The sequence below is a fragment of the Streptomyces diastatochromogenes genome (assembly GCF_002242805.1).
Lineage (GTDB): Bacteria > Actinomycetota > Actinomycetes > Streptomycetales > Streptomycetaceae > Streptomyces > Streptomyces diastatochromogenes.
In genome coordinates, this window is sequence record NZ_MCGQ01000041.1 from 115,080 (window position 1) to 172,750 (window position 57,671).

Genomic DNA, 57,671 nt, shown 5'->3' on the forward strand with positions numbered 1-57,671 from the left:
GATGCCCGAGGTGCCGACTCCCGCGAACGCCTGCGCCGACGTGGACACCAGCCCGTACGTGATCAGGAGCAGCACGACGGACATGACCGCGGCGCGCCCGGGGATGCGCGTGCTGTCGACGGTCTCCTCGTTGACCGAGAAGGCGGTGTCCCATCCCCAGTAGATGAAGACGCCCGCGAGGACGCCCGAGGTCAGGGCCTTCGCCGAGGACACCTCGAAGGGGTTGAACCAGGAGGCGGACACGTGGATCGCCGTCGCGGGAGGGCTGGTGTAGACCCTGACCAGCGCGGCCACGGCGAACACGATCAGCATCAGCACTTCCAGGCACAGCAGCCAGCGCTGGACGGCCGCCGAGACCTCGATGCCGACGTAGCAGACCGTGGTCAGCACGGCGAGCCAGACGATGCCGGCCACGGTGGTCCACAGCCGGTTCTCTCCCAGTTCGTCCAGGCCCACCAGGCGGAAGCTGTAGACACCGGCGATCTCGGCGAGGTTCACCATGGCGACGATGTTCGCGACGATGAGACCCCACCCGCCCATCCAGCCGGTGCGCGGTCCGAAAGCGCGGGTGGCCCAGGTGAAGGTGGTCCCGCAGTCGGCGTTGCTCGCGTTCAGCTCCCGGAAGGCGTACGCGACCAGCAGCATCGGGATGAAGGCCAGCATGGTGACGATCGGGGCCTGCAGTCCGATCCCGGCCACGATGATGCCCAGTGTGGCGGCGAGGCTGTAGGCCGGGCCGGTGGAGGCCAGGCCCATGGCCACCGAGGAGAACAAGCCCAGGGCGTTCTTCTTGAGCCCCTTCCGGCCGACCCCCGTCCCGGGAGCGGGGCCGGCGGACTCGGCGCCGCCAAAGTGCCTCACACTTGATTGCAACGCGGGGCCGCGCCCCTCCGCAACAGCGGGCCGCGTGCTTGTCCGGTGGTCTGCGCACGGGCGGACCGAACTCGTGGTGGAAGTAGTCGACCAGATCGGTGCCGTAGTAATGGGGTGACAGGCGACCGATGAGTTCCGGAGGTCGGTGGGGTCTGCCTCTGCGGAAGCGAAAGCCGCGCACCAGCTCTGTGAGGGGACCATGACCAGCCACGCACTACCGCCCGTCGTCGACGCCGCAACCTGGGAGCGCCGGCTCGACACACTGCGCGCCCGGGAAAAGGCCGCGACGCGGGAGCTTGACGCCATCGCCGCCGAGCGTCGTCGCCTGCCGATGGTCGAGATGCCCGACTACGTCCTCGAGGGCGAGGACGGCCCCGTTCGGCTGGCGGACATCTTCGAAGGCAGGAGGCAACTCATCGTCTACCACCACATGTGGTTCGCCGGCCAGGAATGGCAGTGCCCGGGCTGCACGGGGTTCACCTCGCAGTACACCCGCCTGGAGTTCCTGGACAACTACGACGCGCGATTCGTCATCGTCACCCAGGGCCCGATCGAAGAGGCGCTCGCCTACAAGCAGCGGGTCGGCAACCGGATGGCGTGGTACTCGACGGCCGACAGCTCGTTCGGGGCCGACGTCGGCGCACCGCCCGGCGGAGGATTCGCGGTCAACGTGTTCCTGCGCGACGGCGGCACCGTCTACCGCACCTGGCACACGGACGGCCGGGGTACCGAGCAGCTCAGTCACTCCTTCGCGCTGATCGATGTCCTCCCGTACGGGCGGCAGGAGGAATGGCAGGACTCGCCCGAGGGCTGGCCTCAGTCGCCCACCTACAGCCGGTGGGCGAGGTCCGAGGACATCGCCGCGCTCTACGGCCCGGGCGCCGGCGGCTGAACCGATCACGGCCGGCACGGTCAGGAACTCACCACGCCGATGCCGTCCCCCAGCAGCTTCAGCCCGAACACGAAGAACAGAACCGCCATGACGGCGATGTTGTGCCGTGCCGCCCATTCCTTCCAGTTGCCCAGCATGTTCTTCGCCCGCTCGCCCATGACCAGGAAGACCCCGAGCGGAGTCAGCAGCCCGACGGAAGCGACGACGACGAAGACGGCCAGCGCGGCGATCTGCTCCCCCACGGGCAGTCCCGACGAGCTGATGGACGCTGCCGCCGCAATGGTCAGCGGGGCGTTCTTCAGGTTCCCGGCCGACAGCAGGAGGGCAAGAAGGAAGATCTTCACCGGCGTGAAGCGGTCGAGCGCAGCCATCCATTGCGGCAACTTCGCCTGCGTGGCGTCGGCAGGGCGATGACGCCACAGCCGCACAGCGAGAAGAACCAGTGCCACCCCCAACACGATCTTGAGAGCCCCCACCCAGTCGGCCGGCTGCCCGTGGGAGTCGGCACTCCCCTGGCCGCCGATGACGAGCATCACCGCGCCCAACGCCGACAGACCCACCATCCAGCCGGTGGCGAACACCAATCCGTTCACACGCCCCCGAGGCGTTGCCAGCACGATGATGATGGCGATGATCGGAAGAGGACTGACGGCGACACCGGCCGCCAAGCCCAGCACATCACCCAGCACTTCGCCCATGCGTGCCTCCGGCATATCGAAAGAACTCCAGCCACGTCCAAAAAGAATCATCGACAGCACACGGCCCTTGCCGCATGGGCACGCGGCGCGCGAGTGAATGGTGCTCAGGGGTGCCTTGGTGTCTCGGGTGCGGGTGATGTGCGTGCGGTATAGGCTTTTTGGCGACAAGGTCAGGTTCTCTTGGCGGTTTTACAGGCGCCGATCGCCTTATCCGCGATGTTCATTTCTTTCTGTCGAGACCCGACGAGCACGGTGCAGCCCCTCGCGTTTTCCGAGGGTGGGCAACGGCCGAATCCCTTCTCTCGAAGCCTGTTGGGTCCGCAGCTCGCAGTCCCTGTGGAGGCCGGGATGAGAATTGTCGTGGACCTTTCCCGATGCGAGGGGTACGCGCAGTGCGCGTTCCTGGCTCCGGACGCATTCCGGATGCACGGCGAGGAAGCACTGATGTACGACCCGAACCCCGACGACGCTCGGCGCGACCAGGTGCTGCGCGCCGCGGCGGCCTGCCCGGTCCAAGCGATTCTGGTCGACCAGCTGGAGGGACGGGACGTACCGGTGGAGGCGTCGAAGTCATGACCAGCGCCGACAACCTGCGTGCGTTCAAGCGCGATGGCCGCATCGTGATCGTCGGGGCGTCACTGGCGGGACTGCGGGCCGCGGAGGCGCTGCGCGACGAGGGTTTCACCGGATCGTTGACCATGATCGGTGACGAGTTGGGCGAGCCCTACGACCGGCCTCCCCTGTCCAAGCAGGTACTGACCGGGTGGGTGCCGGCCGACGGCACCAAGCTGCCGCGGCGTCGTGACATCAATGCGGAGTGGTTGCTGGGCGTGCCCGCCAGCGGGCTCGACCTGGCGACCGACCACGTGCGGCTCGCCGACGGACGCGAGATTCCCTTCGACCGGGTGCTGATCGCCACCGGGGTGCGGGCCCGGCCCTGGTTCGTCGAGAGCGAGGCGGCCCTGGACGGGGTGTTCGTCGTCCGTACGCGCGAGCACGCCGAGGGCCTGCAGCGAGCCCTTGCCGCCGGGCCCTCCCGCGTCCTGGTCATCGGAGCGGGATTCACCGGCTCCGAGATCGCCTCCATCTGCCGGGAGCGGGACATCCCCGTGACCGTCGCCGAACTCGCCCCGGCTCCGCTGGTCGGAGCGCTCGGTGCCATGATCGGTGAGATCGCGTCGGACATGCAGCGCGCTCACGGCGTCGACCTGCGCTGCGGTGTCAAGGTCACCCGGCTGGAAGGCGACGCGCAGGGGCACTTCCGCCGTGCTCACTTCGACGACGGCACCACGATCGACGCCGACGTGGCGGTGGTGGCACTCGGAGGCATCCGCAACACCGAGTGGCTGCGGGACTCGGGCCTGGCGGCGGGTGTCTGGGGAATCGCCTGCGACACGGGCTGCCGCGCCCTCACCCTCGACGGCCTGATCACCGACGACGTCTTCGTCGCCGGAGACGTGGCACGCTGCCCGAACCCGATCTACGAGTACCGGCTCATCTCGCTGGAGCACTGGGCCAACGCCGTGGAGCAGGCCGAGGTCGCGGCGCACAACATGGTCAGTGGACAGGCGGACCGCTGGCCCCACCTGTCCATCCCGGTGTTCTGGTCGATCCAGTTCGGCGTCAACATCAAGTCCGTCGGCGTGCCGACCTTCGCCGACGAGGTGATCGTCAGCCAGGGGTCGGTGTCCGACCGCCGCTTCGTCGCCGCGTACGGCTATCGGGGCCGCGTCACCGCGGCGGTGAGCTTCAACAACGCGAAGTGGCTGGACCACTACCGGACGTTGATCGAGACGGCCGCACCCTTCCCGCCGCCCTGTCCCACGCCCGACCAGCCTGTCGACGTGAAGCCGGTGCCCGTCGACTTCCCCGGCCCCACCCTGCTCGCCCAGGGCGCCACCGTGGTCGTCACTGGACATGACCCGGGTGAACGGCGGGTCACGGCCGCTCACCAGCACCACCGGTAGGAGGGAGCGCGAGATGACCACGACCCAGAAGCCCGACACGCTGCTCCGGATCCTCGACTACTCCTCCCGGGCCGACCCGTACCCGCTGTACGCCGAGCTGCGCGAGACGCCGGTGGCTCTGCAGGAGGACGGCAGCTACGTCATCAGCACCTACCGCGAGCTCGCGGACATCCTGCACAACCCGCACCTGAGTTCCGACGTCCGCAATCTGTCGCATCCCATGGAGGCGTTCGAGAGATCCGGCACGCCGGCGTTCATCAACCTCGACCCGCCCGAGCACGACCGCCTGCGGCGCATGGCGATGCGTCACTTCGGCCCCCCGCACACCCCGGGGCTGGTGGCCGGCCTGGAACCCGACCTGACCGCCACCGTCGGCAGCCTCATCGACGACTTCGCGGGCAAGGAGCGGGTCGACATCGTCGACGACTTCGCCTACCCGTTCCCCGTCACCGTGATCTGCCACCTGCTCGGCGTGCCACGCGAGGACGAACCGAGGTTCCACCTGTGGGTGAACGACATCATCGAGTCGATCGACTACAACCCCAAGACCGACCCGAAGGAGAAACTGACGAACGGCCAGCAGGCCTCCCAGGACTTGCGCGAGTACCTCGGCGGGCTGGTGGAGCAACGCCACGGCCGGCCGGGTGACGACCTGCTGTCACGGCTGGCCAACGATGACGGGCCGGACGGGCGGATGACCGACGACGAGATCGTCGCCACCGCCAACCTGCTGCTGATCGCCGGCCACGAGACCACGGTCAACCTCATCACCAACGGCATGCTGACCCTGCTGCGCCACCCGCAGGTGCTGCGGCGACTGCGCGACGAACCGGGCCTGGTCGTCCCGCTGGTCGAGGAACTGCTGCGCTACGAGCCTCCCGTGCACATCATTCCGTGGCGGGCGGCGTACAGCGACATCACCGTCGCGGACACGGTCATCCCCAAGGGCGCGCGGATCCTGCTCATGCTGGCCTCGGGCAGCCGCGATCCGAACCGCTTCCCCGAGCCCGACCGCTTCGACCCCGATCGGCGTGACAACCAGCACCTCGGCTTCGGCAGCGGCATCCACCTGTGCTTCGGCGGCCCCATGGCCCGGCGGGAGACCCAGATCGCGCTGAACGAGCTGGTACGCCGCCTCGACCGACCCCGGCTGGTCGCCGACCCGCCGCCGTACCGGCGCAGCCCCGTTCTCCGCGGTCCGATCCATCTGCACATCGAGCAGGGAGCTTGATCATCCCCTGGAGCGGGCGCTCCCCGGGCAAGGAGTCCTGAAACGCGGAAGGTGGGTGGCGAACCGGGCCATGGGCACGGAGAGCATGGGCCGATCGGAGGATTTCGGCGAGCGGCTGCTCGGCCTGCTGCTGGACAGAGCGCGGCTGCTGCCGCCCCAGATGATCGCCCCGCTGGTCGCGGACGGGGTGGCCAGGATCGGCGGTCGTGACGTCTCCGTCCTGCTCCAGGACTACGCGCAGGAGCTGCTGGTGCCGCTGCCGGGCAGGAAACTGCACGTGGCCCAGCCAGAGCCGGTAGCCGACTCCCCCGCCGGGCGGGCCTTCCTGCGCGGGGACATCGTCGAGGTACCGCAGGCCCGCGGCGGCGTCCGGATATACCTGCCGCTGCTGGACGGCAGCGATCAGGTGGGCGTGATGGCCCTCACCCTGGACGCGCTCGGCGACGACGACCGGCGCCTGCTGCGCAGGCTCGCCAGCCTGGTCGCCGACATGCTGATCACCAAGAACGCCTATACCGACCAGTTCTTCCAGGCCCGGCGCCGGGAGCCGATGAGCGTGGCCGCGGAGATCCAGTGGAGCCTGCTGCCGCCGCTGACGATGTCCGTGCCTCAGGTCGAGGTGGCCGGCGCCCTGGAGCCCGTCTACCGCGTCGCCGGCGACAGCTTCGATTACGCCCTCAACGGCAACATCCTGCACATGGCCGTCATCGACGCCATGGGCCACGGCTTGGACGCCGCCACGATGGCGACCGTGGCCATCGGCGCCTACCGGCATGCCCGGCGCGTCTTCATCAGCCTGGACGAGAAGTACGCGTTCATGGACGATGCCATTTCCCGGCAGTTCGGGCCCGACCACTTCGTCACGGCGCAGCTGATGCACCTGAACATCGCCACCGGTGAGATGGAGCTGGTCAACGCGGGCCACCCCGCGCCGCTGCTGATCCGCGACGGCCGAGTCGTGCAGCAGCTGGAGAGCGCGACGACGCTGCCCATCGGCTTCGGCGGTGAACTGCCCCGAGTCAGGGAGCACGTGCTCCAGCGAGGCGACCGGGTGCTCTGCTACACCGATGGCATCATCGAGGAGCATGTCGCCGGCGGGGAGACGTTCGGCGAGGAACGCCTCATCCGGTGCGTCAACCGCCTGGGGGAAGAGCCGGCCGGCGGTGTGCGGGCGGATCTGCGCCGACTCTCCCACACGCTGAAGAGCGAACGGGGCGGGCGCACCACCGACGACGCCACCCTTTTCATGATCGAGTGGCACGGGGGCACCGCCGACCACCTCGCGACCCTCGACTGAGCGTCTCAAACTGAGGCAATGGGGAGGGGCTGTTCGGTCCAGATGGACTTGCCGGTGCGGGTGTGGCGGGTGCCCCAGCGCTGGCAGAGTGCGGAGATGAGCTGCAGGCCGCGGCCGCCCTCGTCGGTGGCGGAGGTGTGGCGGATGTGCGGCGTGGTCAGGCTGGCGTCGGAGACCTCGCAGATCAGTGCGCGGCTGCGGAGCATGCGCAGCCGGATGGGGCCGCAGGCGTGCCGGATGACGTTTCCGACCAGCTCGCTGACCAGGAGTTCGGTGGTCATGATCAGGTCCTCGTCGGCCAGGTGCCAGTCGGTGAGCTGGGTACGGACCAACTCACGGGCCCGGCCCGCCGCCACCGGGTCCTCAGGCAACGGCCACTCGGCGACGTTCTCCGCGTCCAGCGGGTGGGTGCGGGCCAGCAGCAGGGCGGCGTCGTCCACCAGCGCGCCGTGGGCGGGGAGGAGAGCGGAGGTGAGGATGGCGCAGAGGGCGTCCAGGTCGGACGCGTCCGCCGGTGAGGTCGGCATGGCGTTCACGGACTGGAAGAGGAGTTCGGCCAGGTGGTTCATGCCGGTGGTGATATCCCTGTCCTTGCTCTCCACCAGGCCGTCGCTGTAGAGGGCGAGCAGGCTGCCGGCGGGCAGGGGGATCTCGAGAGTTTCGAAGGGCGGAGCGGCCACTCCCAGTGGCGGGTCCGGGGTCATGGGCAGGAAGGTGACGGTGCCGTCGGGGTGGGCCACCGCCGGGGGTGGCTGACCGGCGCTGGCGTACGACAGACACCGGCTCACCGGGTCGTAGATGCCGTAGAGGCAGGTTGCGAAGGCGTCGTTGCCCAGCTCGCCGACGATGTCGTTGAGGTGGCCGAGGATTTCGTCGGGCGGCAGCTCCAGCTCCGAGAGGGTGCGGACGGCCGTGCGGAGCCTGCCCATGGTGGCGGCCTCGGCCATGCCGTGGCCCATGACGTCGCCGATCACGAGCGCCACCCGGGCCGCGGAGAGGGGGATCACGTCGTACCAGTCGCCGCCGACGTCGGCTCCCTGTTTGGCCGCCTGGTAGCGCGCCGCTGTCGTCACCTCGGGCAGCTTGGGCAGTGCCTGGGGCAGCAGGCTGCGCTGGAGGGTGCGGGCGCGGGTCGTCGCCTCGTCGTAGAGCCCGGCTCGCTCCAGGGCCTGCGCGATCAGTCCGCTGAGCGCGGTCAGCAGCGTTCGTTCGTCGTCGTCCAGTACCCGCGGTCGTCCGAAGGAGATCACCGCCGCGCCGATCTCGCGCCCCGACACCGCCAGCGGCAGAAAGGCCCACGCCTGCTTGTCGCTCTCCCGGACCAGGGTCTCGGTCCCCGGGTAGCCCTTCAGGAATTCCTCCGGGGAGGAGATACAGAGGGGGGTGCGGGTGTGCAGGGCGTCTCCCACCGGGTTCGTGGTGTCCCGCACCGACCAGTGCCCGTCCAGCAGTCGGGTGAAGCGCTCCGCATATCCCCGGGAGCCGACCACGGTCAGCCGGTCGCCGACGACGCCGAGCATGATGAGTCCGGTGGCTCCGAGGGGTGTCATCACGCCGTCGGCCACCGCCGCCATCACATCCTGGGCCGTGACAGCCTCGGCCAGCTCCCGCGTGATCCGCTGCACCAGGGCCGCCCGCTCCGCGGACGCCCGCTCCGCGGCGGCCCGCTCGGCCTCCCGCAGATGCCGCTCGGTGGTGTCGGTGATGTAGAGCGTGAGGCCTTCCGGCACCGGCACCAGCCGCAGGTGGTACCAGGACGTCCCGTCCGGCCCCGGTACGTCGAATCCGGCCGGCCGGCCCTCGGCCGCCGTCGCCCGGCACCGTTCCTCCAGCCCCGGCACGGCACGTACCGCGGGGATGTTCCAGAGCAGGGCTCCGGCCACATCTCCCGCGGCGCCGAGAAGCCGCTCGGCGGCCTGATTGAGGAATTCGATGCGCCAGTCCGTGTCCAGGGACACGAAGCCGTCGCTCATGTGGCGCAGCGCCCGCCCCACCGACTCGGCGGCGGCGTGCGTTTCGCTGCTGTCCCGGAGGGTACCGATCACCTCCACCGGCGCCCCGTCTTCGTCCGTGATCGTCCGGGCACGGGCCTCGATCCAGAGGTATGTGCCGTCCTGGCGCCGGACCCGGTACTCGTTCTGGAAGCCGCCGCGGAGCTGGATGCCCGTGTCGAAGCCGGCTACCGCCCCCGGCAGGTCGTCCGGGTGGATCAGCGCCGCCCACGCCTCGATGCCACCGCTCATCACCTCCGGATCGATGCCGGCCAGCACCTCCTCGACGGGCCGGTCGGAGGTCAGCTCGCCGGTGCGCAGGTCCCAGGTGTAGCTGACGGAGGGCACCCCTTCCACGTCCCACGGAGGGGCGGCCTCCCGCGGTCCTGTCCCGTTCTCCAGGGCGCGCAGCAGGGTGGGGGACGGATTGAGGATCCCGGACGGCCCGAGCCTTCCGGACATCCAGGCCGCCACCTCGTTCAGAAAGGCGCACTCCGCCGCACCGGGCTCGTCGCCCGGGGCGAAGAGGACGGAGAGCGCGCCGCGTCGCCGGCCACCGCCCGGAACGGGGACGGCCAGGTGACCGATGCCGGCGGGGAGTCGGGAAGGCCACAGGGCGGCGGGGTCCCGGCCGGGCACCGGGTCGGGCGGGGCCAGGTCGGGCCGCCAGGTGATGGTGTCGTTGCGGACGGCCCTGCTCGGCGGCGCCGTGCCCCGTGCCGGGATGATCAGCCAGGGCCGGGTCATCGACTCCGGCAGGCCACTGTCGGCGACCAGGTAGAGGATGCCGCTCATGCCACCGCCCGGGAGATGCACCATGCCGCCCAGGCCGTGCACCTCGGCCACCGCCTGCTGGAGCGCGGTCAGCAGCACCTCGACATCGCGCCGGTCCTCGTCCACGGCGTCGAGCAGCCGCATCCGTATGCAGTGTGTTTCCGAGGGCCGTGCGGTCCGTATGGTCCGCAAGCCCTGCGGTTGGTGCGGCGAATGGGGGGCACGGGGCACGGACGGGTCGGTGTTGTGCGCATCGGCGCCTCTGGTGTTCACCACTGTCGACTGTCGCCTCCGCTCACCCGCTGGGCTGCAAGTGATCGGATGTGGACCTGCGAGCGATCCACATCCGTCGAAACCATCTTAATCGGAATAACTTAGGCGATTTCATCTGCCCTGGGGAGCCCTTCTCATCGATCAACCGTATGTGGCGTCAGCTCACCCTCCGTCACCGCGAGCGGGCCCATCATCGGCATCGTTGAACCAGTGCGGACCACCCCCGGCATTAGCCCACCTGGACGGGTGGACTGTGCCGATCAGCCGTCCACGCGGTCTCTCATGCTTGCATCCTGCGTGGAGGCCGATGACATGACTGACGAGAGACAGCAAGACACCCGCTCCCGACTCACCTCGTCCCGGCGTCGTCTGCTGGCGGCGGCCACCCTGGCGCCCATAGCTGCCGGTGTGCCGGCCCGGGCCCACGCCCTGTCCGCCGGACCGACGAACCACGCCCTGGTCGCACCGGTGATGACCAAGCTGACGGACTGGGCGGACGTGGGCAGGTCTCTCGGCCGACCCGGTGACATGAAGCGGTTCATGTATCACACGGGCTTGCCACGCCGGGACCTCAAGGTCTACTCGCGCGGCATTCTGATCGACCCCGCGCTCGCCCTCGGTACGCACGTGTCCTTCGTCCGATACGCGGACCACAGCACGCTCCTGATGGGCGACGCCGTGGTCACCGAACGCGAACTGCAGCACTTCTGCGACGTCCTGCAGCAGCACGGGATCATGCAGACCGCCATCCACAAGCACCTGCTCGCCCACGAACCGGATGTCTGGTGGGTCCATCTGCACGCCCACGGCCACGATCCGGTCGCCGTCGCCCGCGGTCTGCGCGCCGCGTTCGACTGCACGGGTACCCCACCCGCCCAACCCGCCACCCCTGCGCGGCCGGTCGACCTGGACACCGCCGCCATCGACGCCGCCATGGGCGTCAAGGGAAGCGCTGACGGCAAGATCTACAAGTCCGTCTATGTCCGCCGCGAGACCGTCGCCGACGGCCACATGGCCCTGCCTCCGGGACTGGGCGCCACCACCTCCGTCAACTTCCAGCCGCTCGGCGGCGGACGGGCCGCCCTCAGCGGCGACCTGGTCATGATCGCCGGCGAGGTCCAGCCCGCCCTCACGGCCCTGCGACGCGGTGGGGTCGAACTCGTCGAGGTGCACCACCACAACCTCACCGACGAACCGCGCCTGTTCTTCGTCCACTACTGGGCTGTCGGCAATGCCGTCAGGCTCGCCAAGGCCGTTCGCCGGGCCGTGAACGTCACCAACGTCGTACCCATGCCTGGAGGATCCGGCTGATGACCGCGGACCACGAGACAGTCACCTGCCCGTTCGACTTCAGCGAAGCACTCGACTTCGACCCCGCGCTCGCGGACCTGATGCAGCGTCGTTCCCCCGCGCGCATCCGGCTTGCCTACGGCGATGCGGACGCCTGGCTGATCACCGGCTTCGACTCCGTCAAGCAGGTGACCACCGACCCACGGTTCAGCAGGGCGGGCATCATCGGTCACGACTACCCCCGGATGACGCCGGAGCCCATCGTCTCGCCGGAATCGATCAACGTGATGGACCCACCGCAGAGCAGCCGCGTCCGCCACCTGGCCTCGCAGGCCTTCACGCAGCAGCGGGTCGAGGGCATGCGGCAGCGGATCATCTGGCTCACGGACCGTCTGCTCGACGACATGGAGAACGCGGGACCGCCGGCGGATCTGGTCCAGCACCTCTCCAACAAGCTCCCCCAGCACACCCTCCTGGACCTCCTCGGTATCGAACGGGAGGAATGGCCCCGGGTCGAGGAGTCCCTGCAGCAACTGCTCGTCGTCGGCGCGGGCAACAAGGAGGCCGCCGCGACAGCCAAGGCCGATCTGACGGCCTACTTCGCCAAGCTCGTCGGACAGCGCCGGAACTCACCCGGCCCCGACCTCATCAGCGCGATGGCCGCGGCGCGGGAGGGCGAGGAACAGCTCGACGACAGGGAACTGGCGGTCATGGCACTGACGCTGGCGCTCAGCGGCCAGGACACGGCGACCTGCCAGATCAGCGACATCACCTACCTGCTCCTGACACGTCCCGAGCTGATGCAGCACCTCAGGCGCCGGCCCGAGACCGTGACCGACGTCGTGCACGAGATGCTCCGCTGCATCCCGTTCCGCAAAGGGGTCGGGATCCCCCGCGTGGCTCTCGAGGACGTGGAACTGGACGGTGCGCGGATCAAGGCGGGCGACTTCGTGCACGTGTCGTACCTGACGGCCAACCGTGACCCGGAGCGCTACCCGTCCCCGCACGACATCGACCTCGACCGCCCTGTCGCTCCGCACATGACCTTCGGCTGGGGCGGACACCGGTGCATCGCCATGCCGTTGGCCATGGCGGAGCTCGAAGTGGCCATCGGTCGCCTGGTGGAGAGGTTCCCCGGCCTGCGCCTCGCAGTGCCGCCGGAGGAACTGCGGTGGGACACGGAAACGATCAGGCGGTTCCCGCTGGAGCTGCCGGTGGCTTGGTAGGAAGGCCACTCAGAGGCCGAAGAGCCCCCTCCCCATCCGGGAGGGGGCTCAAGGCCACGCCGTCACCAGGGCTCAGTAGCGGCGTCCGGGAGGAGGCGTGAATCTCAGCGCTCACGTTCTTCTTCCACGGCCGCCTCATAGGCGCGCAGGGTGTCGACGAAAAGGCGCCGCTCCGCCGGGTCCAGCGGGGTGAGTACGCGGCGCCAGGCCTTGGCGCCCGGGGCGAGCCATGCGGCGATCGCGTCGTGCTGGTCGGGGGCGATGGCCACGATCCGGCGCCGCCGGTCCGACGGGTCCTCGCGCCGGTCCAGAATGCCCTTCCCGCTCAGGTCCCCGACCATCAGACTGACCGTGGTGGGCGCCACCTCCAGACGCGCGGCCAGTTCGTTGACCGTCATGGGGCCGTCGAACAACAGGCAGGACAGCAAGGAGAGGTGACGGGGCGCCAGCGACTGCGACTGGAGCACCGAAGGCACGGGAATGCGCTTCACCCGGCCGGCCATCCGCGGCATGAGCAACAGCAGCTCACGTACGGCGGCGTCCACGTCACCCGCCCCGGCCTCGCGCCGCATGGATCCGGCCATTACACACCCCCAGCATTTACCTTTGAGGGCAAAGATGCTTTGCTCACAAAGGCATCAGCAGTCGCTCCGCCCGCCACACGCGGACACGAACGGAGATTCCACCATGCCTCACTTCACCGTGCACATCAGCGAGGCCGCCCTGGACGAGACGGCCGAAGAAGGCCTGATCCGCAGACTCGCAGACGCGGTCGGATCCGTCTACGGCAAGCAGTTCAGCCGCCTGGTGGCAGTCGATCTCATCGGCATCCCCCAGCGTCGGCGCGGCATCGGTGGGAAACCGACCGACCACCTGGCCCCGAACATCACCCTGAGCCTGCGCGAGGCGGCCTACCGGCACCCCGACGTACCGAACGCACCCGCGCGCCTGATCACCGCGATCACCGACGCAGTGGCCGACGTGCTCGGCGAACAGACCCGCGAGCAGGTGACGGTCGGCCTGCTGTCCGTCCCTGAAGGACGGTCCGGCACCGGGGGCCGAGTCGCCTGACCACCCTTACCGAACGCCCCGCCAGCCTCGGTGCCCGGCGGGGGCGACCGCAGCGTTCTTGACCAGGCCGCGGCGTCCGAGAGGAGACCAACCGCGCCGACGGGCGAGGACTCAAAGCGCCCACCGCAGTCAGCGCGGCAGCCAACTCCTCCTCGCCCGCCTCAGTGCACGTGACCGCTCGAAGCAGGTGCCGGCGCCGCGTTCTTGACCGTCAGGGGCAGCAACTTCTTGCCCGTCGGGCCGATTTGGATGTGCGTGTCCATCTGCGGGCAGACCCGCCAACACAAGGACCGCGGCCCGCAGCCACCGGATCGGGCGGAAGCCGTGCACAAGTGATCGCTCGTCAGTTGGTGCAGCCGGAAATGGTGTTCTCGGGAGAACAGTTGTCCGGGGTGTTGTTGCGCACCAGGGTGCGGTCCAGCATCACTGTGCTACCGCTGTTGAAGATGCCGCCGCCGCTGCCGGGGCCACCGTTAGCGGTGTTGCCCACCACCGAGGAAAGGGTCAGTGTTGCCGCGTTGCGGTTGTAGATGCCGCCACCGAAATCTGCGGTGTTGCCCCTCACCGTGGTGCGGGTCATCGTCAGCGTGCCGTCGTTGAAGATGCCGCCACCGCCGGGGGAGGTGGCGGTGTTGCCGCTCACCGTGGAGTTGGTCAGCGTCAGCGAGCCGCCGTTGTAGATGCCGCCGCTGTCTGAGCTGGAGGTGTTGTTACGCACTGTACTGCGGGTCAGCCTCACCGTGCCGCGGTTGTCGATGCCGCCTGTGCTTGTCGCGGTGTTGCGCTGCACCGTGGAGTTGGTCAGCGTCAGCGTGCTGGTGCCGTCGTTGAAGATGCCGCCGCCGGTGAAGACGGAGGTGTTGTCGGTCACCGTGGAGCGGTCAAGTGTCGACGTGCTGCCGTTGATGTTGAGGACGCCGCTGCCGTTGAAGTTGCGGCCGTTGGTGATGGTGAAGGCCACCAGTCGCGCCTGGGCACCGCTGGTGACCGTCACCGTGGAACCGGTCTGGTTGCCATCGAGGATCGCGCCCTGGATGCCCGTCAGGGTCAGGTTCTTGTCGATGGTGAAGTTGCCGACGCAGGTCCCCCTCACCTGCAGTGTGCTCCCCGGCGAAGCGGCGTTGATTGCGGGCTGCAGGGCGCCGGGGTCGGCGTTGCAATTCACCGTGGTGTTCTGGGCAGCCGTTGCCGGGGCCGCCCCGGTCAGGCCGGCCGCCCCCGCCATCGTCGCCACAACCACTGCCGGCATCCCCCGGTGCCACACCGCCCGAGTTGCTCGCACGAGCATCTGTCATCTCCTGTCCATGTGCAGGGACACGCCCGGCGGCCCCGCCTCGCTGTCGTTCTCCTCCTGGGCGGCCCAAGCGCCCACGCTCGGAGAAACCTCCCCCTCGGGGCGGACCGAGCGCCGGAGGTGAGCCGGCACGCCCCCGAACGGCCGGAGACAATGACCGGCATGGCCCAGAGACAACCGCTGAGCGACCGCGCCGGCCACGACGTACCCCTTCTCTGACATCAAGCGTGCTGAACGCTCGGAGCGCGGCACAGACGCCGGCCGGGCCGGGCCCTCGCCGCGCTTGCGTGGCGCCTTGCTGAGGCGGAGCAAGTTGTAACTCAGTTGCGTTGAGGGGGGACGCCACAGCATCAAGCTCACGGACTCACACGCCACCGCACACCAACGAGCCCCCTCCCAGTCAGGAAAGGGGCTCGGGGCCATTTAGTCGCACTCAGTCCTGGAACGGGCCCTCAGACCCACTCCACCTCGGAAACGATGTGCGGGGCACTTCCGGGGCGCGGCAGCGGCGTCCCAAGGGACGCCAGCGGAGCCGACGCACGAGGACGTGAAGCGCCGACCGCGGCCAGCGCAGCGGCCACCTCGTCCTCGCTCACCCCCGCCAGCACCTCAACCACCCGATCGAGCGCCTCGCCCACCTCAGTGCACGTGCCCACTCGAAGCGGGTGCCGGCGCAGCATTCTTGACCGTCAGAGGCAGCAACTTCTTGCCCGTCGGGCCGATTTGGATGTGCGTGTCCATCTGCGGGCAGACCCCGCAGTCGAAGCACGGAGTCCAGCGGCAGTCCTCGACCTCCGTCTCGTCGAGGGCGTCCTGCCAGTCCTCCCAGAGCCAGTCCTTGTCCAGGCCGGAGTCGAGGTGGTCCCAGGGGAGGACCTCCTCGTACGTGCGCTCGCGGGTGGTGTACCAGTCGACGTCGACGCCGAAGGGGGGCAGCGCCTTGTCCGCGCAGGCCATCCAGCGGTCGTAGGAGAAGTGCTCGCGCCAGCCGTCGAAGCGGCCGCCGTCCTCGTAGACCGCGCGGATGACCGCGCCGATGCGGCGGTCGCCGCGGGAGAGCAGGCCCTCGACGATGCCGGGCTTGCCGTCGTGGTAGCGGAAGCCGATCGAGCGGCCGTACTTCTTGTCGCCGCGGATCTTGTCGCGGAGCTTCTCCAGGCGGGCGTCCGTCTCCTCGGCGGAGAGCTGGGGCGCCCACTGGAAGGGGGTGTGGGGCTTGGGGACGAAGCCGCCGATCGAGACCGTGCAGCGGATGTCGTTCGACCGGGAGACCTCGCGGCCCTTCTGGATCACGTGCATCGCCATGTCGGCGATCTGGAGGACGTCCTCGTCCGTCTCCGTCGGCAGGCCGCACATGAAGTACAGCTTCACCTGGCGCCAGCCGTTGCCGTAGGCGGTCGCGACGGTCCGGATCAGGTCCTCTTCCGAGACCATCTTGTTGATGACCTTGCGCATGCGCTCCGAGCCGCCCTCGGGGGCGAAGGTCAGGCCGGAGCGGCGGCCGTTGCGGGTCAGCTCGTTCGCCAGGTCGACGTTGAAGGCGTCCACGCGGGTGGAGGGGAGCGAGAGGCCGATCTTGTCTTCCTCGTAGCGGTCCGCCAGGCCCTTGGCGATGTCGCCGATCTCCGAGTGGTCCGCGGAGGACAGGGACAGCAGGCCGACCTCCTCGAAGCCGGTCGCCTTCAGACCCTTGTCGACCATCTCGCCGATGCCCGTGATCGAGCGCTCCCGCACCGGGCGCGTGATCATGCCCGCCTGGCAGAAGCGGCAGCCGCGGGTGCAGCCACGGAAGATCTCGACCGACATGCGCTCGTGGACCGTCTCGGCGAGCGGCACGAGGGGCTGCTTGGGGTACGGCCACTCGTCCAGGTCCATCACCGTGTGCTTGGAGACGCGCCACGGGACGCCGGACTTGTTGGGGACGACGCGGCCGATGCGGCCGTCGGCGAGGTACTCGACGTCGTAGAACGCCGGGATGTACACCGAGCCCGTCTTCGCGAGGCGGAAGAGGACCTCCTCGCGGCCGCCGGGGCGGCCCTCCGCCTTCCACTCGCGGATGATCTTCGTCATGTCCAGCACGGCCTGCTCGCCGTCGCCGATGATCGCCGCGTCGATGAAGTCCGCGATCGGCTCGGGGTTGAAGGCCGCGTGGCCGCCGGCCAGCACGATCGGGTCGTCCAGCCCCCGCTCGCGCGACTCCAGCGGGATGCCCGCCAGGTCCAGCGCCGTCAGCATGTTCGTGTAGCCCAGCTCCGTGGAGAAGGACAGGCCGAACACGTCGAAGGCCTTCACCGGGCGGTGGCTGTCCACCGTGAACTGCGGGACGGCGTGCTCCCGCATCAGGGCCTCCAGGTCCGGCCACACGCTGTAGGTGCGCTCGGCGAGGACGCCCTCCTGCTCGTTGAGCACCTCGTAGAGGATCATGACGCCCTGGTTGGGCAGACCGACCTCGTACGCGTCCGGGTACATGAGTGCCCAGCGGACGTCGCAGCTGTCCCACTCCTTGACGGTGGAGTTCAGCTCGCCGCCCACGTACTGGATCGGCTTCTGCACATGCGGGAGCAGAGCTTCGAGCTGTGGGAAGACCGACTCGACAGACATCGCGGGGATTACCTTCGTGAGCTGGCAGGGGTGACCATCAAGCGTAACCTGCCCGGAAGCCTTCCCCGTACGCTCAGACGGCCGCCCCGGCCGTGATCTCCTCCCACAGCCCCGGCAGCTCCGTCTCCACCGCCGCCGCGGCCGTCTCCTCCCTGCCGTACAGCAGGCCGTACGTGAACGCGCTCTCCCCGGCCGCGTGGGCCACCGCGGACAGCTCGCGCAGGGTCTGGCGGGCCATGACGCTGTCCTGGTGTTCGCCGAGCAGGCTGGTCAGGGACTTCATGGACTTGGCCAGGGAGCCGGCGGGGCCACCCAGGGCGGGGGTGGCCGCCTCGGCCGCGTACCGGGTGCGCTTGGCCTTCTTGCGGGCCTCGTGGATGGCGAGGTCGCGCTGCTCGCCGGGCGACTGGTCCAGGGCGTCGGTGACCAGGCGGGTCACCTTCGCGAGGTCCTTGCGTACGGCCTCGGCGATGACCTTCTCCGGCTTCCCCGCCGCCTTCTTCTTCAGCGGCGGGTCGGCGAGCAGGGCGTCCAGGGTGTCGAGCAGGGCCAGATAGCGGGCGGAGTCCAGGATCCCGATGAGATGGCTGCGGGCGCTGCCGTGCTTGGCGCTCGCCCAGGTGGTGAGCCGTTGGTGCACGGGTCCGGAGACCAGGGCGGGCGGGATGCCGTCGAGGACGGTGAGCAGGCGCTCGGCCAGCACCTCCTGGTCGCGGCCCACGCCCAGCTCGCCGGCCAGCCACTTCAGCTCGGCGGCGACCGGGTCGGCGATGGCCCGGTCGAGGACCGTGCCGAAGCTGCGGAAGGTGCTGCGCATCCGGCGGGTGGCCACCCGCATCTGGTGGACGGAGTCGGGTACGTCCCGGCGGACGCCCGGGTCGTAGCCGAGGATCGCCTCGCGCTGTTCGCGTACGTAGGCGAGGACGTGGTCGCCGGCGGTCACGGGCTTGGCGCGTCGTCCGGAGCCGGGCCGCCGGCCTCCGGTCTGCTCCAGTGCCCGGGCCAGCTTCGACGGGGCCTTCGAGGGCCGTACGCCCGCCTTGCGCAGACGTTTCTCCACCCGGTCGAGGAAGGCGGGGTCGCCGTCGTCCGCGAGCTCCACCTCGATCTCGGTCCACTGGGCGCTCCCGCCCTTGCCGGTGAGCCGCTCGGCGGTCACGGAGTCCACGCTCGCCTCGGCCAGCAGCGCGCCGTCGGCGTCCACGAGGTGGCGTACGTCGCGGGCGGAGCGGAGCCGGACGAGGGGGATCAGTTCGGCGCAGCGGACCCGGGAGCGGACCAGGGCGGCGATCTCGTCGGGGACGGTGTCGGAGAGGGGCGCTCTGATCTCGTCGCGGACGCCGGGGGCGACCGGGAACTTCAGGTGCCAGCCCGCGTCCGAGCCTCCGGTGCGGCGGCGCAGGGTGAGGGCGGCGGCGGCCAGGCGCTCGTCCGCGGTGTCGTAGTAGGTGGCGTCCAGTTCGACCAGGCCTTTGTCGAGGACGTCCGCCACCCCGCCGACGCCGGTCAGGTCGGGCAGCCCACTGTCGTCGGATTCGTACTTGCGCTCGATCTCGCGTTTCGCATCCGCCATGAATTGAATCTAGTGGCAGAACGGCCGGGAGGGCAGAGGCCATCCAGGGTGGATGGCGGGAAAACTCCCGTCATCCACCCGGTGAACAGTCCTGCATCCGCCCGGTGAACGCCCCCTACGCCCCGGCGAAAGCCCCTACGCCGACATCGGCCGCTGCACCTTGATCGACTGCAGCAGTCCGATCGCCACCCACACCGCGAACATCGACGATCCGCCGTACGACACGAACGGCAGGGGCAGGCCGGTGACCGGCATGATGCCGAGGGTCATGCCGATGTTCTCGAAGGCCTGGAAGGCGAACCAGGCGACGATGCCGGCGGCGACGATCGTGCCGTACAGCTCGGTCGAGTCGCGGGCGATGCGGCAGGCGCGCCACAGGATCACGCCGAGCAGGAGGATGATCAGACCGGCGCCGAGGAAGCCCAGTTCCTCCCCCGCGACCGTGAAGACGAAGTCCGTCTGCTGCTCGGGGACGAACTGGCCGGTGGTCTGCGAGCCGTGGAACAGGCCCGCGCCGGTCAGCCCGCCGGAGCCGATGGCGATGCGGGCCTGGTTGGTGTTGTAGCCGACGCCGGCCGGGTCGAGGTCGGGGTTGGCGAAGGCGGCGAAGCGGTTGATCTGGTACTCGTCCAGGATGTGCAGCTGCCAGATGGCGACGCAGCCGATCACGCCGGTGGTGAGCAGGCCGAAGATCCAGCGGTTGGAGGCGCCGGAGGCGAGGAGCACGCCCAGGATGATCGCCACCATGGCCAGGACCGTCCCGAGGTCGGGCATGAGCAGCACGATCAGGATCGGCACGGTGGCCAGGCCCAGCGACTGCAGGACCGTGCGGTGGTCGGGGTACGGCTTGTCACCGGCGTCGACCCGGGCCGCCAGTATCATCGCCATGCCCAGGATGATCGTGATCTTCACGAACTCGGCGGGCTGGAGCGAGAAGCCACCGCCGAAGACGATCCAGTTGCGGCTGCCGTTGATGGTGGCGCCGAGCGGGGTGAGCACCAGCAGCACCCCGAGCAGCGAGGTGCCGTAGAGGACCGGCACGGCGTTGCGCAGGGCCCGGTGGCCGAGCCAGAGCGTGCCGACCATCAGGGCGAGGCCGATGCCGAGGTTCATCAGGTGCCGGATCAGGAAGTAGTACGGGTCGCCCTGGTTGATCTCGGTGCGGTTGCGGGTCGCCGAGTACACCAGCAGGGAGCCGATCAGCGACAGCGCGGTGGCCGCGAACAGCATCGGCCAGTCGAGCCGGCGGGCCAGCGAGTCGCGGGCGAGGATCCTGGTCCAGCCGGCCCGCGCGGGGCCGTACCCCGAGACGGAGAAGCTGTTGCCGGTCATGTGGGCATCCTCCGGCTCCCCCTCCGGCGCGGCCGCCTGCGGGTGTTGCTGTTGCCCGTGCTGGGCGAGGGGCTGGTGGCGGGCTGCTGGGTGTCGTCGTTCGTGGGGTTGTCCTGCTGGGAGGCCTCGACGTCCTTCGCCGGGTCGCCGGTGACCTTGGGGGCGGCGATGGTGCCGTCCGTGCGGACCTTCGGCAGGCCCTTCTGGGGCTCGGGCAGCAGGGCCTTCTTGTTGTCGATCGAGCCGTCGCCCTGGACGCCGTAGAGCGCGCTGTAGATGTTGCGCACGGCCTCACCGGAGGAACCGGAACCCGTACCCGCCTGGGCGATCGTCATGATCACCGAGTAGTCCTTGGTGTACGTGGCCAGCCAGCCAGTGGTCTGCTTGCCGTAGACCTCCGCGGTACCCGTCTTGGCGTGCAGCGCGATCTTGTCCTGCGGCCAGCCGCCGAACTTCCAGGCGGCGGTACCGCGGGTGATGACGCCCGCGAAGGCGTCGTTCATGCCCTTGAGGGTGGCCTGGCTGACCGGCAGCTTCCCGGACTTCCTCGGCTTGATCGGCGTGACCGTCTTGCCGTCCGCGCTGATGACCGCCTTGCCGATGGTCGGGTGGTACATGGTGCCGCCGTTGGCGACGGCGCCGTAGATCACGGCCTCCTGGATCGGCGTGACGAGGGTGTCGCCCTGGCCGATGGAGTAGTTGATCTCGTCACCCTCGCGCATCTTGTTGCCTTCGAGGCAGTTCTCGTACGCGATCTTCTCGACGTAGGAGCCGTCCTTCTTGCCGGACTTGCACCAGGCGTCCTTGTTGGCCTTCCAGTAGTCGAGCTTCCACTGGCGGTCGGGGACGCGGCCGGTGACCTCGTTGGGCAGGTCGACGCCGGTCTCCTTGCCGAGGCCGAACTGGTGGGCGGTCTTGAAGAAGTAGTCCTTGGGCTGGCCCTTCTTGGGGTTGATGCCGCCGTCCTTCTTCCACTCCCGGTCGGCGAGGCCGTAGAAGACCGTGTCGCAGGAGACCTCCAGGGCGCGGCCGAGGGAGATGGGGCCGAAGCTCTCCCCCTCGAAGTTCTTGAAGACCTGGCCACCCACCGAGTAGGAACTGGTGCAGGGGTAACCGCCGTCCCACTCGTAGCCCGCCTGAACCGCGGCGGCCGTGGAGACCACCTTGAACGTCGAACCGGGCGCCGCCTGGCCCTGTATGGCCCTGTTGAGCAGCGGGTAGTCGCTGTCCTTGCCGGTGAGGGCCTTGTAGTCCTTGCCGGAGATGCCGCCGACCCACACGTTCGGGTCGTAGGTGGGGGCGGAGGCCATGGCGACGATCCGGCCGGTCTTGGCCTCCATCACCACGACGGCGCCGGAGTCGGCCTTGTAGTTCTCGCCGGTGATCTTGTCGAACTGCTGACGGGCCTTCTTCATGGCCTTGTCCAGCTCGTACTCGGCGACCCGCTGCACCCGGGAGTCGATGCTGGTGACCAGGTTGGAGCCGGACTCGGCGGCGTCCGACTTGGCCTTGCCGATGACCCGGCCGAGGTTGTCCACCTCGTACCGCGTCACGCCGGCCTTGCCGCGCAGCACCCTGTCGTACCGGCGTTCCAGGCCGGAGCGGCCGACCATGTCGGAGCGCAGGTAGGGCGAGTCGGTGTCCTTGGCCTTCTGGATCTCGTCGTCGGTGACCGGCGAGAGGTAGCCGAGGACCTGGGCGGTGTTGGACTTGCCGGGGCCCGCGTAGCGGCGCACGGCCTCCGGCTCGGCGGTGATGCCGGGGAAGTCCTCGGCGCGCTCGCGGATCTGCAGGGCCTGCTTGGGCGTTGCCTCGTCGGTGATCGGGATCGGCTGGTACGGCGAGCCGTTCCAGCAGGGCTGCGGGGTCTTGGCGTCGCACAGCCGGACCTTCTGGCTGACCTCCTCGGGCTTCATGCCGAGGACGCCGGCCAGCTTGGCGAGGACGGCCTTGCCGTCGTCCTTCTGCTTGAGCAGGTCGGTGCGGGAGGCGGAGACGACCAGGCGGGTCTCGTTGTCGGCGAGCGGCACGCCCCGGGCGTCCAGGATGTCGCCGCGCACGGCGGGGTCGACGACCTGCTGGACGTGGTTGCCGGAGGCCTCCTTCTGGTACTCGGCGCCCTCCCGGATCTGGAGGTACCACAGACGGCCGCCGAGCGTGCCGAGCAGGGAGAGGACGAGGATCTGGATCACGACCAGCCGGGTCTGGACCCGTGGGGTCCGTCCGGTCTCGGGAATATTGGTCACTGCGGCTGTCTCCCCCTCTCAGTGTGTGTCTGTGTCATATACGACGAAGCTGTGCGTGCCCCTGCGCAACTGCCGTGTGCTCACAGCCGCTTGACCCCCTTGATCCGGCCGACCCGGGTCGAGCGGGTGCGGGCCTTGGCCTTCAGGGAGCCGAGGCCGCCGCGCTGGCTGCCGATGCGCAGGCCGGTGCCGGAGGAGAGCCAGCCGGAGGAGATGTCGCCGGCCTTGGCGGCGGGGCTGGTCTCGGCGAGCGGGTCGTTGTCGGAGCGGCGGGCCAGCCACATGACCCCGGGGACCACGAAGGGCGCGAGCAGCAGGTCGTACAGGGCGGCCGAGAACAGCAGGCCGGTCAGGCCGACATGGCGGGCGGCGGTGTCGCCGACCAGGGCGCCGACGCCCGCGTACAGCAGGGTGGAGCCGACGGCGGCGGCGACCACGACCGCCATCGGGCCGGTCGCCGACCTCAGGCGGCCGTTCTCCGGCTTGATCAGTCCGGCGCCGTAGCCGATGACGCACAGCACCAGGGCGTAGCGGCCGGCCGCGTGGTCGGCCGGTGGGGCGAGGTCGGCGAGCAGGCCGGCGCCGAAGCCGACGAGGGCGCCGCCCACATGGCCGTACACCATGGCGAGGCCCAGGACGGTGAGCAGCAGCAGGTCCGGGACGGCGCCCGGCAGGTGCAGGCGGGCGAGGACGCTGACCTGGATCACCAGGGCGACGACGACCAGTGCGCTGGAGAGCAGGATCCGGTTGACACGCATGGGTAAAACTCAGCTCCTACTGCTGCTGGCCGTCTGCGGGTGCGTCCGCCGAGGGGGTGACCGTGACGGTCACCGTCGGCGTCGGGGTCGGCTTGGGCTTGGCCGGCAGGACCTCGTCGCGCGGGTCCTTCTTCGGGGCCTCGACGACCACGCCGACGACGTCGAGTTGGGTGAAGCTGACGTACGGCGTGACGTAGAGCGTGCGGGTGAGGCCCCCGCCGGAGGGGTCGACGCGGGAGACCACACCGACCGGCACGCCCGGCACGAAGGGCTTGTCGGCCTGGGAGCCGAAGGTGACGAGCCGGTCGCCCTTCTTCACCTCGGCCTTGCCGTTGAGGAGTTCCACGCGCAGCGGACGGTCGCCCTGCCCGGAGGCGAAGCCGAGTTCGTCGCTGCCCTCCATGCGGGTGCCGACGGTGAAGTCGGGGTCGTTGGCGAGGAGCACGGTGGAGGTGTCCGGGCCGACGGTGGTGACCCGGCCGACCAGGCCGTCCCCGTTGAGGACGGTCATGTCCCGCTTGATGCCGTCGTTCGCGCCCACGTCGACGGTGATGGTCCAGGAAAAGCCCTGCGCGGACCCTATGGCGATGACCTGGGCGCCCTTGATGCCGTACTGGCCCTCGCCGGCGATCTTCAGCATCTTGTCGAGCTGCTTGAGGCGGCTGCGGTTGCGGTCGTCGCTGCCGAGCTTCGCCTTGAGGGCCGCGTTCTCCTTCTCCAGCGCGGCGAGCCGGTCGTGGCGGCTGCCGGAGTCACGGACGGCGGAGACGGCGTCGCCGACGGGGTCGACCGCCGAGGACAGCCCGTTCTCGATCGGGCCGAACACCGTGGCCGCGGCCTGCCGGGCACCGTCGACCGGCGAGTTCCGGCCTCCGCGGATGTCCACCGTGATCAACGCGAACGCGATGGCGATCAGCAGGACCAGGAGCAGCCGGCTCTCTTTCGTGTCCCTCACGTGCGGCGGCCGTGCCCTTCCTCAGTAGGAATTCGGGAACCCCTCAAGGCGCCACTGGCGAAGCGCAAACCCAAGGGGTCCATTTGTGGGAGCTTATGCCTCTATGCCAACGATCCGCCGTACGAGAGGAGATCATCTCGTACGGCGGAATCGAAGAGTTACGTCATCTGCGCGGCTGGGCGTCCAGGACCTGCTGGAGCGCCTCGAACTCCTCGACGCACTTGCCGGAGCCGAGCGCCACGCTGTCCAGCGGGTCCTCGGCGATGTGGATCGGCATGCCGGTCTCCCGGCGCAGCCGCTCGTCCAGGCCGCGCAGCAGCGCTCCGCCGCCGGTCAGAACGATTCCCCTGTCCATGATGTCGCCGGACAGCTCCGGCGGGCACTTGTCGAGGGTCGTCTTGACCGCGTCGACGATCGCGTTGACCGGCTCCTCGATCGCCTTGCGGACCTCGGCGGCCGAGATGACGACGGTCTTCGGCAGCCCGGAGACCAGGTCCCGGCCGCGGACCTCGGTGTGCTCGTCGGCGTCGAGGTCGTACGCCGAGCCGATCGTGATCTTGATCTGCTCGGCCGTCCGCTCCCCCAGCAGAAGGCTGTACTCCTTCTTGATGTACTGGATGATCGCGTTGTCCAGCTCGTCGCCCGCGACGCGGATGGACTGGGCGGTGACGATGCCGCCGAGCGAGATGACGGCGACCTCCGTGGTGCCGCCGCCGATGTCCACCACCATGTTGCCGGTGGCCTCGTGGACCGGCAGACCGGAGCCGATGGCGGCGGCCATGGGCTCCTCGATGATGTGCACCTGGCGGGCGCCGGCCTGGGAGGACGCCTCGATGACCGCGCGGCGCTCGACGCCCGTGATGCCCGAGGGCACACAGACGACGACCCGCGGCCGGGCGAGATACCGCCGCTTGTGGATCTTCAGGATGAAGTAGCGGAGCATCCGCTCGGTGATCTCGAAGTCGGCGATGACGCCGTCCTTGAGCGGACGCACCGCGACGATGTTGCCCGGCGTCCGGCCGATCATCTTCTTCGCCTCGGCACCGACCGCGAGGATGCCACCGGTGTTGGTGTTGATCGCGACGACGGACGGCTCGTTGAGCACGATTCCGCGACCCCTGACGTACACCAGCGTGTTGGCGGTCCCGAGGTCGACAGCCATGTCACGGCCGATGAACGACATTGAGTTCCCCATCCGGATTCATCTGGCCTTCCCGGGCTTTTGAGGGCATATCAGGTCGGCGAGGCGGGTGCTGTGACGTGAAGGCTTCCATCGTAAACGCGCCTGCACGAACACTGCGCGAGGGTCTTCGCCATTGTCATCAGATGGCGCGTCGCCTCGCTTGTGGAGACGGGCCATCGGGGGCACACGTTCCCCCGATCGGCAACGCATATGCCAAAGGACGGCCGAAAACGTACGGCCGCCCTGGTCAGGCCTCCAAGTGGAGCTGACGCCCCCTCAGAAAAATTCGCGGAAAATCCGCCGGATGGCGCTCAGGCGTGCCGCGGGAAGAAGATCTTCACCTCGCGCTCGGCGGACTCCTCCGAGTCCGAGGCGTGGATCAGGTTCTCGCGGACGATCACGCCGAAGTCGCCCCGGATGGAGCCGGGCGCGGCGGCGATCGGGTCGGTCGGGCCGGCCAGCGCACGCAGGCCCTCGATGACCCGCTCACCCTCGACGATCAGCGCCACGACCGGGCCGGAGGCCATGAACTCCACCAGCGGCTCGTAGAAGGGCTTGCCCTTGTGCTCGCCGTAGTGCTGCTCCAGCGTGTCCTGGTCCAGGGTGCGCAGCTCCAGCGCCGTGATCCGCCAGCCGGCCTTGCGCTCGATACGGCTGATGATCTCGCCGGTCAGGCCGCGACGGACGGCGTCGGGCTTGAGCAGGACGAGGGTGCGCTGGGTCACGGGGGGCTCCTTACGACTGACGTGTGCGGTGGGACGAGGTTACAGGGCGTGTCCGTGTTGCTGTCACGCAGCGTCAGGTGTAGTGGGGGACGACGTGGACTCGGTCCGCGCCGCGAAACGGGCCTTGGCCTCGTCGACCTTTCTGCCGTAGTGCACCGACGCCCACCACAGCGCCGCGAAGACCGCGCCCATGAAGTACATCGTCGGGACGAAGACACCGGAGGCGACCAGGGCGAGCTGCAGGGCCCAGCCGAGGGCGACACCGCCCGGCCTGGTCACCATGCCGCACAGCAGCACGCACAGGACCATGGCGATACCGCTGACCAGCCACACCGTCGTCGTGGACAGGTCCGGGTCCTTCATGGCCACGAGCCCGGCGAACCCGATGATGAAGAACTCGCCGATCAGCGTCGACGAACAGAGCGTACGCACTACGGAACCTCAGCCCTTCCCCAGCAGCAGGCGGGCCTCGCCCACCGTGATGACCGAGCCGGTGACCAGCACCCCGCCGCCCGCGAACTCGCCCTCCTCCTCGGCCAGCGTGATCGCGGCCTCCAGCGCCTCGGGCAGCCGCGGCTCGACCTGGACCCGGTCCTCGCCGAACACCTCGACGGCGATCGCGGCCAGCTCGTCCGCGTCCATGGCGCGGTGCGTGGAGTTCTGCGTGACCACGACCTCGGCGAAGATCGGCTCGAACGCCTCCAGCAGCCCCCGTACGTTCTTGTCCGCGCTCGCCCCGACCACACCGATCAGCCGGCTGAAGTCGAACGCCTCGCGCACGGCCTCTGCGGTGACCTCGGCGCCCGCCGGGTTGTGGGCGGCATCCAGGACGATGGTCGGAGACCGCCGTACGACCTCCAGCCGGCCCGGCGAGGACACGGCCGCGAAGGCCTTGCGCACGGTGTCGATGTCCAGCGACTCCGCGCGCAGCGCGCCGACGCCGAAGAACGCCTCCACGGCCGCGAGCGCCACGGCCGCGTTGTGCGCCTGGTGGGCGCCGTGCAGGGGCAGGTACACCTCGGGGTACTCACCGCCCAGACCGCGCAGGGTGACCAGCTGCCCGCCGACCGCGACCTGCCGGGCCACGACGCCGAACTCCAGCCCCTCCCGGGCCACCGTCGCGTCCACCTCGACGGCCTTCTTCAGCAGCACCTGCGCCGCGTCCACCGGCTGCTGCGCCAGGATCACCGTCGCGTCCTGCTTGATGATGCCGCCCTTCTCACCGGCGATCTCGCCCGGCGTCGCGCCGAGCCGGTCGGTGTGATCGAGCGAGATCGGGGTGATCACCGCGACATCGCCGTCGATCACGTTCGTCGCGTCCCAGCTGCCGCCCATGCCGACCTCGACGACGGCGACGTCGACGGGGGCGTCCGCGAAGGCGGCGTACGCCATGCCGGTGAGCACCTCGAAGAACGACAGCCGGAACTCCTGCAGGCCGTCCACCATCTCGATGTACGGCTTGATGTCCTGGTACGTCTCGATGAACCGCTCGGCGGAGATCGGGGCGCCGTCCAGGCTGATCCGCTCGGTGATCGACTGCACGTGCGGGCTGGTGTACCGGCCGGTGCGCAGCTCGAAGGCGCCGAGCAGGGCCTCGATCATGCGGGCGGTGGAGGTCTTGCCGTTCGTGCCCGTGATGTGGATCGAGGGGTACGACCGCTGCGGCTCGCCCAGCACGTCCATCAGCGCGGCGATACGGCTGACGGAGGGCTCCAGCTTGGTCTCGCCCCAGCGGCCGGCCAGCTCCGTCTCGACCTCACGCAGGGCCTTGTCGACCTCGGGGTCCTCCGGCCGCCCGGGCACGTCGGCCTGCGACGGGCCCCCCTGGGTGCGCAGGGTGCGGCTGCCGGCCTCGATCACCGCGAGGTCGGGGTCGCGGTCGGTCTCCTCGGCGATGAGTTCTTCGAAGGCGTCGAGGGGGTCGGGCTGGTCGTTTTCGTGCGGGAGGTCGCTCACAGGGCCAGTCTACGGAGCGGGCGGTGGCTTCGCGGCGCCGGTATGGGGTGGCTTGTCTTGTCGACCGGCTGCGGGTGCGTGGGGGCTGGTCGCGCCCACGCGGCGGAGCCGCATGTCGACACAGTCCCGCGCCCTGGGGAGTTGCAGCCCCGTCGGGCCCCGGGTACGCGAAGGCCCCCGGAACCTCGCAGTTCCGGGGGCCTTCAGGGCCGTACGAAGGCTTACGCCTGCGGCAACCGCTCCAGCTGGGCCTGGATGCGGGCGATGTCCTCGTCCGCCTTGGCAAGGCGCCCGCGGATCTTGTCGACCACCTGGTCCGGGGCCTTCGCCAGGAACGCCTCGTTGCCGAGCTTGGCGTTGGCCTGGGCCTTCTCCTTCTCCGCGGCGGCCAGATCCTTCGCGAGCCGCTTGCGCTCCGCGGCCACGTCGATCGTGCCGGAGAGGTCGAGGGCGACCTCGGCACCCGCGACCGGCAGCGTGGCCGTGGCCGTGAAGGACTCGCCCTCCGGCTGGAGGCGCAGCAGCTGACGGATGGCGGCCTCGTGCGGGGCCAGCGCCGTACCGTCCAGCGTCAGGCGGGCCGGAACCCGCTGGCCCGGCTGCAGACCCTGGTCGGCGCGGAAGCGGCGGACCTCGGTGATGACCGACTGGAGCGACTCGATCTCGCCCTCGGCGGCCGCGTCACGGAAGCCGCTGTCGGTCGGCCACTCGGCGATGACGACCGACTCGCCGCCGGTCAGCGTCGTCCAGAGGGTCTCCGTCACGAACGGGACGATCGGGTGCAGCAGCTTGAGGGTGACGTCGAGGACCTCGCCGAGGACCCGCTTCGACACCTCGGCCGCCGCGCCGCCCGCCTGGAACGTCGTCTTGGACAGCTCGACGTACCAGTCGAAGACCTCGTCCCACGCGAAGTGGAAGAGGGCGTCGGACAGCTTGGCGAACTGGAAGTCGTCGTAGAGCGCGTCGACTTCGGAGATGACGGAGTTGAGGCGGGAGAGGATCCAGCGGTCCGTCGCCGACATGGCGGAGGCGTCCGGCAGCGGGCCGTCCACCGTCGCGCCGTTCATCAGCGCGAAGCGCGTCGCGTTCCAGATCTTGTTGGCGAAGTTGCGGGAGCCCTGGACCCAGTCCTCACCGATCGGGACGTCGACACCCGGGTTGGCGCCACGGGCGAGGGTGAAGCGCAGGGCGTCGCTGCCGTACTTGTCCATCCAGTCCAGCGGGTTGACCGCGTTGCCGAAGGACTTCGACATCTTCTTGCCGAACTGGTCGCGGACCATGCCGTGCAGGGCGATGGTGTGGAACGGCGGGGTGCCGTCCATCGCGTACAGGCCGAACATCATCATCCGGGCGACCCAGAAGAAGAGGATGTCGTAGCCGGTGACCAGGACGGAGTTCGGGTAGAACTTCGCGAGCGACTCGGTCTGCTCGGGCCAGCCCAGGGTGGAGAAGGGCCACAGGCCGGAGGAGAACCAGGTGTCGAGGACGTCGGTGTCCTGGTGCCAGCCCTCGCCGGTGGGCGGCTCCTCGTCCGGGCCGACGCAGACGACTTCACCGTTCGGCCCGTACCAGACGGGAATCCGGTGACCCCACCACAACTGCCGCGAGATGCACCAGTCGTGGAGGTTGTCGACCCAGTCGAAGTAGCGCTTCTCCATCTCCTGGGGGTGGATCTTGACCTTGCCGTCGCGGACCGCGTCACCGGCAGCCTTCGCCAGCGGGCCGACCTTGACCCACCACTGCATGGACAGGCGGGGCTCGATGGTGGTCTTGCAGCGCGAGCAGTGGCCGACGCTGTGGACGTACGGCCGCTTCTCGGCGACGATCCGGCCCTCGGCGCGCAGGGCGGCGACGATCGCCGAGCGGGCCTCAAGGCGGTCCAGGCCCTGGAAGGGGCCGTGGGCGGTGATGACGGCGTGCTCGTCCATCACGGTGAGGGACGGCAGGTTGTGCCGCTGGCCGATCTCGAAGTCGTTCGGGTCGTGGGCCGGGGTGACCTTGACGGCGCCGGTGCCGAACGCGGGGTCGACGTGCGTGTCCGCGACGACCGGGATGGAGCGGTCGGTCAGCGGGAGCCTGATGAGCTTGCCGACGAGGTGCTTGTACCGCTCGTCGTCGGGGTGAACGGCGACGGCGGTGTCACCGAGCATGGTCTCGGCACGGGTGGTGGCGACGACGATGGTGTCGTCCCCCTCGCCGTACTTCATGGAGACCAGCTCGCCGTCGTCGTCCTGGTACTCGACCTCGATGTCCGAGATCGCCGTCAGACAGCGGGGGCACCAGTTGATGATGCGCTCGGCGCGGTAGATCAGCTCGTCGTCGTAGAGCCGCTTGAAGATGGTCTGGACGGCCTGGGACAGGCCCTCGTCCATCGTGAACCGCTCACGGGACCAGGCGACGCCGTCGCCGAGGCGGCGCATCTGGCCGCTGATCTGGCCGCCGGACTCGCCCTTCCACTGCCAGACACGCTCGACGAAGGCCTCACGGCCGAGGTCGTGGCGGGACTTGCCCTCCTTGCCCAGCTCGCGCTCGACGACGTTCTGCGTCGCGATACCGGCGTGGTCCATGCCCGGCTGCCACAGGGTCTCGTAGCCCTGCATGCGCTTACGGCGGGTCAGGGCGTCGATGAGGGTGTGCTCGAAGGCGTGGCCCAGGTGGAGGCTGCCGGTGACGTTCGGCGGCGGGATGACGATCGTGTACGGCGGCTTGTCGCTCTTCGCGTCCGCCTCGAAGTAACCCCGCTCTACCCAGCGCTCGTACAGCGGCCCCTCTACATCGGCCGGCGCGTACTGGGTCGGCAGTTCGGTGTCGGGCGCGGGTGGCTGCTGCTGAGCGTTCTCGGTCACGGGGGTCAGTTTAGAGGTGTCACGGCGTGGTCCCGAAACGCGTTTGTTGTGTAACGGTGCGGCCCCCGGTGCCGTGTGGCTTCTGTGCCTGGTCCAGGATGTCAGGAACACATAAGCATCTGGAGGGGAACCCAGAAATGAGCAACAACCAGCCGGGCCCGTACGGCCAGCAGCCGCCCTACGGCCAGCCGGGGCAGCCTGGTCCCTACGGCCAGCCGGGTCCCTACGGCCAGCAGCCGCAGGCGCCCCAGCCCGGCTACGGCTATCCGCAGCAGGCCCCTCCGGCCCCGCCGCAGCCCGGGTACGGCTACCCGCAGCAGGGCGCGCCGCAGCAGGGCATGCCGCAGCAGCCGAACCCGTACGGTCAGCAGCCGCCCTACGGCCAGCAGCCCTACGGCGTCCCGCAGCCGCCCGCTCCGGGCGGCGGCAAGAAGAAGACGGGCCTGATCATCGGCGCGGTGGCGGTCGTCGCGGCGGTCGCCGTGGGCGCGGCCTTCATGCTCAACGGGGGCGGGGGCGGGGGCGGCGGCGACGTCGCGGACGACGGCCCGCACAAGCTGACGGCCCCGGCGTCGGTGATCAACGGGACGTACGCGAAGTCGGCGGACTCGAGCGACGCGGACAACGTCAGCGACTCCGACCTCCAGGACTTCGAGAAGGCCGGGGTGAAGAACCCCAAGGGCGTCAGCGGCGCCTACCAGAACGGCAAGGGGCTGACCGCGAAGGGCCTCTCCTTCAGCGGTGTGTACGGCACGATCGACGACCCCGAGGGGCTCATCGACGCCGCCTTCGCGAAGGCCAAGACGGAGTCCGAGAAGGACGACAAGGGCAAGCTGATCGGCAGCCCCGAGACGGTCAACCCGGCGGGCTTCTCCAACGGCGTCATGAAGTGCCAGGTGGCCGAGTTCGACAACAGCAGCTCGGGCTCGACCACCGGGGCGAAGACGGTCAAGGTGCCGGTCTGCATCTGGGCCGACCACAGCACGACCGCCCGGGTCACGGCGTTCAGCCTCGCCAGCCTTGCCTCCGGTGAGGGCGGCACGATCGCCGACACCGCGGACCTGGCCGCAAAGCTCCGCAACGACGTGCGCGTCAAGTCCTGATGAGGTAGGGCACGACGGCGAAGGGGCCCCGGTCGACTGACCGGGGCCCCTTCGTGTGCGTTGCCGGGTGCGGTTACGCCGTCTTCTGCTCCCCCGCCCCCCGCCCGCGGGCGTCCCGCGGGATCAGGGTCGGGTTGACGTTGGAGTGGACCACGTCCGCGGTGATGACCACGCGGGCCACGTCCTTGCGGGACGGGACCTCGTACATCACCGACATGAGGACCTCCTCCATGATGGCGCGCAGGCCGCGGGCGCCGGTCTGGCGGAGGATGGCCTGGTCGGCGATGGCCTCCAGGGCCTCGCGCTCGAAGTCCAGCTCCACGCCGTCGAGTTCGAAGAGGCGCTGGTACTGCTTGACGAGCGCGTTGCGGGGCTCGACCAGGATCTGGAGCAGGGCCTCGCGGTCCAGGTTGTGGACGCTCGTGATGACGGGCAGACGGCCGATGAACTCCGGGATCATGCCGAACTTGACCAGGTCCTCGGGCATGACGTCCTCGAACTGGTCCTTGGCCTCCAGCTCGCGCTTGGAGCGGATCGTCGCGCCGAAGCCGATGCCCTTGGCGCCGGCCCGGGACTCGATGATCTTCTCCAGACCCGCGAAGGCACCGCCCACGATGAACAGGACGTTCGTCGTGTCGATCTGGATGAACTCCTGGTGGGGGTGCTTACGGCCGCCCTGGGGCGGGACGGAGGCCGTGGTGCCCTCGAGGATCTTCAGCAGGGCCTGCTGGACGCCCTCGCCCGACACGTCGCGGGTGATGGAAGGGTTTTCACTCTTCCTCGCGACCTTGTCGATCTCGTCGATGTAGATGATCCCCGTCTCGGCCTTCTTGACGTCGTAGTCCGCCGCCTGGATGAGCTTCAGCAGGATGTTCTCGACGTCCTCGCCCACATAGCCCGCCTCCGTCAGCGCCGTCGCGTCGGCGATGGCGAACGGGACGTTCAGCATGCGGGCCAGGGTCTGCGCGAGGAGAGTCTTGCCCGAACCCGTGGGGCCGAGCAGAAGGATGTTGGACTTCGCCAACTCGATGGCGTCGTCACGGCCTTGGGCACCGCCGTTCTCGCCGGCCTGGACCCGCTTGTAGTGGTTGTACACCGCGACGGAGAGCGCCTTCTTCGCGGCCTCCTGGCCGACTACGTAGCCCTCCAGGAACTCGTAGATCTCGCGAGGCTTGGGGAGTTCCTCCCAGCGCACCTCGCTCGTCTCGGCGAGCTCCTCCTCGATGATCTCGTTGCAGAGATCGATGCACTCGTCGCAGATGTACACACCGGGCCCTGCGATGAGCTTCTTGACCTGCTTCTGGCTCTTGCCGCAGAACGAGCACTTGAGCAGATCGCCGCCGTCACCGATGCGTGCCACGGTGTGCTTCCCCTTCGCCTGGGAGACGCCTGGACGCTTTCGAATCCAGCGGCTCCTGGTGCTGCCTTATGTCCGACGGTACCTTGCCGGGCCCCGTGTTCGGGCCCCCCTTGGCAGGGTTCACTTTGACGTGCACGGTGCCAAGAGGGGGAGAGACTACGTCGACGGATGCGTCGACCCGCGTCAGCGAACGTCGGCGTTGTTCATCTTCCGGGTGGAGATGATCTGGTCGACGATGCCGTACTCGAGCGCCTCCTCGGCCGTGAGGATCTTGTCGCGCTCGATGTCCTCGCGAACCTGCTCGATCGGCCGGTTGGAGTGCTTGGCCAGCATGGACTCCAGCTGGTCACGCATCCGGGTGAACTCGTTGGCGATGATCTCCAGGTCGGAGAGCTGACCGCGGCCGGTGGAGCCGGCCGGCTGGTGGATCAGCACGCGCGAGTTCGGCAGCGCCATGCGCTTGCCCGGCGTACCGGCGGCGAGCAGGATGGCCGCGGCGGAGGCCGCCTGGCCCATGCACACCGTCTGGATGTCGGGCTTCACGAACTGCATGGTGTCGTAGATGGCCGTGAGGGCCGTCATGTCACCACCGGGGCTGTTGATGTAGATCGAGATGTCCCGGTCCGGGTCCATCGACTCCAGGCACAGCAGCTGCGCCATGACGTCGTTGGCAGAGGCGTCGTCGATCTGGACGCCCAGGAAGATCACGCGCTCCTCGAAGAGCTTCGCGTACGGGTCGTACTCGCGGATGCCCTGGGAGGTGCGCTCGACGAAGCGCGGGATGACGTAGCGGCTGTCGGGGCGGGGCCCTTCGTACATGCCGCTGGCGGCGCCGGGGAAGTTGCTCATGGGGTTCACCGTCCTGGTGGCGTTCGGGGGGCTGGGGTCTCGGCGGTGCGTGGCGTGGCCGGGCCGGTCAGGCACCGGTGCCGCCGCCTCCCGGAACACCCGAGGCGTGCGTGATGATCTCGTCAATGAGACCGTACTCCTTGGCCTCTTCCGGGGTGAACCAGCGGTCGCGGTCGCCGTCGCGGACGATCGTCTCGACGGTCTGGCCGGAGTGCAGCGCGGTCAGCTCGGACATGGTCTTCTTGGTGCGCAGCAGGTACTGGGCCTGGATCTTGATGTCCGAGACCGTACCGCCCAGGCCCGCGGAGCCCTGGTGCATCATGATGTCGGTGTGCGGCAGGGCGAAGCGCTTGCCGGCGGTGCCGCCGGTGAGCAGGAACTGGCCCATCGAGGCCGCCATGCCCATGCCGATCGTGACCACGTCGTTCGGGATGTACTGCATGGTGTCGTAGATCGCCATGCCGGCCGTCACCGAGCCGCCGGGGCTGTTGATGTAGAGGTAGATGTCCTTGTCGGGGTCGGCCGCAAGGAGCAGCAGCTGCGCGGTGATCTTGTTGGCGATGTCATCGTCGACCTGCTGGCCGAGGAAGATGATCCGCTCGCCGAGCAGCCGGTTGTAGACCTGGTCGCCGAGGCCACCACCGATGGAAGGCTCGCCGGCGGCGGAGGGCATCAGATTCGTCACGTATCCACCTGCTCGTCTGGCGACGGCGCCGGGCCGTCTCATTGTTCTGCCTTTCATGGACCCTAACGCGATGGTCCCTTCGGGGAATCCCGGAGAAGCCAGTGTTCGCCGGGGGCGTAGCGACGTGGTGCCAACCCGTCATGGTCGGCTGCGGGTGCGTGGTGGCTGGTCGCGCCCCGCGGCGGAGCCGCATATCGACACAGCCCCGCGCCCCTGGGTTGGCTGCCCGTCGCGGCAACGACACGGGCCCCCGGGAGAAACTCCCAGGGGCCCGTCTACGTCGTCAGAGGCGCCGTAGGGCCGCTCAGCCCTCGGTGGTCTCCTCGGTGGCCTCGGAGGCGCCCTCGGCGGCCTCCACGGTCTCGATGGCGGCCTCGGTCTCGTCCTCGTCGTCCAGGTCGATGACCTCGCCGTTGGTGTCCTTCACCGTGGCGGACTCGACCACGACGGCCAGGGCCTTGCCACGGGCGACCTCGCCGACCAGGAGCGGCACCTGGCCGCCCTCGACGACGGCCTGGGCGAACTGGTCGGGGGACATGCCGGAGGAGGCCGCACGCCGCATGAGGTGCTCGGTGAGCTCCTCCTGGTTGACGTTGAGGTTCTCCTTCTTGACCAGCTCGTCGAGGACGAACTGGGTCTTGATGCCCTTGACCGCGGCCTCGCGGGTCTCGGTCTCGAACTCCTCGACGGTCTTGCCCTGGATCTCCAGGTACTTCTCGAGGGTGAGACCCATCTGGCCGAGCTGGTGGTGCTCCAGGTTGTGCTTGCGGGTGTTGATCTCGTCCTCGAGCAGCTTCTCGGGGACCGGGACCTCGACCAGCTCGAGGAGCTTCTCCAGGACGCGCTCCTGGGCCTGGGTGGCCTGGTCGTACTGCTTCATGTTGGCCAGGCGCTTGCGGCTGTCGGCCTTCAGCTCGTCCAGGGTGTCGAACTCGGAGGCGAGCTGCGCGAACTCGTCGTCCAGCTCGGGCAGTTCACGGGCGGCGACCTGGGTGACCTTGACGGTGACCTCGGCCTCCTTGCCCGCGGCGGAGCCGCCCTTCAGCTCGGAGGTGAAGGTGGCCTCGCCACCGGCCTCCAGGCCCTTCACGGCGTCGTCGATGCCGTCGAGCAGCTCGCCGGAGCCGATCGTGTAGGAGACGCCGTTGGCGATGCCGTCCTCGAGGACCTCGGCGTCGACCTTGGCCTCCAGGTCGATGGTGACCACGTCGCCGTCCTCGGCGGCGCGCTCGACCGGGGAGGTGGAGGCGAAGCGCTCACGGAGCTGCTCGACCGACTTCTCGATGTCCTCGTCGGTCACCTCGACGGCGTCGACCTCGACCTCGATGCCGGAGTAGTCCGGGATCTCCAGGGTCGGGCGGATGTCGACCTCGGCGGTGAAGTTCAGCGTCTCGCCGTCCTTCAGCTCGGTGATGTCGACGTCGGGCTGGCCCAGCGGGCTCAGCTCGGCCTCGTTGACCGCCTCGGTGTAGAACTTCGGAAGCGCGTCGTTGACGGCCTCCTCCAGCACCGCACCGCGGCCGAAGCGCTGGTCGATGACGCGGGCCGGGATCTTGCCCTTGCGGAAGCCCTTCACCGTGACCTGCTGGTTGATCTTCTTGTACGCCGCGTCGAGGCTGTCCTTGAGCTCCTCGAAGGGCACCTCGACAGTGAGCCGAACCCGGGTCGGGTTCAGGGTCTCCACGGCGCTCTTCACGGTTCGGTCTCCTTGTGGCTGACTGCTTGGTTTCTGCCGGAGCCAGACTGGTCCGGCGGATTTCGCCGCCCGGAGGAGTTCGTAGGCCGAGTGGGCCGGGACACACGGGCGCGCAGCTTGCATAGTAACCGCAGCGGGTCAGCGCCCCAAAAGGCGATCACGCGGTCACGTGTGCCGGTGGTCGGGGTGGCGGGATTTGAACCCACGGCCTTCCGCTCCCAAAGCGGACGCGCTACCAAGCTGCGCCACACCCCGTCTGGTGCGACACGTAGGGTACATGCCCCGGCCGGATCCGTCGGCCGCTTTATCCACTGCCCGCGCGCGTGGCATCGCCGCAGTCCAAACGGGTTGGCCTCCGCGCCGGACGACCCGCTACGATGCTCTGCAGTGCTGCGGTCACCGACCTGCGGCGCATTGTTGCGGGCGTAGCTCAATGGTAGAGCCCTAGTCTTCCAAACTAGCTACGCGGGTTCGATTCCCGTCGCCCGCTCTCCACGGTCCAGGGGCCCGGTTTCCGTTTCGGCGGAGCCGGGCCTCTGGCGTGTTCCGGGGGCGTCCGGGGTCACAGGGCCCGGAGGTTCACGGTGTACACCGAACGGGTGCCGTAGGGGACGTAGACGGCGTCTCCGTGGACGACGGGGGGTGCGCCGGCGTAGCCGGTGAAAGGTTCGAGGCCGGTGCCGCGGCCGGGGACGCTGTGGACCTCCTTGCCGTTGGTGCGGTCCAGGGCGGCGAGGCGGCCGCCCGGGGAGGCGAGGAGGACGTAGGCGTCGGAGACGACGGGCGCGCCGGGGCGTTCGACGGAGGAGGCGGTGTCCCACAGGGTGTGGCCGGTGGCCGGGGCGACCGCGCGGACCGCGCCGCTGTCCTGGACGAAGTAGAGGGTGCCGCCGGCCAGGGTGGGCGTGGCGGACCAGGGAACGGGCCGGGCCAGCGGTACGACGTGCGGGGTGCGGTCGGCGAGGTCCAGCAGGGTGATGCGGCGGTAGGGGGGAATCGTGGCCTCCTCCGGCCCTACGGGGGAGTCCGGGGAGGTGACGAGGACCAGGCGGCCGCCGGTCCGGCCGGCCAGGGTGAGGGCGCCGTCCACGGTGGCGGTCCAGCGGGCCGTGCCGTGGGCGGGGTCGAGCCGGGCGATCGTGGTGTGCGCGCTGTTGCCGTCGACGCACACGAGGTAGCCGTTCCCGGCCGCGGTGCGGAGCGCGCAGGTGTCGTTCGCGGGCATGGTGCGCTTCCAGCGGGGGGTGCCGTGGGCGGGGTCCAGCAGGGAGTAGGTCCTGCCGTCCTGGCCGTAGGTGACGATCGGCCCGTCCTGCGTGACCGCCACGGTGCCCTCCACCGCAGTGGGCTTCTTCTGGCCGAGCGGCTTGTTCCAGCGGACCTTTCCGGTGCGGGCGTCGAGGGCCTGGAAGACGTAGCGGCTGTTCTGGGCCGAGCGGGCCTTGGTGTCGGCGACGGTGTAGACGTCGTGTCCGTGCGTGCCGATCACTCCGCTGTCGGGGTAGCCGCTGCCGCTGGTGCTCGGGTCGGGGTGGTCGGCCTCCGGGAGACTCCACGCGATCTTGCCGGTGGCCAGCGAGAAACGGACCGCCTTGAGGCCGTCGCCGGCGCAGACCAGCCCGCCGTCGAGCGCGGCGCAGGAGGTGAACGAGCCGCCGGCGGTGGTCGCCTTGTCGGACTCCTGGGTCTGCCAGGCGGACCACCCCTTGGGCAGGTCGCCGGGCGGGCCGTGCTCGCCCCCGGCCAGGCGCAGTGCGGTCGCGGAGGCAGCCGCCGCGAGCACCAGGGCGCCCGCGATCGCGGCCAGCCAGAGTTTCCGCCGCCGCGCGCGGGGTCGTACGGGCTCGGTGTCCGGCTCTGCGGGCTCCGGGCGCGGGTCCGGCAGGCGGCCCTCGCGCAGCAGGGTCAGGAGTTCATCGGGGGTCGGCCGGGACTTGGGGTGCTTTTCCAGGCAGAGGCTGACGAAGGGGAGCAGATCGTCGGGGAGGCCGTCGAGTTCGGGCTCGCTCTCGACGACCTTCGTGGCCGTCTCCCAGGGGCTCGCGCTGTCGAAGGGGCCGCGCCGGGTGGCGGCGTACACCAGGATCGCGCCGAGGGAGAAGATGTCGCTGGCAGAGCCGACCTCGTGCGGGGAGGAGAACTGCTCCGGTGACATGAAGGGCGGGGTGCCCTCCCCCACGCTCGGCTTCGCTCGCGCGGGCGGTACCCCCATCCCGGCCGGTCTGGGTGAGGGCGTCGGCGGCGGCCGACTCGGTGGCCCGGGAGATGCCGAAGTCGATGACCCGGGGGCCGTCGTCGGCGAGCATCACGTTGGCCGGTTTCAGGTCCCGGTGGACGACTCCGGCGCTGGGGGTGCCCCCGCTCGAGCGAAGCCGAGAGTGGGGGAGGATGTCGCGAGGGCCTCGGTGAGGCCGGCGGCGAGTGCGCGCAGCCGCTCGGGCGGCAGGGGCCCGTGGCGGCGGACGTGGGTGCCCAGGTCCTCGCCGGGGATGTAGAGCGTGGCCATCCAGGGGCGATGGGGGCACCTCCCACGCCCTTAAGGCAGTGGGGGAGCGTCGGCGTCCGCGTCCACCACGGGTGCGGTGAAGGCGCCGCTGACCTGGCGGGCGGAGGCCACCTCGCGGCGGAAGCGGGTGCGGAACTCGTCGTCGTCGGCGTACTGACCGTGGACGACCTTCACGGCGAGCCGGCGGCCGGAGGCGATGGGGGTCCCCCCGCGCGAGCGAAGTCGAGCGTGGGGGAGGGCCAGGTAGACCACTCCCATGCCGCCGCTGCCGAGACGGTCCTCGATCCGGTAACCGCCCACTTCCGGCGGATCCGAGTCGCGCAGCGCCATCCCCGTACGTCCCCCCGTTGTTTCAGTTGTCCAGCTCTGCCGGCCCGCCCCACCGGCGTCAGAACCTGATCGAGTTGATGGTCTCCGCTATCGAGTTCAGGAAGCGGTTGATGGACGGCGCCATGCCGGTCGAGGCGAGGAAGAAACCGAAGAGGACGGCGACGATCGCCGGACCCGGTTTGATGTTCCCCCCTCGGATCAGCACCACCAGGATGATCGCCAACAGCAGCACCACAGACAGTGAAATGGCCACAACTGATCACACCCTCGGTCGGTCCGCTCTCCCGGCCCGGGGGTACGACCCCGCACCCCCGCCAGAACCATCGTGCCACCAACCCGGCCGCCGTATGCGGCTCGTGACGCAACGTTGGACAAGCACCCGCGGCGGGCGATGCCCCGCACAGCAATTCGACCGGCCGTCGGCGCCTGACTCCACTAGGAATTGCGCAGCTTCGTTTCGGTGTCCACACATCATGTGCGCAGGGAATTCGAATTGATGACACAGGGGCGAGATATGCCCCAATTAGTCGGGATGAATCGGGACATCAGGGTTGAATGGAGGGGATCGATGTGCCCATCGTCACGTGGACACAGGAGGCAAGTCATGTAAATCAGCGGGTACTCGAAGGCAATAACCAGGAATGACCACGGGGGTTTTACGAAATCGCACAGTCGACGCTAGGGTGCCTGAGATGTTTGACGCCGCCTCGTCCCCCGGCCACAGCCGCAGGCCGCTCCCCCCGGCACAGTCGCCGGTGGACGGAGTGCCCAGTCCGCGTACCCCGATGAGTACGCAGAGGCAGCGGCCGCCCGCGGACAGACCGGGCAAACAGCGCGATTCGTTCTTCGACAACGCCAAGTACCTGGCGATCGTGCTCGTCGCGATCGGGCACGCCTGGGAACCGCTGAAGGGCGACAGCCGGATCCTGGAGGGCGTGTACACCGTCGTGTACACCTTCCACATGCCGGCGTTCATCATCATCTCCGGCTTCTTCTCGCGCAGTTTCGACATGCGCCCGGACCGGCTGAAGCGGCTGATCACCGGTGTCGCGGTGCCGTACGTCCTGTTCGAGACCGCGTACCCGCTCTTCAAGAACGCCGTCGACGGCTCCCACGAGCCGATCAGCCTCCTCGATCCCTGGTACCTGACCTGGTTCCTGGTCGCGCTGTTCGTCTGGCGGTTGACGACACCGATCTGGAAGCTGGTGCGCTGGCCGCTGCCGCTCGCCGTCGGCCTCGCCATGCTGGCCAGCATCACGCCGAGCATCGGTGACGACCTCGACCTCCAGCGCGTCCTGCAGTTCCTGCCGTACTTCGTGCTCGGCCTGTGCATGAAGCCCGAGCACTTCCAGCTGGTGCGCCGCCGCTCGGTGCGGATCGCCTCGGTGCCCGTCTTCGCCGCCGCCCTCGCGGTCGGCTGGTGGGCGGTGCCGCGGATGAACACCGCGTGGTTCTACCACCGCGACTCCGCGCAGGAGCTGGGCGCGCCGTGGTGGTGCGGCCCGGTGATGGTGCTCGCGATGCTGGGCTGCTCGCTGCTGCTGACGGCCTGCTTCTTCGCCTGGGTGCCGCGCCGGAACATGTGGTTCACGGCGCTCGGCGCGGGCACCCTGTACGGCTATCTGCTGCACGGGTTCCTGGTGAAGTTCGCCGACTACCGGGGCTGGTTCGACCACGCCTGGCTGCACCACCCGCTCGGCGAGATCGCGGTGACCGTCGTCGCGGCCGCCGTCGTCACGGTGCTGTGCACCCGGCCGGTGCAGCGGGTGTTCCGCTTCGCGATGGAGCCGAAGATGGAGTGGGCGTTCAAGCAGGACGCGGCCGAACTGGCCCGCGAGCGGCAGAAGAAGGAGCGCGAGAAGGTCGGCGTCTGACTCCCTGGTCTGACTCCCCTGGTCCAGCTCTCCTGATCCAGCTCTCCTGATCTAGCTCCCCTGATCTAGCTCTTCTGATCCAGCTCCCCTGGTCTAACTCCCCTGCTCAAGACCGAGAAGTGCGTGCATCCGTGCGTACTTCTCGGTCAGTCGTTTCCGGGTCGGCTCGTCCAGGACCGCGAGCCGCTGCGGGTCGGCGTTGTGCGCCAGGTCGGCCTGCTTCACCAGCAGCGCGCCCGGGGTGACGAGGATCCGGCGCGCGTACGCCTCCTGCCCCTCCCCCGTCCGCTTGGTGACGGCGCGCACGATGGCCTTGGTGCGCGGGGTCAGGGCGGCACCCGTCAGCCACTGTTCGCTCAGCGCGTCGTCCTCGACGGAGTCGTGCAGCCAGGCCGCCGCGATCTGGTCGGCGTCCCCGCCGCGGGCGCGCACCCCGTGGGCGACGGCCGCGAGGTGTTCCGCGTACGGCCGTCCCGCCTTGTCGGTCTGCCCCGCGTGGGCGGTTCGGGCGAGGCGCTCGACCTCGGCCAGGGTGAGTGGTGTCCCGGTCATTCGTCCAGTGTCTCCCGGCGCAGCGCCGCCCGGGCCGGGACGGTGACCGCGGTGAGCCCGAGCAGCAGGATGCCGCCGGCGAAGGCGCCGTAGACCACGGGCGGGATGTACGGGCCCTGCCCGGTCAGCCCGTTCGTCATCGGCACCAGCGTGGCCACGGCGATGGCGGTGCCGAGCGCGATGCCGGCGAGGGCGACCAGCAGGGCCTCCCAGCGGATCATCCGCAGGATCTGCTGCCGGGTGGAGCCGATCAGCCGCAGGGTGCCGAGTTCGCGGCGCCGGGCCAGGACGGTCATCACCAGCGTGTTGCCGGCGGCGACGGCCGCGAACCCGCCGAGTACGGCGGCCATCACGGCGTTGGCCCAGGCGTTCAGCTCCCGGTCCAGGGACTGGGCGGCGGAGTAGCCGTCGCGGTCCAGCACCGTGCCGAGGGGGGCGAGACCGGCCGTCGTACCGCCCTTCGTCCACAGTTCCGTGTCGAAGGCGGAGGTGACGTGGGTGGCGAGGTCGGCGCGGCTCATCGTCAGCTCGGACAGGCCCATGCCGCGGCCGTACGTCGCCACGACCAGCGGGGCGGCCTTCGTGCCGTCGGGCAGGTACAGGTGCAGGCGTTCGCCGACGTTCACATGGGCGTTGCGGGCGAGGCCGGCGTCCACGGCGATCTCGCCGGGCCGCAGGGTCAGGCGCCCGTCCCGGACGTCCAGGTCCTGGACGGCGGCCAGGTCGCGTACGGAGCCGGTGACGCCCTGGGTGGAGGCGGACTCCAGCGAGCCGGCGACCGGGACCAGGACCGAGGTGCGCAACAGACCGACGGCCGCGATGACATGGGGAGTGCGCCGGGCCTGTCGTACGGCGTCGGGGGCGAGCCCTGGCCGGGCGGTGACGATGTGGTCGGCCCGCACGCCGGCGCGCTGCTGGTCGGCGGTGACCTTGTCCTGGCTGGTCTGCAGGAACACCAGGACCGAGGCGAAGGCCATGGCGAGCACGATCGGGGTGATCGCGGAGGCGAGCCGACGGGCGTGGGTACGGGAGTTGGCGGCGGCGAGCGCGGCCGGGGCGCCGGCACCGCGCAGCGGCAGCCCGAACAGGGCGGCGCAGGCGCGGGCGACGAGCGGGCCGAGCAGGGCGACCGCGAGCATGAACAGGAACACGATGCCGAGGGCCGCGTTGGCCGCGTCCTCGCCCTGCAGGGAGGAGGAGAGTCCCGCGCAGACGCAGCCGCCCACGACGGCGGCCAGGCCGAGGGGGGTGCGGATCCAGCCGATGCGCAGCCGCTCCACGGACGCCTCGCCGAGCGCCTGGCCCGGCTTGATGCGGGAGCTGCGGCGGGCGGCCAGGTAGCCGGCGCACAGGGCGGTGACCAGGACGGTGCCGGCGGCGGTGAGCAGCGGGATCCAGGAGACGGAGAGCCGTACGGCGTCCGGGATCGCCCCCTTGTCCTGGAGCTGGCCGAACCACCAGTGGGCCAGCGCGATGCCGGGCAGGCAGCCGGCCGCGCCGGCCAGGGGGGCGACGAGGAGGGCCTCGGTGGCGATGGTGCGGCGGATCTGGCGCGGGGTGGTGCCGATGGCCCGCAACAGGGCGAACTCGCGGGCGCGTTGGCCGACGCCGAGGGCGACGGTGCCGGCGGCGGTGAACACGGCGACCAGCGCGGCGATGCCGCCGAAGGAGCCGCCGAGTCCGGTGAGCAGTTCGCGGGCCTGGGCGAGGGAGGGGTCCTCCACGGCGCCGCGGTCGTCGCCGGTGTGCACCAGGGCGTGGGTGCCGAGGGCGCGGGACACCTGGGACTTGAGGGTGTCGGTGCCTACTCCTTCTTTCGGGAGTACGGCGATGGCGTCGATTCGGCCGGGGTGTCCGGAGTGGCGTACGGCGTCGGAGTCGGCGAACCAGGTGGTGGGGGTGGGGGCTTGGGTGAGGCCTGAGATGCGGTAGGTGGTGCGGGTGCCGTCGGGGGTGGTGAGGGTGATGTGGTCGCCGACGGTGCGGGTGGTTTCTGCTGCTTCGGCGGTTTCGGCGGATTCGTTGGAGAGCACGACTTCGCCCGGGGCGGGTGGGTGGCCGGTGGTGAGGCGTTCGCCGGTGAAGGTGGTGGAGGCCCAGTTGTGGGCGGTGTACGGGGTGCCGTGCGGGCCGCGTATCGGGAAGGTGACGTCGGCTACGGCGGTACGGGCGCCGGGGGCGGCGGCCGCTTTGGCGATCAGGGAGGCGTCGAGGCGGGCGCGGTCCGGGAGGGGCTGGTTGTCGCCGTCGTCGGCGTGGGCGAGGCGGGCGCGTTGGTCGGCGGCGGCGATGATCGGGGCGTGGGCGTAGCGCTGGGGTGGGACCTTGGCGCGGACGCCGGTCTCCAGGAGGATCCCGCAGGCCGCCACGATCATCGCGGCGAGGGCGAGGGCGATGAAGGTGCCGACGAAGGTGGAGGGCTTGAAGCGGAGGGCTGCGCGGGCCAGGCCGTTGGGGTACATCCGGGTGCCGTTCTGGGTCGGTCCGCCTCGGCTTCGCCTTCGGCGGGATGTCGTTCCCACCCGCTCCACCCGTGCGGGTTTCGTGGTCGGGTGCGGGTGGCCCTTGTGGGGCGGAAGCGCCGTCGGCGGGTGCCGGGGGGTGGGTGGGATGAGTGGGGCGTGCGGGTTTCGTGGTCTGGCGCGGGTGGCCCCCGCGGGCGAATTCGCCGTCGGCGGGTGCCGGAGGGGCGTGGGAGAGGGCGTGCGGGCTTCGTGGTCTGGCGCGGGTGGCCCCCGCGGGCCAATTCGCCGTCGACGGGTGCAGGAGGTGGGTGGGAGAGGGCGTGCTGGTTTCGGCGGTGGGTGCGGGCGGCCGCTGTGGGGCGGAATCGCCGTAGACGAGTGCGGGGGGCGTGGTGTGGGTGGGCGCTGAGGGGCGGGATCGCCTTCGCCAGGTGGCGGGGTGCGGGCCACTTTCGTCGGTGGGCGGGAGGCCCCTGTGAGGCGAAATCGCCGTGGACGAGTGCCGAGGGGCGTGCTGGTTTCGTCGGCGGGTGTGGGTGGGGGCCGGATCGCCGACGGCGGGTGGCGGGCGTCGGCCGGCAAGGCCGTCCGTGACCCGTAAGCCGCCGACGGCGGTTCCGCCCCGTGGGGGCGACCGTGCCCGCCGGCGGGGGGCGTCAGGCGGCGGGGCGGGTTTGGGTGGCTTGGGTGGTGAGGGTTGTCATGCGGGAGGCGATGTGGGCTGCGGGGGCGCGGTCCAGGTGGTCGACGATCGTGCCGTCGGCCAGGAACAGGACGCGGTCCGCCCAGGCGGCGGCCGACGGGTCGTGGGTGACCATGACGATCGTGGCGCGCTGGGTGTCCACGGCGTCGCGGAGCAGCGCGAGGATCTCGGCGGCGGTGGTGGTGTCCAGGGCGCCGGTGGGCTCGTCCGCGAAGACGACGTCGGGCTGGGTGACCAGGGCCCGGGCGATGGCCACGCGCTGCTGCTGGCCGCCGGAGAGTTCGCTCGGGCGGCGGCGGGCCTTGTCGGCGAGGCCGACCTGGGCGAGCACCTCGGCCGAGCGGCGGCGGTCGGGACGGTGGCCGGCCAGCCGCATGGGCAGGACGATGTTCTGTTCGACGGTGAGGGAGGGGAGGAGGTTGAAGGCCTGGAAGACGAAGCCGAGGCGGGTGCGGCGCAGGGCGGTCAGCTTGTTCTCGCTCAGGCCGGTGAGGTCCGTGCCGCCGAGCACGACCCGGCCCGCGGTGGGGCGGTCCAGGCCCGCCGCGCACTGCAGGAACGTGGACTTGCCGGAGCCGGAGGGCCCCATCACGGCGGTGAAGGTGCCTGGGGGGAGGGCGAGGTCGATGCCGCGCAGGGCGTGCACGGCGGAGCCTCCGCGGCCGTAGCGGCGCGTGACTCCGTGCAGTTCTACGGCCCAGTCGCTTGGCATGGGGGTCCTTCCGGTCCGTGGGTGTTCGGTGACGTGTGCGGTGACGTGTCTCGAACGTACGGATACGGAGGGTGGCCGGACCATGCGGACGGCTGGCGGATCCGGGCGGGGGAAAACCCCACCCCGGCGGCGCGGGGGGTGGCTCAGCGGGCCGTCGCCGGTGCTGCCTGGCGGCAGATCAGGAGCAGGGCCCGGTCGTCGTTGACGTCCTTCGCGACCGCCTCGATGAGGTGCCAGGCGGCGCCGTGGAAGCCGCCGGCGACATAGCGGTCGGCCTCTCCGGTGAGGCGGTCGATGCCCTCCACGATGTCGCGGTCGGAGGTTTCCACCAGTCCGTCCGTGAACAGCATCAACACGTCCCCGGGCCGCAGCGAGCCCTTCACGGGGTCGAACTGGGCGCCGTCGTACACACCCAGCAGCGGGCCCTCGGCCCCCTTCTCCTCCCAGCGGCCGCTGCCCGCGCTCAGCTGCAGCCCCGGCGGATGGCCGGCCGAGTACAGCTCGTAGTCCCCGGAGTCCAGGTCCAGGACCAGGTGGATGGAGGTGGCGAAGCCCTCGTCCCAGTCCTGGCGGAGGAGGTAGCCGTTGGCGGCCGGGAGGAAGGCGTGCGGGGCCAGGGAGCCGAGCAGGCCGCCGAACGCGCCCGAGAGCAGCAGGGCGCGCGACCCGGCGTCCATGCCCTTGCCGGACACGTCCGTGAGCACGACCTCCAGGGTGCGGCCGCCGTTCGTACGGGACGCTACGACGAAGTCGCCCGAGAAGGACTGGCCGCCCGCCGGGCGCAGCGCCATCTCGTGGTGCCAGCCCTGCGGCAGCTTCGGCAGCTTGCTCTGTACCCGGATCCGCTCGCGCAGGTCGAAGAGCATGGTGCCGCCGCGCCGCCAGGGCACGCCGACCCGGCTGCGGAACTGCGCGGTCAGCAGCCCGAAGAAGCCGCACGCGGCGACCACCAGGACCACACCGGGGGTGACCCGCGAGGGCCCCTCGGTGTACGGGCCGAGCCGCACCGACTCCACGATCAGCGCGGTGGCCCCCGCCGCGTACAGGCCGAGCAGGCTCGCCGGGCGCAGCAGCAGGCCGCCCGCGACGATCGGCAGCACCAGAGTGGCCGGGGAGCACCACACCGAGTTGGCGAGGGTCATGGCCGCGAGGACGGGGATGGTGAGCAGCAGACCGGCGAGCGCGATCCAGTCCGAACCGTCGCCGCGGAAGTAGTCCACGGCGCTTCTGCGCAGGCCGACGCGGGCCCGGTGCCACTGCATCTTCCACCGGGCCGTGAACGTCTCGGCCTTCGCGCGCCGCTCTCGTCCTGCTGCCATTAGTTCGGGACCCTATCGATCGGACCAGCCGCTTGGCACGGGAGGTCCCACTTGTCCCCCGTGAGAGGCTCAACTTCGCGGTTCAACTTCACAGTGAACGGCACGGAGGGCCATCGCGCCGCCGCCCGGGAGAAATTCGCTGGCTCGTCCCGCAATGCCCTGATAGGCATGGCTCATGGCGACTGACCGTGCGACCGAGTTGAAGGTGCTGCGCCCCGAGGAGTGGGACGGGTGGTGGGACAACCTGGTCCGTGCCTTCGGCGCGGGCGCAGCGTCGCCCGAGGAACGTGAACTGGACAAATCACTCACCGAGTTCGACCGTTCCCTGGCCGCCTGGGACGGTGACCAGCTGGTGGGGACGGCGGGAGCGTTCAGCTTCCGGATGACCGTGCCGGGCGGGGCCCTGGTGCCCGCCGCGGGCGTCACCATGGTGAGCGTGGCCGCCACGCACCGGCGGCGCGGGGTGCTGACCTCGATGATGCGGCGCCAGCTGGACGACGTGCGCGCGTGGGGCGAGCCGCTGGCGGTGCTGACCGCCTCCGAGCCGGCGATCTACGGCCGGTTCGGGTACGGCGCCGGGACCTTCCAGCTGCACGCCGAGATCGACACGGGCCGGGTGACGCTGGCGCTGCCCGCAGGTACCGATGACGTACGACTGCGGTACGCGACGCCCGCCGACGTCCTCGCCGAGTGCGAGGCGGTGTACGCGGCGCTGGTGCCGCGCCGGCCCGGGATGCTGGCCCGGCAGCCCGGCTGGGAGCGGGTGGGGCTGCTCGACCCGGAGAGCGAGCGGGGCGGGGCGTCCGAGCTGCAGTGTGTGGTGGCCGAGCGGGACGGCGTGGTCACCGGGTACGCCCGCTTCCGCACCAAGCTGGGCTGGGGGCCGAGCGGGCACGACGGCACGGTGTCGCTGGAGGACCTCGCCGCGCTGGACCCGGCGACCGACGCGGCGCTGTGGCGCTTCCTGTTCGGCATCGACCTGATGACGACCCTGACCGTGCGGGGGCGGCCGCTCGACGACGCCTGGCAGTACATGGTCTCCGACATCCGGCGCTGCAGGCCGCGGTTCCGCGACTCGTGCCACGTCCGGCTCGTCGACGTCGGTACGGCGCTGACGGCGCGTACGTATCAGGCGCCGGTGGACGTCGTGTTCGAGGTGGAGGACGCCTTCTGCCCCTGGAACGCGGGGCGTTGGCGGCTGACCGGCGACAGCAAGGGCGCGTCCTGCGAGCGTACGACCGACTCGGCCGATCTCAGCCTGTCCGTACGGGAGTTGGGCGCGGCCTACCTCGGCGGGGTGACCCTGCTGTCGCTGGCGGCGGCCGGGCGGGTACGGGAGCTGCGGCAGGGGGCGCTGGCGGAGGCGTCGGTGGCGTTCGGCTCACCGGTGGCCCCGTGGCTGCCGCACGGCTTCTGACGGCCCCTGCTCAGGGTTTCTGGCAGGTCGGGCACCAGAAGAGGTTGCGGGCGGCGAGGTCGGCGGTGCGGATCTCGGTGCCGCAGATGTGGCACGGCAGGGTGGCCCGGCGGTAGACGTACACCTCGCCGCCGTGGTCGTCCACGCGGGGCGGGCGGCCCATCGCCTCCGGGGTGTGCTCGGGGCGGACGGTGTCGATGCGGTTGTTGCGCACGCCCTCGCGCATGAGCGCGACGAGGTCGGCCCAGATGGCGTCCCACTCGGCGGGGGTGATGTCCCGGCCCGCGCGGTACGGGTCGATGCGGTGCCGGAAGAGGACCTCGGCGCGGTAGACGTTGCCGACGCCGGCGATGATCTTCTGGTCCATCAGCAGTGCGGCGATGGTCGTACGGCTGCGGGTGATCCTCCGGTGTGCCGCGCTGGGGTCGGCGTCCTCGCGGAGGGGGTCGGGGCCGAGGCGGTCGTGTATCGCCTGCTTCTCGTCGTCCGTGATGAGCGCGCAGGTCGTCGGGCCGCGGAGGTCCACGTACGACGTGTCGTTCGCGAGGCGGAGCCGGACGGTGTCCGTGGGCGGGGGTGCGGGGGTGGGGCCGAAGTCGACCTTGCCGAAGAGGCCGAGGTGGATGTGGACCCAGTCGGTGTCGCGGAACCGGAGGAAGAGGTGCTTGCCGTGGGCCTCGGTGCCGGTGAGGTGGGCACGGTTCAGGAGGTCGGCCGCGTCCGAGAACTTGCCCTGGGGGCTGGTCACCCGCGGGTCGGTGCCCTGGAAACGCTCGGCGTAGTCCTGGGCCAGCCGGTGGATGGTGTGCCCTTCTGGCAAGGCGGAGGTGTCCTTTCCTACCGATTCATTCTCACCTGCCTCGCCCCGCCCTTTGCCCACCCTTGTCAGCCGACCGAGTCGGGTGGGTGGGCGGGCGAAGGGGGGTCTGGGGGCGGAGCCCCCAGGGGGCGCCGTTACTGCTGGGGGTGGTGGGGCGGGATCGGGGGGAGGTCGCCGGTCGTCTCGTAGGCCGACAGCATGTCGATGCGGCGGATGTGACGCTCGTCACCGGAGAACGGCGTGTTGAGGAAGACCTCGACGAACTTGGTCGCCTCCTCCGTGCTGTGCATCCGCGCACCCACGGCCACGACGTTCGCGTCGTTGTGCTGCCGCCCCAGCGAAGCCGTCTCCTCGCTCCAGGCCAGCGCCGCCCGCACACCCTTGACCTTGTTCGCGGCGATCTGCTCCCCGTTGCCGGAGCCGCCGATCACGACACCGAGAGCCTCGGGGTCCGCCGCCGCCTTCTCCGCTGCACGCAGGCAGAAGGGCGGGTAGTCGTCCTGGGCGTCGTAGATGTGGGGCCCGCAGTCGACGGGCTCGTGCCCCGCCGCCTTGAGCCATTCGACGAGGTGGTTCTTGAGTTCGTAGCCCGCATGGTCGGAGCCGAGATACACGCGCATGGGACGAGTGTGACACGCCTGATCCCGGGCAGCAGCCTCGGGTGCCGGCCCGGAAAAATGTGAATCGAGCCATAGAACCTCAAGGAAACCTCAAGTAACAATCTGGATTCAGAGGTTCCCGGATTCGTTCACCTCGGTTTCACTGGACCGGCTCGTACACCGCTCGTACGGGCAGCTCCACCTGGCGTAAAGGAAATCCGTCCATGACCCCTGGTTCGGGCCTTCAAGCAGGACTGAAAAACCGCCATCTGTCGATGATCGCGATCGGTGGCGTCATCGGAGCCGGCCTCTTCGTCGGTTCCAGTTCCGGTATCGCTACCGCGGGACCGGGCATCCTCCTCTCGTACGCCCTCGTCGGCACGCTCGTGGTGCTGGTGATGCGCATGCTCGGCGAGATGTCCGCCGCCAATCCGACCTCCGGTTCCTTCTCCGCGCACGCCGACCGTGCGCTGGGACGCTGGGCCGGCTTTTCCATCGGCTGGCTCTACTGGTTCTTCTGGGTCGTCGTGCTGGCCGTGGAGGCCACCGCCGGCGCGAAGATCCTCGAGGGCTGGATGCCGGCCGTCCCGCAGTGGGGCTGGGCGCTCATCGTGATGACCGTCCTGACCGCGACCAACCTGGTCTCGGTCGGCTCCTACGGCGAGTTCGAGTTCTGGTTCGCCGGCATCAAGGTCGTGGCGATCGGCGCGTTCATCGTCGTCGGCCTGCTGGCCATCTTCGGTGTCCTGCCGGGCGTGCACGCCGACAAGGCGAGCTTCGGCAACCTGACCTCCGCCGGCGGCTTCCTGCCGCACGGACCCGGGGCCATCCTCACCGGTGTGCTGCTGGTCGTCTTCTCCTTCATGGGCAGCGAGATCGCGACGCTGGCGGCCGGCGAGTCGGAGGACCCGCAGCGCGCGGTCACCAAGTCGACCAACAGCATCATCTGGCGTATCGGCGTCTTCTACCTGGGCTCGATCCTGGTCGTCGTCTCCCTGCTGCCGTGGAACGACCCGTCGATCGCGAAGGACGGCTCCTACGTCGCCGCCCTGAACTCCCTCGGCATCGCGCACGCCGGTGAGCTCATGAACTTCATCGTGCTCACCTCGGTGCTGTCCTGCCTGAACTCGGGCCTGTACACCGCCTCCCGGATGGCGTTCTCGCTCGGTCAGCGTGGTGACGCCCCGAAGGTGTTCGCGAAGACCACCTCGCGTGGTGTCCCGCTGGCGGCGATCATCGCGTCCGTGCTCTTCGGCTTCGTCGCCGTCTTCTTCAACTACAAGTTCCCGGACTCGGTCTTCCTCTTCCTGGTCAACTCCAGTGGTGCGGTGGCCCTGTTCGTGTGGCTGGTCATCTGCTTCTCGCAGCTGCGCATGCGGAAGATCATCCAGCGGGAGGCGCCCGAGAAGCTCGTCGTCAAGATGTGGCTCTACCCCTACCTGACCTGGGCGACGGCCGCACTGATCGTGTTCGTCCTCGGCTACATGCTGACGGACACGAAGGGCGAGAGCAGTGGTCGTACGACGGTGCTGCTGTCCGTGCTGGTCGCGGCGCTCGTGGTCGGCATCGCCGTGATCAAGGAGAAGGTCGTCGGCCGCCGGGCGGTTCCCGCCGCGGAGGCGGAGCCGGCCGACAAGGTGAGCGTCGGCTGATCCGGCCCACCGCCGCGTTTTCGGGGAGGGAGTCCTTCGGGGCTCCCTCCCTCGCGTTTCACAGGACCGTGAACGTGTCCTTGACGCGGTCGTAGAGGCTGATGGCCTGCCCCTCGATCGCCGGCTGGTACCAGGTGTTGATCTGGTACGACTTCCCGTCCGCGTCGAAGCCGAGCAGGCGGGCGTGCCAGGGGGTGCCCTTGAGGGTGAAGGTGTACTCCCAGACGACCGCCGGGTACCCCTGGAATCTGGTCTCCGCCAGCCGGATCTTGACGTAGTCGCGTCCCTGCTGGGCGTCCTTCTCCGAGCGCTTCCAGGTGTCCAGGAGGTCGCCCCGGGCCAGCGAGGACTTGCCGACGAGTTCCTGCCGCGCGTCGGGCGAGGTGTAGTGCACCTCGGCCCCCGTCTTCACGTCCCGCCGCCACCCCTTGGGCGGCACCCAGGCGAACCCGCCCGCCTCCGTCCTGGCACCGGGCGGCGGGCTGTGCGGCCGCGAGGTCCCGTCGACGGTCGGGGAGACCGTCGGGGAGACGGCCGCAGAAGCAGCAGAGGACGCCGTGGGCGACGAGGCCACTGTCGTCCCGCCACCCGCCCCCTCCCGCCGTCCGCCGCCTCCGGACGTGGCGGCCAGCACGGCGACCACGACACCCACGGCGACGACCCCGAGCACGGCGAGCAGCGCGGTCCGGCGGGGGTGCGGGCCGACGGCGGTCTCGGGTTCCGCGGTGGGTTCGGGTTCCGCGGCGGGTTCGGGCGGCGCGCCCCCGAACTCGTCGGATGACCCACCTCCAGGCCCCTCCCCTGCGGGGGCGCCCTCGGCGGCTCCTGGGGGCTCCGCTCCCAGACCCCCGTTTCCCACCCGCCCACTCGTCTCGGTCGGCTGAACCGGCTCGCTCCTGAAGGGCACGGTCGGTACCGGCGGATACACCACCGCTCGCAGGGCCTGCTCCACCTCCGCGAGCCCGGGCCGGGCCGACGGGTCCTTGGCCAGGAGAGCGGCGAGGAGGTCACTCAACGGGCCTGCTGACGGCGGGAGTCGGGGCTCCTCGTACAGGACCGCGTGCAGGGTGGCCAGCGTGGTGTCGCGGGAGAACGGGGAGTTGCCCGCCAGGGCCGCGGAGAGGGTCGCGCCGAGGGACCACAGGTCGGACGGCGGGCCCTGACGGCGGCCGGAGATGCGCTCGGGGGCCATGTAATCGGGGGAACCGACGAGCATGCCGACCATCGTGAGGGCCTTGGCGTCCTGGATGGCGGCGATGCCGAAGTCGGTGAGGACCACGCGGCCCGCTCCGGACTCGACCAGGACGTTCCCCGGTTTGATGTCCCGGTGCAGGACGCCCCCGGCGTGCACCTGGCGGAGCGCCGCCACCAGGCCCAGCCCGATGCCCGCGGTCTCGCGCGGGCTCAGCGGGCCCTGCTCGGTCATGATCCGCTCCAGGGAGCGGCCGGGGATCAACTCCATGACGATCCACAGGCGTTGCCCCTCGTCCACCACGTCGTAGACGCGCACGACGTTGGGGTGGTCGATCCGGGCCGTCGCCCGGGCCTCGCGCAGGGTGCGTTCGCGGTGGGTGCGACTGTCCTCCGCGGCGTGCCCGTCGACGCGTATCTCCTTCACCGCGACCAGCCGGTCGAGTATTTCGTCGACGGCCCGCCACACCCGCCCCATTCCCCCCTGCCCGATGCTTTCGACCAGCCGATAGCGCGCGTTCACCAGGAGCCCCGGAATCCCGCCGGCTCCCGGTTCTCCCGCTTCCCCCATATTTCCCGGCAATGCGTCGCACCCCCCTCAACGACCGCCTCTGCTGAAACACAATGGTCACACTTCGCGCCGTACCAGCATAGTGCGGGGAAATCTTGTGGTACCTCTTCAAGTACTGCGAATTCAGGCGCAGTCCAGGGGGTTGCAAGGGGGGCGAACATGAGTTCTCGTCGCAGGGCGGGCATCGCGGGATCGCTGGTCACGGCATCTTTCTCGGCCGTGCTGGTCCTCGCCTGCACGGCCGTGGCCGATGACCAGGGACCGGGCAGCGGCAAGGGAGGAAAGGCGGTCGACGAGGCACCGGCGGGCGTGCAGCTTCGTACGCTGCTGCCGGAGAAGATCTCGGTCGACAACAGTTCGAAAAAGACGGCGATTACCGCCACGGTGAAGAACGAGGGAACCAAGGACAGCGGCGACATCCGGCTTTTGGTGGTCGGATTCGACGGGTTGCGGATCGCGGGCGTTCAGGGGTGCTCGGCGATCGCGGAAAAGGACCTGCCGGAAGGTTCGAACAGTGGTTTCAGTTGCCCGGTCGGTTCGCTTGCGGCCGGGCAGTCCAAGTCGTACGCGGTGCAGGCCACGTACGACTTGAGCAAGGCCGGGAAGATCTGTCTGCCCGTGCAGACCACGGACGGGAAGAAGACGTTCTGGCAGCAGGGCCCGGTGCCCTTCGGCACGACCAACCCGTCGCCGAACGCCCCGGCCACCCCGCTGCTCCTCGGCACCGACAACAAGCCGGTCGCACCGGGCGGCGACGAGCTGCCCAAGACCGGTGTGGGGCGTGACGTGCTGCCCCTGGGCGCCGCGGGCGCCGCGCTGATCGCGGCCGGCGCGGCCGGAGTGTGGTGGTCGCAGCGCCGGCGGCAGGAGGCCTGAGCCGCACCACGACAACCGCGGAACATCGGCCGCATAACCTGACGGAAGGTGTCAGGTTATGCGGCCATCGTGTGCGTCATGACCTTCGTGAACAGCGACGACGACAACGCGGACCTGCTTCTCCTCCGCTCGGGCGACTCGGGCTACGAGGACGAACTCGCCGGATTCCAGCTCGGGTTCACCCAGCGGCCCGCCGTGGTCGTGGCCGCCCGCTCGGCCGCCGACGTGGTGGCCGCGGTGCGGTACGCGGCCGCCGAGAACCTGCCCGTCGGCGTCCAGGCGACCGGGCACGGGCTGCCCGGTGGCAGCGAGGGCGGGGTGCTGGTCACGACCCGCCGGATGGACGGGATCACCGTCGACCCGGCGGCCCGGACCGTCCGGGTGCAGGCCGGGGTGCGCTGGGGTCAGGTGGTCGCGGCGGCCGAGCCGTACGGGCTGGCGCCGCTGAACGGATCGGCGCCGAGCGTGGGCGCGGTGTCGTACACCCTCGGCGGCGGACTTGGCATCCTGGCACGGGAGTTCGGGTACGCGGCGGACCATGTGCGGTGGCTGGAGGTCGTCACCGCCGACGGCGAGCTGCGGCACGTGACCCCGGACTCCGACCCCGATCTGTACTGGGCGCTGCTCGGCGCCGGGCAGAACTTCGGCATCGTCACCGAGCTGGAGATCGGCCTCGTACCGGTGCGGACGCTGTACGGCGGCTCGGTCTCCTTCGAGGGGCGGGTGGTGGACCCGGCCGAGGCGCTGCGGGCGTACGAGGCCTGGACGCGGACCGTGCCGGACGGGCTGACCTCGTCCTTCGCCGCCGTACCGTACCCGGATCTGCCCGCGCTGCCGCCGCATCTGCGGGGACGGTACGTCGTCTCGATCCGGGTCGCCTACACGGGCGCCGACGGTGAGGAACTCGTCGCCCCGCTGCGGGAGATCGGGCCGGTGCTCACGGACTCGCTGCGTGTGATGCCGTACGCCGAGAGCCACACCATCCACAGCGACCCGGACTTCCCGCACGCCTACTACGGTGACAGCGCGGTGCTGCGGGAGCTGGACGTGGAGCGGGTCGGGAAACTGCTGAGGATGACCGGGCCGGACGCGCCCAGGATGTGTGTCGTCCAGGTCAATCACCTGGGCGGGGCGCTCGGCCGGCCGGCGCCGAACGCGGTGCCGTACCGCGAAGGGCGTTTCCTGGTGCGGCTGTTGACCGGCGGCGAGCGGGAGCAGGCGCGGGCGGTGCTCGACCCGGCGTTCGCGCTGCTGGCGGACGACACCCTCGGCCGCTCGCTGAACTTCGCGTTCGGGGGCGGGGACCGGAGTGCGGGTCTGTACGACCCGGAGACGCACAAGAGGCTCGCCGGACTGAAGGAGCAGTACGACCCGGCGAACCTCTTGTGCAGGAACTACGGATTCAGCGCTTGCTGACGAACTTCCAGGCGGTGGGCAGCACGCCCATCGCCAGGGCGGCCTTCAGGGCGTCGCCGATCAGGAACGGGGTGAGGCCGAGGGAGATCGCCTGGGAGGCGGACAGGTCGGCGGCCAGGGCCAGGTAGGGGACGCCGACGGCGTAGATGATGGCCTCGCCGAGGATCATCGTGCCGGCCATGCGCAGTGCGGAGCGGTCGGCGCCGCGGCGGGCCAGCGCGCCCACGGCCGCGGAGGCGAGCAGCATGCCGATGACGTAGCCGAAGGAGACGGCGCCCGAGCCGGAGGTGCCGCCCGCGAACCACGGCACGCCGACGACGCCCGCGACGGCGTACAGGGCGAGGGAGAGGAAGCCGCGGCGGGCGCCGAGCGCGGTGCCGACGAGCAGCGCGGCGAAGGTCTGGCCGGTCACCGGCACCGGGGAGCCGGGCACCGGCACCGACAGCTGGGCCGCGAGACCGGTGAGCACGGCGCCGCCGAGCACGAGGGCGGCGTCGCGCACGCGGGACGCGGGACGGATGTCGGCGAGGACGGCGCCGGGGCGGGCGGCGACGGTGGCGGTGCTCATGGGGACTCCGCGAGTGGTGTGGGCACGTGGGAACACCGTGACGCTATACCGGCCGCCGCGCGCCGATCACCGTCAGTGCTCGACAAAGGCGGTCATCGGCCCTTGGTGGGCTCCGGACAAAGGATGCGGGTTACACCGGGTACGGCGTGATACCGGTCACTGAGGTGAAGTGGTGCATGGTACCTGGGGAGCTGACACCGCGTCTGTAGGGTTCCACCAAAGGCCCGGTGGCCGTCTCGCCCGTCGGTCGCCGTCTGGGCAGCGCGGGGGCGCTTTGCTAGCTTCGAACGCATGGTTGCCCAGGCCCGGAACTTCACGTCGCGTCGCTATGTCGACCTGCGACGCCAGGGCGCTGCCACCTGTCGCCGCCCGGGGTAGCGGCGCTCTGCGGGGCGCCTCTCCTTTCCGAGACGTGTCGGCCCCGCTTCCGAGGACGGTTCTCCATGCCCCGTACCGCGGCATCCACCCTTGTCTCCCCCGTTCCCCGTGCCGCCGACAGCGACCGGCGGCGGACCAGTGCCAGCGTCGTGCTGCGGTCCGTGCTGGAGCACGGGCCGGTGGCGCGCAGCACCATCGCCCGGCTGACCGGGCTGTCGCCCGCGTCGGTGACCGAGCACTGCGCCCGGCTGGCCGGGCTCGGGCTGATCCACGAGGAGGCGGCGCCCCGCCGTTCGAACGGGGTCGGCCGGCCGCACGTGCCGGTCGACCTCGACCGTGACCGGTTCGTGGTCGGCGGGGTGCACGTGGCCGTGCCGTACACCACCGTCGCGCTGCTGGACCTGCGCGGCCGTGTGGTGGCCGAGCGGCGGCTGAAGCACGAACGGACCGATCCGGGCTGGGTGCTGGCCCGGGCCGCCGAGGGCCTGACGGCGCTGCTCGCGCGGGCGCCGGGCCGCCGGCCGCTGGGGGTCGGGGTCGCGGCCGGCGGCTGGGTGGACCGGGAGACGGGCACCGTCGTCGAGCACGAGCTGCTGGGCTGGCGCGAGGTGCCGGTGCGGGAGCTGCTCGGCGCCCGCACCGGGCTGCCGGTCCAGGTGGACGGGCACGCGCGGGCGCTGGTCAACGGCGAACGGCTGTTCGGGCGGGCCCGGGGCAGCCGCAGCGTGCTGCATCTGTTCGTCGGCAACGTGGTCGACGCGGCCTTCGCCACCAACGACGAGGTGCACTACGGGCCGCGCTCCCAGGCCGGTGCGATCGCCCATCTCCCGGTGCCGGGCGGCACCGAGCCGTGCGGCTGCGGGCGGACCGGCTGCCTCCAGGCGGAGCTGAGCGAGCGGACGTTGTGCCGGCGGGCCCGGGAGGCCGGGGTGATCGACGGGGTGAACCCGATGCACGTGCTCGCGGCGGCGCAGGCC

General features: G+C 70.1%; 46 protein-coding genes, 2 tRNA genes and 1 pseudogene (2 of these 49 cut by a window edge). 16 read left to right on the forward strand and 33 right to left on the reverse strand.

The features are described 5' to 3' along the window. Positions 1–861, reverse strand: the beginning of a protein-coding gene (locus tag BEK98_RS50320; RefSeq protein WP_244202131.1) for an amino acid permease. The gene continues 1,764 nt to the left of window position 1, outside the view; the window shows 861 of its 2,625 coding nt (coding positions 1–861); its start codon is at positions 859–861; the stop codon falls past the left edge of the window. A gap of 211 nt (positions 862–1,072) precedes the next feature. Between BEK98_RS50320 and BEK98_RS37210 the strand changes: the two genes are divergently transcribed. Next, positions 1,073–1,765, forward strand: coding sequence for a DUF899 domain-containing protein (locus tag BEK98_RS37210; protein ID WP_094221179.1), 693 nt, complete (start codon positions 1,073–1,075; stop codon positions 1,763–1,765). Between the two features lie 20 nt (positions 1,766–1,785). Here BEK98_RS37210 and BEK98_RS37215 read toward each other — a convergent pair whose 3' ends face one another. Beyond that, positions 1,786–2,463: a GAP family protein gene (locus BEK98_RS37215; RefSeq protein WP_094221267.1), complete on the reverse strand. Its 678-nt coding sequence runs from the start codon at positions 2,461–2,463 to the stop codon at positions 1,786–1,788. A 348-nt stretch (positions 2,464–2,811) separates the two neighbouring features. On the opposite strand from BEK98_RS37215, the gene BEK98_RS37220 reads away from it, so the two are divergent. The 4 genes from BEK98_RS37220 (at position 2,812) to BEK98_RS37235 (ending at position 6,958) form a co-directional block, all read left to right on the forward strand. Further along, positions 2,812–3,039 carry a ferredoxin gene (locus tag BEK98_RS37220; protein WP_094221180.1) on the forward strand — a complete coding sequence of 76 codons (228 nt, stop codon included), beginning with the start codon at positions 2,812–2,814 and terminating at the stop codon, positions 3,037–3,039. Beyond that, positions 3,036–4,430: an NAD(P)/FAD-dependent oxidoreductase gene (locus BEK98_RS37225; protein WP_094221181.1), complete on the forward strand. Its 1,395-nt coding sequence runs from the start codon at positions 3,036–3,038 to the stop codon at positions 4,428–4,430. The genes BEK98_RS37220 and BEK98_RS37225 overlap by 4 nt, the downstream gene beginning before the upstream one ends. 13 nt (positions 4,431–4,443) lie before the next feature. Continuing rightward, complete coding sequence (locus tag BEK98_RS37230) at positions 4,444–5,661, forward strand: cytochrome P450 (protein WP_094221182.1); 1,218 nt, start codon at positions 4,444–4,446, stop codon at positions 5,659–5,661. Between the two features lie 85 nt (positions 5,662–5,746). Next, a complete protein-coding gene (locus BEK98_RS37235) occupies positions 5,747–6,958 on the forward strand; it encodes a PP2C family protein-serine/threonine phosphatase (protein WP_244202132.1) in 1,212 nt (403 codons plus the stop codon). A 5-nt stretch (positions 6,959–6,963) separates the two neighbouring features. On the opposite strand, the gene BEK98_RS37240 is transcribed toward BEK98_RS37235, so the two are convergent. Then, the gene (locus tag BEK98_RS37240; RefSeq protein WP_244202133.1) at positions 6,964–9,867 is read right to left on the reverse strand and encodes a SpoIIE family protein phosphatase; all 2,904 of its coding nucleotides are present in this window, start codon (positions 9,865–9,867) and stop codon (positions 6,964–6,966) included. Between the two features lie 441 nt (positions 9,868–10,308). Here BEK98_RS37240 and BEK98_RS37245 point away from each other — a divergent pair, with 441 nt between their 5' ends. Further along, positions 10,309–11,307: a DUF1259 domain-containing protein gene (locus BEK98_RS37245; RefSeq protein WP_094221183.1), complete on the forward strand. Its 999-nt coding sequence runs from the start codon at positions 10,309–10,311 to the stop codon at positions 11,305–11,307. Beyond that, positions 11,307–12,512, forward strand: a complete 1,206-nt coding sequence (locus BEK98_RS37250) for a cytochrome P450 (RefSeq protein ID WP_094221184.1) — start codon at positions 11,307–11,309, stop codon at positions 12,510–12,512. The genes BEK98_RS37245 and BEK98_RS37250 overlap by 1 nt, the downstream gene beginning before the upstream one ends. A gap of 104 nt (positions 12,513–12,616) precedes the next feature. Here the strand turns inward: BEK98_RS37250 and BEK98_RS37255 are convergent, their stop codons facing one another. Next, entirely contained in the window at positions 12,617–13,096 is a 480-nt protein-coding gene (locus BEK98_RS37255; RefSeq protein WP_244202134.1) for a MarR family winged helix-turn-helix transcriptional regulator, read from the reverse strand. A gap of 103 nt (positions 13,097–13,199) precedes the next feature. On the opposite strand from BEK98_RS37255, the gene BEK98_RS37260 reads away from it, so the two are divergent. Beyond that, positions 13,200–13,583 carry a hypothetical protein gene (locus BEK98_RS37260; RefSeq protein WP_094221185.1) on the forward strand — a complete coding sequence of 128 codons (384 nt, stop codon included), beginning with the start codon at positions 13,200–13,202 and terminating at the stop codon, positions 13,581–13,583. 343 nt (positions 13,584–13,926) lie between these two features. Here the strand turns inward: BEK98_RS37260 and BEK98_RS37265 are convergent, their stop codons facing one another. The 12 genes from BEK98_RS37265 to BEK98_RS37330 form a co-directional block, all read right to left on the reverse strand. Next, positions 13,927–14,871, reverse strand: a complete 945-nt coding sequence (locus BEK98_RS37265; protein WP_143684209.1) for a right-handed parallel beta-helix repeat-containing protein — start codon at positions 14,869–14,871, stop codon at positions 13,927–13,929. Positions 14,872–15,516: 645 nt separating this feature from the next. Beyond that, positions 15,517–17,478: a TIGR03960 family B12-binding radical SAM protein gene (locus BEK98_RS37280; protein WP_094221189.1), complete on the reverse strand. Its 1,962-nt coding sequence runs from the start codon at positions 17,476–17,478 to the stop codon at positions 15,517–15,519. A gap of 73 nt (positions 17,479–17,551) precedes the next feature. After that, the gene (locus BEK98_RS37285) at positions 17,552–19,051 is read right to left on the reverse strand and encodes a CYTH and CHAD domain-containing protein (protein WP_094221190.1); all 1,500 of its coding nucleotides are present in this window, start codon (positions 19,049–19,051) and stop codon (positions 17,552–17,554) included. 135 nt (positions 19,052–19,186) lie between these two features. Next, complete coding sequence (gene rodA, locus BEK98_RS37290) at positions 19,187–20,383, reverse strand: rod shape-determining protein RodA (protein ID WP_094221191.1); 1,197 nt, start codon at positions 20,381–20,383, stop codon at positions 19,187–19,189. Next, positions 20,380–22,629: a penicillin-binding protein 2 gene (gene mrdA, locus BEK98_RS37295; protein ID WP_094221192.1), complete on the reverse strand. Its 2,250-nt coding sequence runs from the start codon at positions 22,627–22,629 to the stop codon at positions 20,380–20,382. The genes rodA and mrdA overlap by 4 nt, the downstream gene beginning before the upstream one ends. An 80-nt stretch (positions 22,630–22,709) precedes the next feature. Then, positions 22,710–23,387 (reverse strand): rod shape-determining protein MreD, encoded by a 678-nt coding sequence (gene mreD / locus BEK98_RS37300; RefSeq protein ID WP_094221193.1) that lies wholly within the window; start codon positions 23,385–23,387, stop codon positions 22,710–22,712. 16 nt (positions 23,388–23,403) lie between these two features. Continuing rightward, positions 23,404–24,342, reverse strand: a complete 939-nt coding sequence (gene mreC, locus BEK98_RS37305; protein WP_094221194.1) for a rod shape-determining protein MreC — start codon at positions 24,340–24,342, stop codon at positions 23,404–23,406. A 163-nt stretch (positions 24,343–24,505) separates the two neighbouring features. Beyond that, positions 24,506–25,525 carry a rod shape-determining protein gene (locus BEK98_RS37310; RefSeq protein ID WP_031158632.1) on the reverse strand — a complete coding sequence of 340 codons (1,020 nt, stop codon included), beginning with the start codon at positions 25,523–25,525 and terminating at the stop codon, positions 24,506–24,508. A 311-nt stretch (positions 25,526–25,836) separates the two neighbouring features. Then, complete coding sequence (ndk, locus tag BEK98_RS37315; RefSeq protein ID WP_094221195.1) at positions 25,837–26,250, reverse strand: nucleoside-diphosphate kinase; 414 nt, start codon at positions 26,248–26,250, stop codon at positions 25,837–25,839. A gap of 63 nt (positions 26,251–26,313) precedes the next feature. After that, positions 26,314–26,682 carry a DUF4233 domain-containing protein gene (locus BEK98_RS37320; protein ID WP_094221196.1) on the reverse strand — a complete coding sequence of 123 codons (369 nt, stop codon included), beginning with the start codon at positions 26,680–26,682 and terminating at the stop codon, positions 26,314–26,316. Between the two features lie 9 nt (positions 26,683–26,691). Then, positions 26,692–28,206 carry a bifunctional tetrahydrofolate synthase/dihydrofolate synthase gene (gene folC, locus BEK98_RS37325; protein ID WP_094221197.1) on the reverse strand — a complete coding sequence of 505 codons (1,515 nt, stop codon included), beginning with the start codon at positions 28,204–28,206 and terminating at the stop codon, positions 26,692–26,694. 221 nt (positions 28,207–28,427) lie between these two features. Then, the gene (locus BEK98_RS37330; protein ID WP_094221198.1) at positions 28,428–31,052 is read right to left on the reverse strand and encodes a valine--tRNA ligase; all 2,625 of its coding nucleotides are present in this window, start codon (positions 31,050–31,052) and stop codon (positions 28,428–28,430) included. A gap of 137 nt (positions 31,053–31,189) precedes the next feature. Between BEK98_RS37330 and BEK98_RS37335 the strand changes: the two genes are divergently transcribed. After that, positions 31,190–32,155 (forward strand): hypothetical protein, encoded by a 966-nt coding sequence (locus tag BEK98_RS37335; RefSeq protein ID WP_094221199.1) that lies wholly within the window; start codon positions 31,190–31,192, stop codon positions 32,153–32,155. 73 nt (positions 32,156–32,228) lie between these two features. Here the strand turns inward: BEK98_RS37335 and clpX are convergent, their stop codons facing one another. The 5 genes from clpX to BEK98_RS37360 form a co-directional block, all read right to left on the reverse strand. Next, positions 32,229–33,515: an ATP-dependent Clp protease ATP-binding subunit ClpX gene (gene clpX / locus BEK98_RS37340; protein WP_094221200.1), complete on the reverse strand. Its 1,287-nt coding sequence runs from the start codon at positions 33,513–33,515 to the stop codon at positions 32,229–32,231. 183 nt (positions 33,516–33,698) lie between these two features. Next, positions 33,699–34,364, reverse strand: coding sequence for an ATP-dependent Clp protease proteolytic subunit (locus tag BEK98_RS37345; protein ID WP_094221201.1), 666 nt, complete (start codon positions 34,362–34,364; stop codon positions 33,699–33,701). Positions 34,365–34,431: 67 nt separating this feature from the next. Next, complete coding sequence (locus BEK98_RS37350) at positions 34,432–35,037, reverse strand: ATP-dependent Clp protease proteolytic subunit (RefSeq protein ID WP_094221271.1); 606 nt, start codon at positions 35,035–35,037, stop codon at positions 34,432–34,434. A 316-nt stretch (positions 35,038–35,353) separates the two neighbouring features. Further along, positions 35,354–36,745: a trigger factor gene (gene tig, locus BEK98_RS37355; protein WP_094221202.1), complete on the reverse strand. Its 1,392-nt coding sequence runs from the start codon at positions 36,743–36,745 to the stop codon at positions 35,354–35,356. Positions 36,746–36,923: 178 nt separating this feature from the next. Then, a tRNA-Pro gene (locus BEK98_RS37360) sits at positions 36,924–37,000 on the reverse strand. 164 nt (positions 37,001–37,164) lie between these two features. Here BEK98_RS37360 and BEK98_RS37365 point away from each other — a divergent pair. Further along, a tRNA-Gly gene (locus BEK98_RS37365) sits at positions 37,165–37,235 on the forward strand. A gap of 72 nt (positions 37,236–37,307) precedes the next feature. Here BEK98_RS37365 and BEK98_RS37370 read toward each other — a convergent pair. From BEK98_RS37370 to BEK98_RS37375, 4 genes and pseudogenes are all read right to left on the reverse strand, one after another. Further along, positions 37,308–38,900: an outer membrane protein assembly factor BamB family protein gene (locus BEK98_RS37370; RefSeq protein ID WP_244202135.1), complete on the reverse strand. Its 1,593-nt coding sequence runs from the start codon at positions 38,898–38,900 to the stop codon at positions 37,308–37,310. 169 nt (positions 38,901–39,069) lie between these two features. After that, positions 39,070–39,270 (reverse strand): annotated as a pseudogene (locus BEK98_RS50325) (hypothetical protein); the annotation flags it as partial. 11 nt (positions 39,271–39,281) lie between these two features. Continuing rightward, entirely contained in the window at positions 39,282–39,581 is a 300-nt protein-coding gene (locus tag BEK98_RS50330) for a protein kinase family protein (protein WP_244202137.1), read from the reverse strand. 58 nt (positions 39,582–39,639) lie between these two features. After that, complete coding sequence (locus tag BEK98_RS37375; RefSeq protein WP_094221203.1) at positions 39,640–39,834, reverse strand: hypothetical protein; 195 nt, start codon at positions 39,832–39,834, stop codon at positions 39,640–39,642. A gap of 532 nt (positions 39,835–40,366) precedes the next feature. Between BEK98_RS37375 and BEK98_RS37380 the strand changes: the two genes are divergently transcribed. After that, complete coding sequence (locus BEK98_RS37380) at positions 40,367–41,455, forward strand: acyltransferase family protein (protein ID WP_244202138.1); 1,089 nt, start codon at positions 40,367–40,369, stop codon at positions 41,453–41,455. Between the two features lie 93 nt (positions 41,456–41,548). Here BEK98_RS37380 and BEK98_RS37385 read toward each other — a convergent pair whose 3' ends face one another. The 4 genes from BEK98_RS37385 to BEK98_RS37400 all read right to left on the reverse strand — a co-directional run bounded on the left by BEK98_RS37385 (position 41,549) and on the right by BEK98_RS37400 (position 47,206). Beyond that, positions 41,549–42,007, reverse strand: a complete 459-nt coding sequence (locus BEK98_RS37385; protein WP_094221205.1) for an HD domain-containing protein — start codon at positions 42,005–42,007, stop codon at positions 41,549–41,551. Further along, entirely contained in the window at positions 42,004–44,469 is a 2,466-nt protein-coding gene (locus tag BEK98_RS37390; RefSeq protein WP_094221206.1) for an FtsX-like permease family protein, read from the reverse strand. Before BEK98_RS37390 ends, BEK98_RS37385 begins: the two co-directional genes overlap by 4 nt. Before the next feature lie 659 nt (positions 44,470–45,128). Beyond that, a complete protein-coding gene (locus tag BEK98_RS37395) occupies positions 45,129–45,887 on the reverse strand; it encodes an ABC transporter ATP-binding protein (protein ID WP_094221207.1) in 759 nt (252 codons plus the stop codon). Positions 45,888–46,030: 143 nt separating this feature from the next. After that, entirely contained in the window at positions 46,031–47,206 is a 1,176-nt protein-coding gene (locus tag BEK98_RS37400) for a PP2C family protein-serine/threonine phosphatase (RefSeq protein ID WP_094221208.1), read from the reverse strand. A 175-nt stretch (positions 47,207–47,381) separates the two neighbouring features. Here BEK98_RS37400 and BEK98_RS37405 point away from each other — a divergent pair, with 175 nt between their 5' ends. After that, on the forward strand, positions 47,382–48,623 hold the full coding sequence (locus tag BEK98_RS37405; protein ID WP_094221209.1) for a GNAT family N-acetyltransferase: 1,242 nt from the start codon (positions 47,382–47,384) through the stop codon (positions 48,621–48,623). A 10-nt stretch (positions 48,624–48,633) separates the two neighbouring features. Here the strand turns inward: BEK98_RS37405 and BEK98_RS37410 are convergent, their stop codons facing one another. Both BEK98_RS37410 and BEK98_RS37415 read right to left on the reverse strand, forming a co-directional pair. Next, on the reverse strand, positions 48,634–49,443 hold the full coding sequence (locus BEK98_RS37410) for an Fpg/Nei family DNA glycosylase (RefSeq protein WP_094221210.1): 810 nt from the start codon (positions 49,441–49,443) through the stop codon (positions 48,634–48,636). Positions 49,444–49,577: 134 nt separating this feature from the next. Further along, entirely contained in the window at positions 49,578–50,063 is a 486-nt protein-coding gene (locus BEK98_RS37415; RefSeq protein WP_094221211.1) for a ribose-5-phosphate isomerase, read from the reverse strand. 203 nt (positions 50,064–50,266) lie between these two features. On the opposite strand from BEK98_RS37415, the gene BEK98_RS37420 reads away from it, so the two are divergent. Next, a complete protein-coding gene (locus BEK98_RS37420) occupies positions 50,267–51,694 on the forward strand; it encodes an amino acid permease (RefSeq protein WP_094221212.1) in 1,428 nt (475 codons plus the stop codon). 58 nt (positions 51,695–51,752) lie between these two features. Here BEK98_RS37420 and BEK98_RS37425 read toward each other — a convergent pair whose 3' ends face one another. After that, positions 51,753–53,408, reverse strand: a complete 1,656-nt coding sequence (locus BEK98_RS37425; protein WP_425276645.1) for a serine/threonine-protein kinase — start codon at positions 53,406–53,408, stop codon at positions 51,753–51,755. Between the two features lie 207 nt (positions 53,409–53,615). On the opposite strand from BEK98_RS37425, the gene BEK98_RS37430 reads away from it, so the two are divergent. Together BEK98_RS37430 and BEK98_RS37435 are read left to right on the forward strand one after the other, a co-directional pair. Continuing rightward, complete coding sequence (locus BEK98_RS37430; RefSeq protein WP_094221214.1) at positions 53,616–54,332, forward strand: LPXTG cell wall anchor domain-containing protein; 717 nt, start codon at positions 53,616–53,618, stop codon at positions 54,330–54,332. A gap of 78 nt (positions 54,333–54,410) precedes the next feature. Further along, positions 54,411–55,748: an FAD-binding oxidoreductase gene (locus tag BEK98_RS37435; protein ID WP_094221215.1), complete on the forward strand. Its 1,338-nt coding sequence runs from the start codon at positions 54,411–54,413 to the stop codon at positions 55,746–55,748. Here BEK98_RS37435 and BEK98_RS37440 read toward each other — a convergent pair. Then, a complete protein-coding gene (locus BEK98_RS37440; RefSeq protein ID WP_094221216.1) occupies positions 55,735–56,316 on the reverse strand; it encodes a biotin transporter BioY in 582 nt (193 codons plus the stop codon). The genes BEK98_RS37435 and BEK98_RS37440 overlap by 14 nt on opposite strands. Positions 56,317–56,759: 443 nt before the next feature. Here BEK98_RS37440 and BEK98_RS37445 point away from each other — a divergent pair, with 443 nt between their 5' ends. After that, positions 56,760–57,671, forward strand: the 5' portion of a protein-coding gene (locus BEK98_RS37445) for an ROK family transcriptional regulator (RefSeq protein ID WP_094221217.1). It continues 288 nt past the right edge of the window; only the first 912 of its 1,200 coding nucleotides appear in the window; the start codon lies at positions 56,760–56,762; the stop codon falls past the right edge of the window.

Excerpts from the sequence above, each read along its gene's own strand:
- BEK98_RS37210 (WP_094221179.1), top strand. The coding sequence starts at position 1,073 with ATGACCAGCCACGCACTACCGCCCGTCGTCGACGCCGCAACCTGGGAG.
- BEK98_RS37215 (WP_094221267.1), bottom strand. The coding sequence starts at position 2,463 with ATGGGCGAAGTGCTGGGTGATGTGCTGGGCTTGGCGGCCGGTGTCGCC.
- BEK98_RS37220 (WP_094221180.1), top strand. The coding sequence starts at position 2,812 with ATGAGAATTGTCGTGGACCTTTCCCGATGCGAGGGGTACGCGCAGTGC.
- BEK98_RS37225 (WP_094221181.1), top strand. The coding sequence starts at position 3,036 with ATGACCAGCGCCGACAACCTGCGTGCGTTCAAGCGCGATGGCCGCATC.
- BEK98_RS37230 (WP_094221182.1), top strand. The coding sequence starts at position 4,444 with ATGACCACGACCCAGAAGCCCGACACGCTGCTCCGGATCCTCGACTAC.
- BEK98_RS37235 (WP_244202132.1), top strand. The coding sequence starts at position 5,747 with ATGGGCCGATCGGAGGATTTCGGCGAGCGGCTGCTCGGCCTGCTGCTG.
- BEK98_RS37240 (WP_244202133.1), bottom strand. The coding sequence starts at position 9,867 with ATGCGGCTGCTCGACGCCGTGGACGAGGACCGGCGCGATGTCGAGGTG.
- BEK98_RS37245 (WP_094221183.1), top strand. The coding sequence starts at position 10,309 with ATGACTGACGAGAGACAGCAAGACACCCGCTCCCGACTCACCTCGTCC.
- BEK98_RS37250 (WP_094221184.1), top strand. The coding sequence starts at position 11,307 with ATGACCGCGGACCACGAGACAGTCACCTGCCCGTTCGACTTCAGCGAA.
- BEK98_RS37255 (WP_244202134.1), bottom strand. The coding sequence starts at position 13,096 with ATGGCCGGATCCATGCGGCGCGAGGCCGGGGCGGGTGACGTGGACGCC.
- BEK98_RS37260 (WP_094221185.1), top strand. The coding sequence starts at position 13,200 with ATGCCTCACTTCACCGTGCACATCAGCGAGGCCGCCCTGGACGAGACG.
- BEK98_RS37265 (WP_143684209.1), bottom strand. The coding sequence starts at position 14,871 with ATGCTCGTGCGAGCAACTCGGGCGGTGTGGCACCGGGGGATGCCGGCA.
- BEK98_RS37280 (WP_094221189.1), bottom strand. The coding sequence starts at position 17,478 with ATGTCTGTCGAGTCGGTCTTCCCACAGCTCGAAGCTCTGCTCCCGCAT.
- BEK98_RS37285 (WP_094221190.1), bottom strand. The coding sequence starts at position 19,051 with ATGGCGGATGCGAAACGCGAGATCGAGCGCAAGTACGAATCCGACGAC.
- rodA (WP_094221191.1), bottom strand. The coding sequence starts at position 20,383 with ATGACCGGCAACAGCTTCTCCGTCTCGGGGTACGGCCCCGCGCGGGCC.
- mreD (WP_094221193.1), bottom strand. The coding sequence starts at position 23,387 with ATGCGTGTCAACCGGATCCTGCTCTCCAGCGCACTGGTCGTCGTCGCC.
- BEK98_RS37310 (WP_031158632.1), bottom strand. The coding sequence starts at position 25,525 with ATGTCGTTCATCGGCCGTGACATGGCTGTCGACCTCGGGACCGCCAAC.
- BEK98_RS37335 (WP_094221199.1), top strand. The coding sequence starts at position 31,190 with ATGAGCAACAACCAGCCGGGCCCGTACGGCCAGCAGCCGCCCTACGGC.
- BEK98_RS37345 (WP_094221201.1), bottom strand. The coding sequence starts at position 34,364 with ATGAGCAACTTCCCCGGCGCCGCCAGCGGCATGTACGAAGGGCCCCGC.
- BEK98_RS37350 (WP_094221271.1), bottom strand. The coding sequence starts at position 35,037 with ATGCCCTCCGCCGCCGGCGAGCCTTCCATCGGTGGTGGCCTCGGCGAC.
- BEK98_RS37370 (WP_244202135.1), bottom strand. The coding sequence starts at position 38,900 with ATGTCACCGGAGCAGTTCTCCTCCCCGCACGAGGTCGGCTCTGCCAGC.
- BEK98_RS50330 (WP_244202137.1), bottom strand. The coding sequence starts at position 39,581 with ATGGCGCTGCGCGACTCGGATCCGCCGGAAGTGGGCGGTTACCGGATC.
- BEK98_RS37380 (WP_244202138.1), top strand. The coding sequence starts at position 40,367 with ATGAGTACGCAGAGGCAGCGGCCGCCCGCGGACAGACCGGGCAAACAG.
- BEK98_RS37385 (WP_094221205.1), bottom strand. The coding sequence starts at position 42,007 with ATGACCGGGACACCACTCACCCTGGCCGAGGTCGAGCGCCTCGCCCGA.
- BEK98_RS37390 (WP_094221206.1), bottom strand. The coding sequence starts at position 44,469 with ATGTACCCCAACGGCCTGGCCCGCGCAGCCCTCCGCTTCAAGCCCTCC.
- BEK98_RS37395 (WP_094221207.1), bottom strand. The coding sequence starts at position 45,887 with ATGCCAAGCGACTGGGCCGTAGAACTGCACGGAGTCACGCGCCGCTAC.
- BEK98_RS37400 (WP_094221208.1), bottom strand. The coding sequence starts at position 47,206 with ATGGCAGCAGGACGAGAGCGGCGCGCGAAGGCCGAGACGTTCACGGCC.
- BEK98_RS37405 (WP_094221209.1), top strand. The coding sequence starts at position 47,382 with ATGGCGACTGACCGTGCGACCGAGTTGAAGGTGCTGCGCCCCGAGGAG.
- BEK98_RS37415 (WP_094221211.1), bottom strand. The coding sequence starts at position 50,063 with ATGCGCGTGTATCTCGGCTCCGACCATGCGGGCTACGAACTCAAGAAC.
- BEK98_RS37420 (WP_094221212.1), top strand. The coding sequence starts at position 50,267 with ATGACCCCTGGTTCGGGCCTTCAAGCAGGACTGAAAAACCGCCATCTG.
- BEK98_RS37430 (WP_094221214.1), top strand. The coding sequence starts at position 53,616 with ATGAGTTCTCGTCGCAGGGCGGGCATCGCGGGATCGCTGGTCACGGCA.
- BEK98_RS37435 (WP_094221215.1), top strand. The coding sequence starts at position 54,411 with ATGACCTTCGTGAACAGCGACGACGACAACGCGGACCTGCTTCTCCTC.
- BEK98_RS37440 (WP_094221216.1), bottom strand. The coding sequence starts at position 56,316 with ATGAGCACCGCCACCGTCGCCGCCCGCCCCGGCGCCGTCCTCGCCGAC.